Source organism: Mycobacterium sp. 852002-53434_SCH5985345 (genome assembly GCF_001667155.1).
GTDB lineage: Bacteria > Actinomycetota > Actinomycetes > Mycobacteriales > Mycobacteriaceae > Mycobacterium.
The window spans coordinates 1-57,287 of the sequence record NZ_LZIE01000034.1 but is presented as its reverse complement, the minus strand read 5'-3'; the positions used below and the strand labels follow the sequence as shown (position 1 = coordinate 57,287).

At 69.7% G+C, this 57,287-nt stretch carries 50 protein-coding genes and 1 pseudogene (1 of these 51 running past the window's edge); 26 read left to right on the top strand and 25 right to left on the bottom strand.

The annotated features are described in order from the left end of the window. From A5756_RS07550 to ctpC, 4 genes are all read left to right on the top strand, one after another. A protein-coding gene (locus A5756_RS07550) for an LCP family protein (RefSeq protein ID WP_066949899.1) crosses the window boundary here: on the top strand, window positions 1-1,320 show its 3' portion. Its footprint begins 153 nt before the window's first position; the window shows 1,320 of its 1,473 coding nt (coding positions 154-1,473); its start codon lies off the left edge, out of view; the stop codon is at window positions 1,318-1,320. Continuing rightward, a complete protein-coding gene (locus tag A5756_RS07545; protein WP_197505749.1) occupies window positions 1,308-2,024 on the top strand; it encodes a TIGR03089 family protein in 717 nt (238 codons plus the stop codon). The genes A5756_RS07550 and A5756_RS07545 overlap by 13 nt, the downstream gene beginning before the upstream one ends. Window positions 2,025-2,112: 88 nt before the next feature. Beyond that, window positions 2,113-2,394: a DUF1490 family protein gene (locus A5756_RS07540; RefSeq protein ID WP_066949897.1), complete on the top strand. Its 282-nt coding sequence runs from the start codon at window positions 2,113-2,115 to the stop codon at window positions 2,392-2,394. Between the two features lie 11 nt (window positions 2,395-2,405). Further along, window positions 2,406-4,580, top strand: a complete 2,175-nt coding sequence (gene ctpC, locus A5756_RS07535) for a manganese-exporting P-type ATPase CtpC (RefSeq protein ID WP_066949875.1) — start codon at window positions 2,406-2,408, stop codon at window positions 4,578-4,580. Here ctpC and A5756_RS07530 read toward each other — a convergent pair. Next, window positions 4,527-6,167 carry an AMP-binding protein gene (locus A5756_RS07530; RefSeq protein ID WP_066949872.1) on the bottom strand — a complete coding sequence of 547 codons (1,641 nt, stop codon included), beginning with the start codon at window positions 6,165-6,167 and terminating at the stop codon, window positions 4,527-4,529. The genes ctpC and A5756_RS07530 overlap by 54 nt on opposite strands. Window positions 6,168-6,282: 115 nt before the next feature. Here A5756_RS07530 and A5756_RS07525 point away from each other — a divergent pair, with 115 nt between their 5' ends. Beyond that, window positions 6,283-7,197 (top strand): class I SAM-dependent methyltransferase, encoded by a 915-nt coding sequence (locus A5756_RS07525; protein ID WP_066949868.1) that lies wholly within the window; start codon window positions 6,283-6,285, stop codon window positions 7,195-7,197. Between the two features lie 13 nt (window positions 7,198-7,210). After that, entirely contained in the window at window positions 7,211-8,392 is a 1,182-nt protein-coding gene (locus A5756_RS07520; RefSeq protein ID WP_066949865.1) for a CoA transferase, read from the top strand. A gap of 2 nt (window positions 8,393-8,394) precedes the next feature. Here the strand turns inward: A5756_RS07520 and A5756_RS07515 are convergent, their stop codons facing one another. From A5756_RS07515 to A5756_RS07490, 6 genes are all read right to left on the bottom strand, one after another. Beyond that, window positions 8,395-8,835 carry a response regulator gene (locus A5756_RS07515; RefSeq protein WP_066949862.1) on the bottom strand — a complete coding sequence of 147 codons (441 nt, stop codon included), beginning with the start codon at window positions 8,833-8,835 and terminating at the stop codon, window positions 8,395-8,397. After that, a complete protein-coding gene (locus A5756_RS07510) occupies window positions 8,832-10,358 on the bottom strand; it encodes a sensor histidine kinase (protein ID WP_082948290.1) in 1,527 nt (508 codons plus the stop codon). Before A5756_RS07510 ends, A5756_RS07515 begins: the two co-directional genes overlap by 4 nt. A 71-nt stretch (window positions 10,359-10,429) precedes the next feature. Beyond that, window positions 10,430-11,626 carry a PP2C family protein-serine/threonine phosphatase gene (locus A5756_RS07505; protein WP_066949856.1) on the bottom strand — a complete coding sequence of 399 codons (1,197 nt, stop codon included), beginning with the start codon at window positions 11,624-11,626 and terminating at the stop codon, window positions 10,430-10,432. A gap of 133 nt (window positions 11,627-11,759) precedes the next feature. After that, window positions 11,760-12,929 carry an acyl-CoA dehydrogenase gene (locus A5756_RS07500; RefSeq protein ID WP_066949853.1) on the bottom strand — a complete coding sequence of 390 codons (1,170 nt, stop codon included), beginning with the start codon at window positions 12,927-12,929 and terminating at the stop codon, window positions 11,760-11,762. A 14-nt stretch (window positions 12,930-12,943) separates the two neighbouring features. Next, window positions 12,944-13,456: a 5-(carboxyamino)imidazole ribonucleotide mutase gene (purE, locus tag A5756_RS07495; RefSeq protein ID WP_156659307.1), complete on the bottom strand. Its 513-nt coding sequence runs from the start codon at window positions 13,454-13,456 to the stop codon at window positions 12,944-12,946. After that, a complete protein-coding gene (locus A5756_RS07490) occupies window positions 13,449-14,678 on the bottom strand; it encodes a 5-(carboxyamino)imidazole ribonucleotide synthase (protein WP_197505748.1) in 1,230 nt (409 codons plus the stop codon). The genes purE and A5756_RS07490 overlap by 8 nt, the downstream gene beginning before the upstream one ends. Before the next feature lie 97 nt (window positions 14,679-14,775). Here A5756_RS07490 and A5756_RS07485 point away from each other — a divergent pair, with 97 nt between their 5' ends. Then, entirely contained in the window at window positions 14,776-15,435 is a 660-nt protein-coding gene (locus tag A5756_RS07485) for a GtrA family protein (RefSeq protein WP_066949843.1), read from the top strand. On the opposite strand, the gene A5756_RS07480 is transcribed toward A5756_RS07485, so the two are convergent. Genes A5756_RS07480 through A5756_RS07470 form a run of 3 tightly spaced genes read right to left on the bottom strand, consistent with a single transcriptional unit; the run spans window position 15,390 to window position 18,316 of the window. Further along, window positions 15,390-15,908, bottom strand: coding sequence for a PH domain-containing protein (locus A5756_RS07480; protein WP_066949936.1), 519 nt, complete (start codon window positions 15,906-15,908; stop codon window positions 15,390-15,392). The genes A5756_RS07485 and A5756_RS07480 overlap by 46 nt on opposite strands. Window positions 15,909-15,941: 33 nt before the next feature. Next, entirely contained in the window at window positions 15,942-16,754 is an 813-nt protein-coding gene (locus tag A5756_RS07475; protein ID WP_066949840.1) for a biotin--[acetyl-CoA-carboxylase] ligase, read from the bottom strand. Window positions 16,755-16,771: 17 nt separating this feature from the next. Next, window positions 16,772-18,316: an FAD-binding protein gene (locus tag A5756_RS07470; protein ID WP_066949837.1), complete on the bottom strand. Its 1,545-nt coding sequence runs from the start codon at window positions 18,314-18,316 to the stop codon at window positions 16,772-16,774. A gap of 35 nt (window positions 18,317-18,351) precedes the next feature. On the opposite strand from A5756_RS07470, the gene A5756_RS07465 reads away from it, so the two are divergent. The 8 genes from A5756_RS07465 (at window position 18,352) to A5756_RS07430 (ending at window position 25,321) form a co-directional block, all read left to right on the top strand. Then, complete coding sequence (locus A5756_RS07465) at window positions 18,352-19,992, top strand: acyl-CoA carboxylase subunit beta (protein WP_066949834.1); 1,641 nt, start codon at window positions 18,352-18,354, stop codon at window positions 19,990-19,992. 56 nt (window positions 19,993-20,048) lie between these two features. Then, on the top strand, window positions 20,049-20,306 hold the full coding sequence (locus A5756_RS07460; protein ID WP_066949831.1) for an acyl-CoA carboxylase subunit epsilon: 258 nt from the start codon (window positions 20,049-20,051) through the stop codon (window positions 20,304-20,306). Continuing rightward, entirely contained in the window at window positions 20,303-20,959 is a 657-nt protein-coding gene (locus tag A5756_RS07455; protein WP_066949828.1) for a nucleoside triphosphate pyrophosphatase, read from the top strand. The genes A5756_RS07460 and A5756_RS07455 overlap by 4 nt, the downstream gene beginning before the upstream one ends. Next, the gene (locus tag A5756_RS07450; RefSeq protein WP_066949933.1) at window positions 20,956-21,444 is read left to right on the top strand and encodes a pyridoxamine 5'-phosphate oxidase family protein; all 489 of its coding nucleotides are present in this window, start codon (window positions 20,956-20,958) and stop codon (window positions 21,442-21,444) included. Before A5756_RS07455 ends, A5756_RS07450 begins: the two co-directional genes overlap by 4 nt. 39 nt (window positions 21,445-21,483) lie before the next feature. Next, window positions 21,484-22,377 (top strand): sulfurtransferase, encoded by an 894-nt coding sequence (locus A5756_RS07445; protein ID WP_066949824.1) that lies wholly within the window; start codon window positions 21,484-21,486, stop codon window positions 22,375-22,377. Then, a complete protein-coding gene (locus A5756_RS07440; RefSeq protein WP_066949821.1) occupies window positions 22,374-22,811 on the top strand; it encodes a SufE family protein in 438 nt (145 codons plus the stop codon). Before A5756_RS07445 ends, A5756_RS07440 begins: the two co-directional genes overlap by 4 nt. Window positions 22,812-22,919: 108 nt before the next feature. After that, complete coding sequence (locus A5756_RS07435; protein WP_066949818.1) at window positions 22,920-24,713, top strand: acetyl/propionyl/methylcrotonyl-CoA carboxylase subunit alpha; 1,794 nt, start codon at window positions 22,920-22,922, stop codon at window positions 24,711-24,713. Window positions 24,714-24,889: 176 nt separating this feature from the next. Further along, a complete protein-coding gene (locus A5756_RS07430; RefSeq protein ID WP_066949815.1) occupies window positions 24,890-25,321 on the top strand; it encodes an STAS domain-containing protein in 432 nt (143 codons plus the stop codon). Here A5756_RS07430 and A5756_RS07425 read toward each other — a convergent pair. Further along, window positions 25,292-26,080, bottom strand: a complete 789-nt coding sequence (locus A5756_RS07425) for an RNA polymerase sigma factor SigF (RefSeq protein ID WP_066949812.1) — start codon at window positions 26,078-26,080, stop codon at window positions 25,292-25,294. The two genes, A5756_RS07430 and A5756_RS07425, sit on opposite strands and share 30 nt — an antisense overlap. After that, a complete protein-coding gene (locus A5756_RS07420) occupies window positions 26,077-26,514 on the bottom strand; it encodes an ATP-binding protein (protein WP_055405180.1) in 438 nt (145 codons plus the stop codon). Before A5756_RS07420 ends, A5756_RS07425 begins: the two co-directional genes overlap by 4 nt. A 107-nt stretch (window positions 26,515-26,621) precedes the next feature. On the opposite strand from A5756_RS07420, the gene A5756_RS26205 reads away from it, so the two are divergent. Then, window positions 26,622-26,768: a hypothetical protein gene (locus A5756_RS26205; RefSeq protein WP_197505307.1), complete on the top strand. Its 147-nt coding sequence runs from the start codon at window positions 26,622-26,624 to the stop codon at window positions 26,766-26,768. Between the two features lie 134 nt (window positions 26,769-26,902). Here the strand turns inward: A5756_RS26205 and usfY are convergent, their stop codons facing one another. Both usfY and A5756_RS07410 read right to left on the bottom strand, forming a co-directional pair. Further along, a complete protein-coding gene (gene usfY / locus A5756_RS07415) occupies window positions 26,903-27,214 on the bottom strand; it encodes a protein UsfY (protein ID WP_066949809.1) in 312 nt (103 codons plus the stop codon). A 97-nt stretch (window positions 27,215-27,311) separates the two neighbouring features. Continuing rightward, on the bottom strand, window positions 27,312-27,695 hold the full coding sequence (locus tag A5756_RS07410) for a hypothetical protein (protein ID WP_066949806.1): 384 nt from the start codon (window positions 27,693-27,695) through the stop codon (window positions 27,312-27,314). 278 nt (window positions 27,696-27,973) lie between these two features. Here A5756_RS07410 and A5756_RS07405 point away from each other — a divergent pair, with 278 nt between their 5' ends. Genes A5756_RS07405 through nei2 form a run of 3 tightly spaced genes read left to right on the top strand, consistent with a single transcriptional unit; the run spans window position 27,974 to window position 34,030 of the window. Continuing rightward, the gene (locus A5756_RS07405) at window positions 27,974-28,645 is read left to right on the top strand and encodes a TetR/AcrR family transcriptional regulator (RefSeq protein ID WP_066949803.1); all 672 of its coding nucleotides are present in this window, start codon (window positions 27,974-27,976) and stop codon (window positions 28,643-28,645) included. Window positions 28,646-28,683: 38 nt separating this feature from the next. Continuing rightward, window positions 28,684-33,261 carry an ATP-dependent helicase gene (locus A5756_RS07400; RefSeq protein WP_066949800.1) on the top strand — a complete coding sequence of 1,526 codons (4,578 nt, stop codon included), beginning with the start codon at window positions 28,684-28,686 and terminating at the stop codon, window positions 33,259-33,261. A gap of 13 nt (window positions 33,262-33,274) precedes the next feature. After that, window positions 33,275-34,030: an endonuclease VIII Nei2 gene (gene nei2 / locus A5756_RS07395; protein WP_066949797.1), complete on the top strand. Its 756-nt coding sequence runs from the start codon at window positions 33,275-33,277 to the stop codon at window positions 34,028-34,030. Window positions 34,031-34,226: 196 nt separating this feature from the next. Here nei2 and A5756_RS07390 read toward each other — a convergent pair whose 3' ends face one another. Continuing rightward, window positions 34,227-35,144, bottom strand: a complete 918-nt coding sequence (locus A5756_RS07390; RefSeq protein ID WP_066949792.1) for a PHB depolymerase family esterase — start codon at window positions 35,142-35,144, stop codon at window positions 34,227-34,229. Between the two features lie 164 nt (window positions 35,145-35,308). On the opposite strand from A5756_RS07390, the gene A5756_RS07385 reads away from it, so the two are divergent. Beyond that, window positions 35,309-35,653 carry a DUF732 domain-containing protein gene (locus A5756_RS07385; protein ID WP_066949788.1) on the top strand — a complete coding sequence of 115 codons (345 nt, stop codon included), beginning with the start codon at window positions 35,309-35,311 and terminating at the stop codon, window positions 35,651-35,653. 24 nt (window positions 35,654-35,677) lie between these two features. Further along, window positions 35,678-35,947, top strand: a complete 270-nt coding sequence (locus A5756_RS25320) for a hypothetical protein (RefSeq protein WP_231989076.1) — start codon at window positions 35,678-35,680, stop codon at window positions 35,945-35,947. Window positions 35,948-35,950: 3 nt separating this feature from the next. On the opposite strand, the gene mgtA is transcribed toward A5756_RS25320, so the two are convergent. From mgtA to phoU, 3 genes are read right to left on the bottom strand one after another with little or no spacing between them, the layout of a single operon-like run. Beyond that, window positions 35,951-38,575 (bottom strand): magnesium-translocating P-type ATPase, encoded by a 2,625-nt coding sequence (mgtA, locus tag A5756_RS07380; protein WP_066949785.1) that lies wholly within the window; start codon window positions 38,573-38,575, stop codon window positions 35,951-35,953. Beyond that, window positions 38,572-39,570 (bottom strand): magnesium transporter CorA family protein, encoded by a 999-nt coding sequence (locus tag A5756_RS07375; RefSeq protein WP_066949782.1) that lies wholly within the window; start codon window positions 39,568-39,570, stop codon window positions 38,572-38,574. The genes mgtA and A5756_RS07375 overlap by 4 nt, the downstream gene beginning before the upstream one ends. 36 nt (window positions 39,571-39,606) lie before the next feature. Continuing rightward, window positions 39,607-40,272, bottom strand: a complete 666-nt coding sequence (phoU, locus tag A5756_RS07370) for a phosphate signaling complex protein PhoU (RefSeq protein ID WP_066949778.1) — start codon at window positions 40,270-40,272, stop codon at window positions 39,607-39,609. Window positions 40,273-40,462: 190 nt separating this feature from the next. On the opposite strand from phoU, the gene A5756_RS07365 reads away from it, so the two are divergent. Genes A5756_RS07365 through A5756_RS07355 form a run of 3 tightly spaced genes read left to right on the top strand, consistent with a single transcriptional unit; the run spans window position 40,463 to window position 48,198 of the window. Continuing rightward, window positions 40,463-44,899, top strand: a complete 4,437-nt coding sequence (locus A5756_RS07365; RefSeq protein WP_082960000.1) for a cation-translocating P-type ATPase — start codon at window positions 40,463-40,465, stop codon at window positions 44,897-44,899. 9 nt (window positions 44,900-44,908) lie between these two features. Next, window positions 44,909-45,523: a DUF5994 family protein gene (locus A5756_RS07360; protein ID WP_066949775.1), complete on the top strand. Its 615-nt coding sequence runs from the start codon at window positions 44,909-44,911 to the stop codon at window positions 45,521-45,523. A 17-nt stretch (window positions 45,524-45,540) separates the two neighbouring features. After that, the gene (locus A5756_RS07355; RefSeq protein ID WP_066949771.1) at window positions 45,541-48,198 is read left to right on the top strand and encodes a cation-translocating P-type ATPase; all 2,658 of its coding nucleotides are present in this window, start codon (window positions 45,541-45,543) and stop codon (window positions 48,196-48,198) included. Here A5756_RS07355 and A5756_RS07350 read toward each other — a convergent pair. Both A5756_RS07350 and A5756_RS07345 read right to left on the bottom strand, forming a co-directional pair. After that, window positions 48,167-49,705 carry an FMN-binding glutamate synthase family protein gene (locus tag A5756_RS07350; protein ID WP_066949767.1) on the bottom strand — a complete coding sequence of 513 codons (1,539 nt, stop codon included), beginning with the start codon at window positions 49,703-49,705 and terminating at the stop codon, window positions 48,167-48,169. The two genes, A5756_RS07355 and A5756_RS07350, sit on opposite strands and share 32 nt — an antisense overlap. Continuing rightward, entirely contained in the window at window positions 49,702-50,106 is a 405-nt protein-coding gene (locus A5756_RS07345) for a CBS domain-containing protein (protein ID WP_066949762.1), read from the bottom strand. Before A5756_RS07345 ends, A5756_RS07350 begins: the two co-directional genes overlap by 4 nt. Before the next feature lie 115 nt (window positions 50,107-50,221). Between A5756_RS07345 and A5756_RS07340 the strand changes: the two genes are divergently transcribed. After that, window positions 50,222-52,585, top strand: coding sequence for a heavy metal translocating P-type ATPase (locus A5756_RS07340; protein WP_156659310.1), 2,364 nt, complete (start codon window positions 50,222-50,224; stop codon window positions 52,583-52,585). Here the strand turns inward: A5756_RS07340 and A5756_RS07335 are convergent. From A5756_RS07335 to A5756_RS07320, 4 genes are all read right to left on the bottom strand, one after another. Continuing rightward, complete coding sequence (locus tag A5756_RS07335; protein WP_066949930.1) at window positions 52,574-53,704, bottom strand: PPE family protein; 1,131 nt, start codon at window positions 53,702-53,704, stop codon at window positions 52,574-52,576. The genes A5756_RS07340 and A5756_RS07335 overlap by 12 nt on opposite strands. Before the next feature lie 124 nt (window positions 53,705-53,828). After that, complete coding sequence (locus A5756_RS07330; protein WP_066949754.1) at window positions 53,829-54,968, bottom strand: PPE family protein; 1,140 nt, start codon at window positions 54,966-54,968, stop codon at window positions 53,829-53,831. 213 nt (window positions 54,969-55,181) lie between these two features. Next, window positions 55,182-55,988, bottom strand: a complete 807-nt coding sequence (locus tag A5756_RS07325) for an MBL fold metallo-hydrolase (protein ID WP_066949750.1) — start codon at window positions 55,986-55,988, stop codon at window positions 55,182-55,184. A gap of 50 nt (window positions 55,989-56,038) precedes the next feature. Further along, window positions 56,039-56,395 (bottom strand): hypothetical protein, encoded by a 357-nt coding sequence (locus A5756_RS07320; RefSeq protein ID WP_066949747.1) that lies wholly within the window; start codon window positions 56,393-56,395, stop codon window positions 56,039-56,041. Between the two features lie 213 nt (window positions 56,396-56,608). Here A5756_RS07320 and A5756_RS07315 point away from each other — a divergent pair, with 213 nt between their 5' ends. Beyond that, window positions 56,609-57,046: an ester cyclase gene (locus A5756_RS07315; protein ID WP_066949743.1), complete on the top strand. Its 438-nt coding sequence runs from the start codon at window positions 56,609-56,611 to the stop codon at window positions 57,044-57,046. Here A5756_RS07315 and A5756_RS07310 read toward each other — a convergent pair. Next, window positions 57,043-57,287, bottom strand: a pseudogene (locus A5756_RS07310) (hypothetical protein); the annotation flags it as partial. The gene A5756_RS07315 and the pseudogene A5756_RS07310 sit on opposite strands and share 4 nt — an antisense overlap.

The following is a 57,287-nucleotide window of genomic DNA, read 5'->3' as shown; positions in this document are numbered from 1 at the left end:
GCGATCGACATCCTGCTGGTCGGCCTCGACAGCCGCACGGATGCGCACGGCAACCCGCTGTCCCAAGAGGAGCTGGCCGCCCTGCGGGCCGGCGACGAGGAAGCGACCAACACCGACACGATCATCCTGATCCGGATCCCCAACAACGGGAAGTCGGCGACGGCCATCTCGATCCCCCGCGACTCCTACGTCGCGGCCCCCGGCCTGGGCAAGACGAAGATCAACGGCGTCTACGGCCAGACCCGCGAGGCCAAGCGCACCAGCCTGGTCAAGGCCGGCGATTCGGCCGAGGACGCCGCGGCGCAGGGCACCGAGGCCGGGCGCGAGGCCCTGATCAAGACCGTCGCCGACCTCACCGGCGTTACCGTCGACCACTACGCCGAGATCGGGCTGCTCGGCTTCTCGTTGATCACCGACGCGCTCGGCGGGGTGGACGTCTGCCTCAAAGAGCCGGTTTTCGAACCGCTTTCGGGCGCCGACTTCCCGGCCGGCCCGCAACGCCTGGACGGGCCGGAGGCGCTCAGCTTCGTCCGTCAGCGCCACGAGTTGCCGCGCGGCGACCTGGACCGGGTGGTGCGTCAGCAGGTGGTGATGGCCTCGCTGGCCCACCGGGTCATCTCCGGCAAGACGCTGTCGAGCCCCACCACCGTGCGACGCCTCGAGGCCGCGGTGCAACGCTCGGTGGTGATCTCTCAGGGATGGGACGTAATGGATTTCGTCCAGCAGATGCAGAAGCTCGCGGGCGGCAACGTCGCGTTCGCCACCATCCCGGTGCTGGACGGGGCCGGCTGGAGTGACGACGGGATGCAGAGCGTGGTGCGGGTGGACCCGCATCAGGTACAGGACTGGGTCAATGGGCTACTGCACGAGCAGGAGCAGGGCAAGACCGAGGAGATCGCCTACACCCCGGCGAAGACCACCGCCAGCGTGATCAACGACACCGACATCAACGGTCTGGCATCGGCGGTCTCACAGGTGTTGACCGCCAAGGGATTTGGCGCAGGCACCGTCGGCAACAACGACGCCGGCCACGTCAAGGGCAGCCAGGTCCGGGCCGCCAAGACCGACGACCTGGGGGCCCAGGAGGTGGCCAAGGAGCTCGGCGGGCTGCCGGTGGTCGCCGATGCATCCGTCGCGGCGGGCTCGGTCAAGGTGGTGCTGGGCAACGACTACACCGGCCCCGGCTCCGGACTTTCCGGCACCGCGTCGGTGCTGCCCGCCCGGGTGTCCAACGTCGGTGCGGTGGCGGCCGACCCGAACGTCCCGCCGCCCTCGCCGATCCTGACCGCCGGTTCCGACAAGCCCGAGTGCATCAACTGAGCACGCTCGCCGGCGCCATCCTCGACCCGATGCTGCGGACCGACCCGGTCGGCCCGCGCATCACCTACTACGACGACGCGACCGGCGAGCGCATCGAGCTGTCGGCGGCGACGCTGGCCAACTGGGCGGCCAAGACCGGCAACCTGTTACGCGACGAGCTCGGCGCCGGACCGGGCAGCCGGGTCGCGATCCTGCTGCCCGCGCACTGGCAGACCGCGGCCGTGCTGTTCGGGGTGTGGTGGATCGGCGCCGAGGCCGTGCTCGCATCGGGCCCGGCCGACATCGCCATGTGCACCGCCGAGCGGCTGGACGAGGCGGACGAGACCGGGGCCGGCGAGGTGGCGGTGCTGTCGCTGGACCCGTTCGGCCGCTCGGCGCCCGACCTGCCGATCGGAGTCACCGACTACGCGACCGCCGTGCGGGTGCACGGCGACCAGATCGTCGCCGAACCCCATCCCGGTCCGGCGCTGGCCGGCCGATCGGTCGACGAGGTCCTCGCCGACTGCCAAAGCGCCGCCGCCGCAAAGGAATTGACGGCCGCCGACCGGGTGCTGTCCACCTCCGCGTGGTCGGAACCCGGCGAGCTGGTGGACGGCCCGCTGGCGATCCTGGCCGTCGGCGGCTCGCTGGTGCAGGTGGCCAATCCCGACCCGTCGGCGTTGCAGCGCAGGATCGAGACCGAAAAGGTCACCCGGGTGCTCTAACGCGCGGATACATATTGATATCGCAATATTTCAATGTTAACGTCGAGCGAGCATCAGCTGACGCCACGACGACAGGGAGGTCCGGGTAATGGCGGGGTACGCGCTCTTGGCAAAGGCGGCATCGACGGTGGTCACCGGCCTGGTCGGCGTGACGGCCTACGAGGTGGTGCGCAAGGCCGTGGCCAAGGCGCCGCTGCACGAGACCGCGGTGTCGGCTGCCGAGCTGGGGCTGCGCGGGACGCGCAAGGCCGAGGAAGCCGCCGAGTCCGCCCGCCTGAAGATCGCCGACGTCATGGCCGAAGCCCGCGAACGCATCGGCGAGGAAGCGCCCACGCCGGCCGTCGCCGACGTCCACCAGCACGACCACTGATCCCCGCGCAGATGGCGCTCGCCACCGCCCTGGACCCGGTCCAACCGAAAGACCCCGCGCTGCAAATCGTTTCGGATGCGGCCGGGCGCATGCGGGTTTCCGTCGACTGGCTGCGGTGCGACTCCCGGCGCGCGGTGGCGATCGAGGAGGCCGTCGCCAACGAGGATGGCGTGCGCGTGGTGCACGCCTACCCGCGCACCGGATCCGTCGTCGTCTGGTATTCGCCCCGGCGTTGTGACCGCGCCGCGGTGCTGGGCGCGATCAGCTCCGCCGCACACGTCGCCGCCGAGCTGATTCCCGCACGCGCGCCGCATTCGGAGGAGATCCGCAACACCGACGTGTTGCGGATGGTCGTCGGCGGTGCCGCGCTGGCCCTGCTCGGCGTGCGCCGCTACGTGTTCGCCCGGCCGCCGCTGCTCGGCCCGAACGGCCGGGTGCTGGCCACCGGCGTCACCATCTTCACCGGCTACCCGTTCCTGCGCGGCGCGCTGCGCTCGTTGCGCTCCGGCCGGGCCGGCACCGACGCCCTGGTGTCGGCGGCGACGGTGGCGAGCCTGGTGCTGCGCGAGAACGTGGTGGCGCTGACGGTGCTGTGGCTGCTCAACATCGGCGAGTACCTGCAAGACCTCACCCTGCGCCGGACCCGCCGGGCGATTTCCGAACTGCTGCGCGGCAGCCAGGACACGGCGTGGATCCGGCTGACCGATGGGGCCGAAGTCCAGGTCCCCATCGACGGCGTCCAGATCGGCGACGAGGTGATCATCCACGACCACGTCGCGATACCGGTGGACGGTGAGGTGGCCGACGGCGAGGCGATCGTCAACCAGTCCGCGATCACCGGCGAGAACCTGCCCGTCTCGGTCCTGGTCGGCGCGCACGTGCACGCCGGGTCGGTCGTGGTGCGCGGGCGCCTGGTGGTGCGCGCGCAGGCCGTCGGCAACCAGACGGCGATCGGGCGCATCATTACCCGGGTCGAGGAGGCCCAACACGACCGCGCGCCCATCCAGACCGTGGGCGAAAACTTCTCCCGCCGTTTCGTTCCCACCTCGTTCATCGTGTCGGCCCTCACCCTGGCGGTCACCGGTGATGTGCGCCGCGCGATGACCATGCTGTTGATCGCGTGCCCCTGCGCGGTGGGCCTGTCCACCCCGACCGCGATCAGTGCCGCGATCGGCAACGGCGCCCGCCGCGGCATCCTGATCAAGGGCGGCTCCCACCTCGAGCAGGCCGGCCGGGTCGACGCGATCGTGTTCGACAAGACCGGGACGCTCACCGTCGGCCGCCCCGTCGTCACCAATATCATTGCCCTGCACAAGGATTGGGAACCCGAGCAGGTATTGGCCTACGCGGCCAGCTCGGAGATCCACTCCCGCCATCCGCTGGCCGAGGCGGTGATCCGCTCCACCGAGGAACGCCACATCACCATCCCGCCGCACGAGGAGTGCGAGGTCCTGGTGGGTTTGGGCATGCGCACCTGGGCCGACGGCCGCACCCTGTTGCTGGGCAGCCCCGGGTTGCTGCGCGCCGAAAAGGTGCGGGTGTCGAAGAAGGCGTCGGAGTGGGTGGACCGGCTGCGCCGCAAGGCCGAGACCCCGCTGCTGCTCGCGGTCGACGGCAAGCTGGTGGGACTGATCAGCCTGCGCGACGAGGTGCGCACCGAGGCGGTCGAGGTGCTGAAGCAGCTGCGGGACAACGGTATCCGGCGCATCGTCATGCTCACCGGCGACCACCCGGACATCGCCCGGGTAGTCGCCGAGGAGCTGGGCCTCGACGAGTGGCGCGCCGAGGTGATGCCGGAGGACAAGCTCGAGGTGGTGCGCGGGCTGCAGAACGACGGCTACGTGGTCGGCATGGTCGGCGACGGCATCAACGACGCCCCGGCGCTGGCGGCCGCCGACATCGGGATCGCCATGGGCCTGGCCGGAACCGACGTCGCCGTCGAGACCGCCGACGTGGCACTGGCCAACGACGACCTGCACCGGCTGCTCGACGTGCGCGACCTGGGCGCCCGGGCCGTCGACGTCATCCGGGAGAACTACGGCATGTCCATCGCCGTCAACGCCGCCGGGCTGATCATCGGCGCGGGCGGTGCGCTATCCCCCGTGCTGGCCGCGATCCTGCACAACGCGTCGTCAGTCGCGGTGGTGGCCAACAGCTCCCGGCTGATCCGCTACCGGCTGGACTAGCACCCGCTTGAGCACCTTGCCGCCCGCGTTGCGCGGCAGCTCGTCGACGAAGATCACGTCACGCGGAATCTTGAAGCGCGCCAGCCGGTTTCGCACATATTCCCGGACATCGTGCTCGGTCAGCGTCGCGCCCGGCCGGAGCACGAGGTAGGCGCGCAACCGCTGCCCGAACTCCTCGTCGTCGACGCCGACGACGGCGGCGTCGAGGATGCCGGGATGCTGCGTAAGCGCCTCTTCGACCTCGCCGGGGTAGACGTTCTCCCCGCCGGAGACGATCATCTCGTCGTCGCGCCCGTCGATGAAGAGCCTGCCGTCGGAATCGAAATGACCCATGTCGCCGGTGGACATCAGGCCGTGAACCGACTCCTTGGTGCCGCCATCGGTGTATCCCTCGAAGGTCAGCACGTTGCCGACGAAGATCCGCCCCGGCGTCCCCGGCGGCACCTCGCGGCCGTCGTCGCCGAAGATCTTGACGACCGAGCCCGGGACCACCGCGCCCACGCAGCCGGGCGCGGCGGTCAGGTCGGCCGGCGTGGCGATGGTGGCGTAGGCGACCTCGGTGGATCCGTACATGTTGTAGACCACGGGGCCGAGCGCCTCGAGCGCCCGGGTGGCCAGCGCGCCACCGAGCTGGGAACCGCCGATGAACACGATGCGCAGCGACGACAGGTCGTGCTCGGCCAGGGCGGCCGGCCCCAGATCAAGGATGCGCCGCAACATGATCGGCACGACGATCATGGCGCTGCCCCGATGCGCGGCCACGCTGGCCAGCGTCTCTCGGGCATCGAAGTGGCGGCGCAGCACCAGGGTCGAGCCCAGCACCATCGCATACATCGCGTGGCTGAAACCCATCGAATGAAGAAGCGGCACACAGCATTCCGTGGCTTCCCGGCCGCGGAACGGCACCTTGCCGAGCAGACCGCCCACCGGTATCAGCGAGTGGGGCTCGGAGCGCGCGGCGCCCTTCGGCGTTCCCGTCGTCCCACTGGTCGAGATGACAATCTTGGGCCGCCCACCCGACGAGGGCGGCGGGCGGGGATCCCCGCGTTCGATCAGCGCGTCCAGGGAGTCGGGAGCGGGCGTATCCGTCCAGGCCCGGATCCGGCCCAGCCTCGGGCGGACGTCCCCGACGACGGCGCTGTACTCCTCGTCGTAGACCAGCAGGTCCGCGCCTTCGCGGGCCAGCGTTTCGGCGAACTGCGTGCGCCCGAAGCCGGTGTTGAGCAGCAGGACGAATGCGCCGCACTTGGCGGCGGCGAAGACGGCCTCCAGGAAGCCCCGGTGGTTGCCGGCCAGGATGGCCACACCGGCGCCCGGGCCGAGCCCGCGCCGCCGCCACTCGTTGGCCAACGCGTTGGTCCGCTCGTCCAGCTCACCGAACGTCAGGGACCCGCGCTCGTCGATCAGCGCCACCCCGTCACGGTCTCGCCCGGCGGCGATCGCCGGCGCCGCCCCCAGCAGGCCGTAGCGTTTGAGGGCGCGCAGCGCCGGCACGATCCGCCCGGGCGGTAGCCACCCCAATCCCCCGGACCGGACATAGAGAAAAAGCGACCGGGCTTCCAAGCCCGCGCGCCGAAGAGGTTCCACACGTCGATGCTGCCGCCGGGCGCCGCCCGGGAATAAGGGCGCAACGCCACTGCGACAGGGGTCTTTCGTCACCATCGTTACTCTGGTTAACGACTAGACGGAAAGGGCATTGCCGATGACGCGCACCGACAACGACAGCTGGGACCTGGCCACGAGCGTGGGGGCCACCGCCACCATGGTGGCGGCCGGACGGGCCCGGGCCACCCGCGACGGCCTGATCGACGACTCGTTCGCCGAGCCCCTGGTGCGCGCCGTCGGCGTCGATTTCATGACGCGGTGGGCCGCCGGCGAATTGAGCTCGGCCGACGTCGACGAGCCCGGCGCCCCGTGGGGCATGCAACGCATGACCGACATGCTGGCCGCCCGCACGCGCTACATCGACGCGTTCTTCGCCGAGGCGGGTGCGACGGGCATCCGCCAGGTCGTCATCCTGGCCTCGGGCCTGGACGCGCGCGCCTACCGGCTGCCGTGGGCGGCGGGCACCACGGTGTTCGAGATCGACCAACCGCAAGTCATCGAATTCAAGACGGCGACCATCGCCGAGCTGGGCGCCCGGCCCACCGCCGAGGTTCGGGCCGTGCCCATCGACCTGCGCCACGATTGGCCGTCGGCGCTACGCGAGGCCGGCTTCGACACCGGGCGGCCGGCGGCCTGGGCCGCCGAGGGCCTGCTCGGCTTCCTGCCGCCCGAGGCGCAGGACCGGTTGCTCGACGACGTCACCGCGCTCAGCGCCGACGGGAGCCGGCTGGTGGCCGAGGTCTTCAGCAACTCCGGCGACAACGGGGACGCCCTGAACGCCGCCAGCGAGAAGTGGCGGGAGAACGGGCTGGACATCGCGCTCGGCGACCTGGGGTTCCCCGGCGAGCGCAACGACCCGGCGACGTATCTGCAGCGGCGGGGCTGGCGCCCGGTTCGCACACCCCTGAATCAGTTGTTGGCCGACAACGGGTTACCTTTGCAGCGCACCGAAGCCGGTGCGCCGTTCGCCGAGAACTACTACTGCATCGCGGAGTTGCACGCGGCCCGTTGACGGAAGGCCACCCATGGCAGACAGCATGCCCGCCAAGCCGCTTGACGGGTTCCGGGTACTCGATTTCACCCAGAACATCGCCGGGCCGCTGGCCGGCCAGGTGCTGGCCGACCTGGGCGCCGAGGTGATCAAGGTCGAGGCGCCCCTGGGTGAGGCGGCCCGGCACATCACCGCGGTCCTGCCCGGGCGTCCGCCGCTGCCCACGCTGTTTCTGCCGCACAACCGGGGCAAGAAGTCGGTGGCGGTCGACCTCACGAACGACGAAGCCAAGCAACAGATTCTGCGGCTGGTCGATGACGCCGACGTTGTGCTGGAAGGGTTCCGCCCCGGCGTGATGGAGCGGATGGGCCTGGGCCCCGACGAGTTGCGCGCCCGCAACCCCCGGCTCGTCTACGCGCGGCTGTCGGCCTACGGCGGCAACGGCCCGCACGGCAGCAGGCCGGGCGTCGATCTGATGGTCGCAGCCGAGTCGGGCATGACGACCGGGATGCCGACGCCGACCGGCAAACCGCAGATCATCCCCTTCCAGCTCGTCGACGCCGCCAGCGGTCACGTGCTGGCCCAGGCGGTGCTGGCCGCGCTGCTCAACCGGGAGCGCCACGGCGTCGCCGACGTGGTGAGCGTCGCCATGTACGACGTGGCGGTCAACTTGCAGGCCAGTCAGCTCACGATTCATCTGAACAAACCCAGCGAGGCTGCCAAGCCCGACGCCACACCGAAGCCGAAGAAGCGCAAGGGAGTTGGCTTCGCGACCCAACCCTCCGACGCGTTCAAGGCCGCCGACGGGTACCTGGTGATCAGCGCGTATGTGCCAAAGCATTGGGCGAAGCTGTGCCAGATCATCGGGCGGCCGGACCTGCTGACCGACGAGCGGTTCATCGATCAGCGTTCGCGGGCAATGAATTACCACGAGTTGACCGAAGAACTCGAGTCGGCGCTGGCCGCCAAGACGGCGGCCGAATGGGTTGAGCTGCTTCAGGAAAGTGGCCTGATGGCCTGCCTGGCCTACACCTGGAAGCAGGTGGTGGACACCCCGCTGTTCGGGGAGAACGAGCTCGCCTTGCGGGTGGGCACCGGCGGCGACGCGGTCACGGTGGTCCGCATGCCGGCGCGCTACGCGAGCTTCGACGCGGTGGTCACCGATCCCCCGCCCGCGCCCGGGCAGCACAATGACGAGTTCCTCACGGCGCCATAGCCTTACAGGCTGGGCAGGCGCACCACCTGGACGAAGAACTCGTCGATCTGCCGGACCGCCTTCATGAACTGGTCCAGGTCGACCGGCTTGGTGACGTAGGCGTTGGCGTGCAGCTTGTAGCTGCGCAGGATGTCCTCCTCGGCCGAGGAGGTGGTGAGCACGACGACCGGGATGCGGGCCAGGTCCGGGTCGGACTTGACCTTCTCCAGCAGCTGGCGGCCGTCGTACTTGGGCAGGTTCAGGTCCAGCAGGATGAGGTCGGGCCGCGGCGCATCCTCGAACTTGCCGCGGCGGTAGAGGTAGTCGAGGCCTTCCTCTCCGTCGTGCGCCACGTGGAGCCGGTTCTTGAGTTTGTTGTGCTCGAAGGCTTCTCGCGTGATGAGCTCGTCCCCCGGGTCGTCCTCGACGAGCAGAATGTCGATCGCTCTGCCTTCTGATGTCATTGATGCGCTCCTTCCAAAGCGTCTGAGTCTGCTTCACCGGCGGGCTCGGGCATGGGCAGCGTGAACTCGAACCGCGTCCCGTCGGTGCGGGTCGGGTCGATCCGGATGGTGCCGCCATGATGCTCGACGATCTTCTTGACCAACGCGAGGCCGACGCCGGTCCCGGCGTACACGTCGCGGCCGTGCAGGCGTTGGAAAATGACGAAGACCTTGTCGGCGAACTCGACCGGGATACCGATGCCGTTGTCCGACACGGTGATCACCCATTCGCCGTCGTGGACGCCGGTGCCCGGCGCGCACTCGATGACGACGCGGGGCCGGCGGTCTTTGTGCCGGAACTTCACCGCGTTGCCGATCAGGTTCTGCCATAGCATCGTCAGCAGCATGGGGTCGCCCTTGATCCGCGGGAGCGCGTCGGGGCGCACGATTTCGGCTTCCGACTCTTCGATCGCGGTGGCCAGGTTGGCCAGGCCGGAGTCCAGCGCCGTGTCGAGGTCCACGTCGGTCTCCGTGGCACCCAGGCGCCCGACGCGCGAGAAGGTAAGCAGGTCATTGATCAGCGCCTGCATCCGTTTGGCCCCGTCGACCGCGAATCCGATGTATTCGATACCGCGCTCGTCGAGCTTGTCGCCGTATCGCCGCTCCAGCAGCTGGCAGAACGAGGCGACCTTGCGCAGCGGCTCCTGCAGATCGTGCGACGCGACGTAGGCGAACTGCTCGAGTTCGGTGTTGGACCGGCGCAATTCGGCCGCCTGCTCGTCCAGCTGCGCCTGGGCCGTACGCGATGTCTCGAGCTCGTCGACCATGCGCTTGCGCATGTTCTCCACGTTGATCGCCATGTCGCGAACGTCTTTGGGCCGCTTCGGCGGCGCGATGCTTTCCTCGAAGTTGCCCTCGGTGATCCGCCGGCACGCCGCGGCCAGCGCGGCGAGCGGACGCGCGACCGTGTCCCGGATCAGGACCCCCAGCATCCCGGCCGTGACGAAGAACAGCAACACCATGGCGCCGAATGCCCTATTGCGCCAGGCATCGACCCGCTTGAGTTCGTCCGCGGCGGTCGCCCGCGCGGCGGCCAGGTCCGCGTTCTGGCTGTCGAAAAGCATTCGCAAATGGTCGAATTCGGCTTTGCCGCGCTCCGCCGACGGTTTGCTCGTGACGTTCTTGCCGTTCGGCATCACGGTGCCGATGACCGGTTCGGCGTAGCTTGCCCGCCACTTGGCCGCGGCGTTCTCGATCGCGTCCAGGTCACCGATGAGGTCCGGACGCTCGCTCAGGTGGCGCCGGATGTCGTCCACCGCAGTGCGTTCGGCGTGTTGCCCGTCGTAGTACGGCGTGAGGAATTGCCGGTCCCCGGCGATCAGGTAGCCCCGGATGCCCGTCTCCTGGTCGCGCAGCGCGGCCTGCAGCTGGAAGGCCGCCACGCGCGCCGGCTGGATGTTGTCGAGGAGTTCGTGCGTCATCTCGTCGGTGCGGTCCAGCAAGAGCGCGCCGACGAGTGCGCCGGCCAGCACCATCACGCCCATGCTGACCAGGACCAGGGCCTGCCAGCCACGCACGGTGAGCTGCGACAGGCGCAGGCGGCGCAACCTCGGGATCACCTGGTGGTCCGTTCGACCCGCAGCACGGCGATGTCGTCGGTGAGCCCGCCCTGCGACTGGGCCAGCGCCTGGGCGCCGTCGATGAGCGCGTCGACGAACTCCAGTCCCGGCCGGTTCGCGTGCGAGCGGGCCAGCTCGAGCAGACCGTCCTCGCCGAGGCGCTGGGTGCCTTGTCCGGAATACCCCTCGAACAGGCCGTCGGTCAGCAGCAGCAGGCCGTGGCCCGCGGGAAAGTCCATCTCATGGCGCGGCCAGTCGTCGTCGGCGCGCAGGCCCAGCGCCGGACCTCCCGGCGGCTCCACCCATTCGACCGTTCCGTCGCGCTGCAACAGCATCCCGGGGTGACCGGCCCGGATGACGGTGATGAGTTGGCTGTCGGCCGGGATCTCCAGACTGAGCACGGTCGCGAAAACGCCTGTGCCCGTGCGCTCGGAGTGCAGCACCCGCTCGAGCTGCCGCATCAGCTCCACCCCGTGCACGCCGGCGAAGGTGAGCGCGCGAAAGGCGATGCGCAGCGCCGCGCCCAGGGCGGCCTCGTGCGGCCCGTGCCCAGCGACGTCGCCGATCAGGACGTGAACGACCCGGTCGGGCGTCTGGACCACGTCGTAGAAGTCGCCGCACAGCAGCGCGTCCTCGCGGCTCGGCCGGTACCGCGCGACGATGTCTACGCCCGGGTTGTCCAGTAGCAGCGGGGAGGGCAGCAGGCCGCGCTCCAGCAGGGCGTTCTCCCGGGCCCGCAGCTGGGTCGCGTGCAGGTCGGCGGCGATCAGCTCGGCGCGCTTGCGCTCGATCGCGTACAGCAGTGCGCGCCGCAGCATCTCGGGCTCGACCCGGCCCTTCACCAGGTAGTCCTGGGCACCGGCGGCGACCGCCGAGGCGCCGAAGTACTCGTCGTTCAGCCCGGTCAGCACGACGATGGGAACGGTGGCGTCGCGCTTGGCGATGCGGTCCAGCGCGTCCATGCCGTTGGCGTCGGGCAGGTGTAGGTCCAGCAGCACGCAGTCGGGCCGGGCGGAGGCGAGTTCGCGCTCGGCGTGGGCCATCGACTGCGCCCACACCACCCGGATATCGGCGACCGCATCGGCGATCAGGTCTTCCACCAGCACCGCGTCGGCGCGGTCGTCCTCGACCAATAGCAACGAGAACGACTGCCAGTTCGCCGGCGGGGTCACTGGAGCGCGCACGGGCATCATTTCCCGGTCATCCGGGCGCGCACAGACGGCGCCAGGCCGTTCACTGAGACCCCCACGGTCAGACCCATTCGCACGACTCTACGTGTGGCCCCACCACCCCGAATGGCTGCCCTGAGAGATGCTAGCGTCGCGTTCAGCGCAGCAGCGCCCGCGACATGACAACGCGCTGAATCTGATTCGTGCCCTCGTAGATCTGGGTGATCTTGGCGTCGCGCATCATCCGCTCGACCGGGAAGTCGACGGTGTAGCCGGCGCCGCCGAAGAGTTGCACCGCGTCGGTGGTCACCTCCATCGCGACGTCCGACGCCCAGCACTTGGACGCCGCGGAGATGAAGCCCAGGTTGGATTCGCCGCGTTCCGCGCGGGCGGCCGCGTGGTAGACCATCAGCCGGGCCGACTCCAGCTTCATGGCCATGTCGGCGAGCATGAACTGCACACCCTGGTTGTCGCTGACCGGGTTGCCGAACTGCTTGCGGTCCTTGGTGTAAGCGATGGCGGCGTCCAGCGCGCCCTGCGCGATGCCGACCGCCTGGGCGCCGATGGTGGGGCGGGTGTGGTCCAGCGTCGCCAGCGCGGTCTTGAAGCCGGTGCCCGGCTCACCGATGATCCGGTCGCCGGGGATGCGGCAGTTCTCGAAGTACAGCTCGGTGGTCGGGGAGCCCTTGATGCCGAGCTTCTTCTCTTTGGGCCCGACGGTGAACCCCTCGTCGTCGGCGTGCACCATGAACGAGGAGATGCCATTGGCGCCCTTGTCCGGGTCGGTGACCGCCATGACGGTGTACCAGCTCGACTTGCCGCCGTTGGTGATCCAGCACTTGGCGCCGTTGAGAATCCAGTCGTCGCCGTCGGCCTTGGCCCGCGTGCGCATCGAGGCCGCGTCGCTGCCGGCTTCCCGCTCGGAAAGCGCGTAGGACGCCATCGCGGTGCCGTCGGCGATGGACGGCAACACCTGCTTCTTCAGCTCGTCGGAGCCCCGCAGGATCAGCCCCATGGTGCCCAGCTTGTTCACCGCGGGGATCAGCGAGGCCGAGGCGTCGACGCGGGCGACCTCCTCGATCACGATGCACGCCGCGACGGAATCCGCGCCCTGGCCGCCGTACTCCTCGGGGACGTGGACCGCGTTGAAGCCGGACGCGTTGAGCGCCTGAAGCGCCTCGTCCGGGAAGCGCGAATTCTCGTCCACGTCGGCGGCGTGCGGCGCGATCTCCTTCTCCGCCAGCGCGCGGATCGCCGCCCTCAGCTCCTGGTGCTCCTCGGGCAACTGGAACAAATCGAACGACGGGTCTCCGGCCCAACCAGCCATCTCAAGCCTCCTTGCTACTCGCCGGTAACTTTACCGTGCAGCTGCTGCAGCGCCTCATCCTTGGCGCGCACGCTGTCGGCCAGCTGGCCTTGGAACTCGACGAGGCGGGCCCGCAGCGCCGGGTCGGACGAGCCGAGGATGCGCACCGCGAGCAGGCCCGCGTTGCGCGCGCCGCCGATCGAGACCGTGGCCACCGGGACGCCGGCAGGCATCTGCACGATCGACAGCAACGAGTCGAGGCCGTCCAGGCGCGCCAGCGGAACCGGCACCCCGATCACCGGCAGCGGCGTCGCGGACGCGACCATCCCGGGCAGGTGGGCGGCGCCGCCGGCGCCCGCGATGATCACCTCGATGCCGCGGTCGGCCGCGCCGCGCGCGTAGTCGAACATCGCCTGGGGCGTGCGATGCGCCGAGACCACCCGAACCTCGGCCGGCACGTCGAACTCGGCCAGCGCCGCCGCGGCGTCGGACATCACCGACCAGTCGCTGTCGCTGCCCATGATCACGCCAACGCGAGGCTCACTCATGCGGATCCCATCCGTCCGTCCACTGCCCGTGCGACAACCAGTGTGCCGCCAACTCGGCGCGCGTCCGCAGCGCGGCCACCTCCGCCATGTCGGTACCCAGAAAATTGACGTGGCCGACCTTGCGACCGGGCCGTTCCTCCTTGCCGTAGAGGTGCACCCGGGCGTCGGGCATCCGCGCGAACAGGTGGTGCAACCGCTCGTCGATCGTCATCGCGGGCCGCTCCGCGGCGCCGAGCACGTTGGCCATCACCGTCACCGGCGCGATGGCGTCGGTGTCGCCCAGCGGATAGTCCAGCACCGCGCGGACGTGCTGTTCGAATTGACTGGTGCGCGCCCCGTCCATGGTCCAGTGCCCGGAGTTGTGCGGTCGCATCGCCAGCTCGTTGACGAGCAGCTCCCCGTCGGTGGTCTCGAACAGCTCGACCGCGAACACCCCGACCACACCCAGCTCGGCGGCCAGGCGCAACGCCAGCTGCTGGGCGGCGGCCGCGACGCTATCGGGCAGCCCGGGGGCGGGCGCGATCACCTGCACGCAGATCCCGTCCTGTTGCACCGTCTCGACGACCGGCCACGCCGCGCCCTGGCCGAACGGTGAGCGCGCCACCAGCGCCGAAAGCTCGCGGCGCAGACTCACCTGCTCCTCGGCCATCACCGGCACCTCAGCCGCCAGGAAGTCGGCCGCGATCTCTCGGGCGTGCAGCGGGTCGCGTGCCATCCGCACCCCGCGCCCGTCGTAGCCACCGCGCACCGCTTTCACGACCACGGGGCCGGCGATGCGCCGCGCGAAGGCATCGAGTTCGTCGACGCTCCGGATTTCGGCGTAGCTGGGCACGGGAACGCCCAGCGACTCCAGCTTCCGGCGCATGACCAGCTTGTCCTGGGCGTGCACCAGCGCCTGCGGCGGCGGGGCGACGTTGACGCCCTCGGCGACCAGCTTGTCCAGCAGCTCGCCCGGCACATGCTCGTGATCGAACGTCAGGACATGGGCCCCGGCGGCGACCCGGCGCAGGTCTTCCAGCTCGGTGTGCGAACCGATCACGACGTCGGGGGTGACCTGCGCGGCCGGCTCGTCGGCGGCGGTCGCCAGCACCCGCAGCGTCTGCCCCAGGGCGATCGCGGCCTGATGGGTCATCCGGGCAAGCTGGCCGCCGCCGACCATGGCGACCAACGGCGCTACTGCGGGGGCGGCCCTGGGCGGGCGTGTACTCGGCACGGCCATCATGGTGTCACGGCGCGGGCGGCGTGTTGACCGGCGGTGACACCGAATCGTTATGTACGATTTTGCGTCGATTTTGTGTCCGTCCGTACACTGACCACTTGTGCCCTTCGCCGACGCCGCAATCGAGCGCATGCCCGGGTTTATTCAGCCCTATTTGCTGCGCCACCACGAGCTGATCAAATTCGCCATCGTCGGCGGCACCACGTTCGTGATCGACTCGGCGATTTTCTACACCCTGAAGCTGACAATTCTGGACTCCAAGCCGGTCACCGCGAAGGTCATCGCCGGCATCGTCGCGGTGATCGCCTCCTACGTGTTGAACCGCGAGTGGAGCTTCCGCGATCGCGGCGGCCGGGAACGGCACCACGAGGCGCTGCTGTTCTTCGCCTTCAGCGGCGTGGGGGTGCTGCTGTCCATGGCGCCGCTGTGGTTCTCCAGCTACGTCCTGCAGCTGCGGGAGCCGATGGTCTCGCTGACCGTGGAAAACATCGCCGACTTCATCTCGGCCTACATCATCGGCAACCTGCTGCAGATGGCCTTCCGCTTCTGGGCGTTCCGGCGCTGGGTGTTTCCCGACGAGTTCGCGCGCAACCCCGACAAGGCACTGGAATCCGCCCTCACCGCCGGCGGCATCGCCGAGATGCTCGAGGACGAGATCGAGGGCGGGAACGTCACTCCGCTGCGCACCTGGCGCAACCGGGCCGGCCGGTGGGGTCAGCTGGGCGACTCCTCCGAACCCAGGGTGTCGAAGACTTCGTGATACAGCAGCGCGTGCACCTCGCGCAGGCGCGGAATGTCATAGAACTCCAACGGATCCTGTGACGCCGATTCGATAATCAGCGTCCCGGTGCGAAACATTCGCTCGGTGATCCGATCGCGGAATTCCACGCTGTTGATCCGTGCCAGGGGGATATCGATTCCGGTGCGGGTGAGCACCCCGTGCCGAAACATCACCCGCCGGTTCGTCACGACGAAATGAGTGGTCAGCCAGCTCAGGAACGGCCACAGCGTCAGCCAGCCGACGATCACCAGCCAGATGCCCCAGATGACGCCATAGATGATGTTCTTGGCCAGCTGACCCCAATGCGTCGAGTTCAGGTATCCCGATCCGAACGCCGCCAGGGCGGTCGCCAACAGCAGGGCCACGACGGGCCAGATCAACCGCTTCCAGTGCGGGTGGCGGTGGACGATAACCTGCTCGCCCGCGGCCAGGACGTTATCCGGGTAGCTCATGCCCGCCGACATTAGCCGCGCGGGGCCGGACAACTAGCGCAAATGCACCACGTCGCCCGCCGAGACGACGACGGTCTCTCCCCCGGTGTCGATGCACAGCCTGCCCTGGTCGTCGACGGCGGTCGCGTCCCCGACCACTTCCTTGCCGCCGGGCAGGTGGGCCCGCACCCGGTGGCCGATGGTCAGGCTGCGCGCCCGGTAGTCGGCCGCCAGCGCCCAGTCCGCCCCGCGCGCGGCGCGCCACGCCACGATCCGCCGGCCGAGCTCGGACAACAGCCCGCACACCAGCAGGGTGCGGTCGGGAGCCTGCACACCGAGGTCGAGCATCGAGGTGGCCCCCTCGATGCCGTCGGGCGCCTGAAACACGTTGAGTCCCAGACCGATCACCACCACCGGACGGGCCACCTCGGCGAGGATGCCGGCGAGCTTGCCCGGGGATTCGGGGGCGCCCGCCAGCACGTCGTTGGGCCACTTGAGCCCCACCGGAACCCCGCCGAGCAGCGGGGCCACCGTGTCGACCACCGCCACCCCGGTGGCCAGGGGCAACCAGCCCCAGCCGGCGGTCGGCACGTCGACGATGCTGACGCCGACCGACATCGTGATCTGGGTCCGCGGGGTGGCCGACCAGCTGCGGCCGTGTCGCCCGCGGCCCGCCGTCTGGTGCTCGGCGATCAGCACCGCCCCGGCCACGTCGGTCCCTGACGCCGCTCGCTCGAGCAGGTCGGCGTTCGTGGAGCCGGTCTGTTCGACGACGTCGAGTCGCCGCCAGCCCAGTCCGGTGCCGATCAGTTCGGCGCGCAGCGCGGCCTGGTCCAGCGGTGCCCTGAGCTGGTCTCGGTCTGTCACCGGACCCAGCGTAGAACTCAGCGGCGCCGGTGGCTCATGTCCAGGACAGCCAGGTGGCTGAACAGCATGCTGGTTCCGATCGGGTTGCCGCCGCCGGGATAGGCGGTGCCGCTGGGCGCGGCCATCGTGTTGCCGGCGGCGTACAAGCCGGGGATGGGCTTGCCGGAAGTGTCGAGCACGCGGGCGGCGGTGTCGGTGCGCAGGCCGCCCTTGGTGCCCAGATCCGAAATGCCGAAAGCCGCGGCGTGATATGGCGGGCGATCGATGGGCACCAGGGGCGAGGCGCCCCCCGAGAACGCACGGTCGAAAGCCTCGTCGCCCCTGCCGAAGTCCTCGTCGACGCCGGACGCGGCAAAACCGTTGAACCGGGCCACAGTTGCCGCCAGCTGCCGGCCCGGAACACCGATCTTGTCGGCCAGTTCCTCCAGGGTGTCCGCGGAGTGCCACAGGCCGGCGGCGACGTAGCGCTCCGTCTCGACGATGGAGACGTTGGCCGCCTTCACCGGCGGCACCTCGCCGTCGGCGTCGTCGTAGATCATCCAGTACGGCAACGTGATTGACCCGTCCTGCAGCTGCGCGATGATCTCGCGGCCGGCCCGGTCGTATGCGCGGGACTCGTTGACGAACCGGTTGCCGTCCTGGTTCACGAAGATGCCACCGGTGAACCACAGCGCGAAGGCGGACCGGCCGTCCGGGTGGGTCATGCCCGGCGACCACCACGCCTGATCCAGCAGGTCGGTGTCAGCGCCCGCGGCGATGCCGGCCTGCAGCGCCAGCCCCCGGCTCCCCGGGCCGCCCATGGTGTCTCGGGCCGCGCCCGGTACCCCGTATCTGCGCCGCAGCTCCTCGCTGTTCTCGAAGCCGCCGGCGGCCAGCAGCACCCCCAGCCGGCTCCGGATCGCGCGGCGCTCACCGTCGCTCTCGACGATCGCGCCCGTCACCGCCCCTCCGGACATCACCAACTCGACCAGTGCGGTGTCACGCCGCAGCGAGGCCGTCGGATACTGCTCGATCGCCTTGAGGAACCGCGCGATCAGCGCGCGACCCCCGAGGTAGTAGTCGGCGGGCGGTTCCGCCCCGAGCCGGTCGGTGTCCAGCGGCCCGCGGATGACCTCCCGCAGTTCGGGGGCGGCGGCCACCTTCCAGGGCTTCGCGGCGATGTGGCGCTGGCCGTCCAGCCGCGCCTTCGGCGCTTTGCCGTAGTAGTCCGGCCAGGGCAACGGCACGAACTTCAGCAGGGGGTCGGCTTCCAGGTACTCGATCAGCCGGGCGCCGCCGCGGACATAGGTTTCCTGCAGTTCACGGGGGGTGCGGTCACCGACGACGGCGTGGTAGTAGGTGAGCGCGTCCTCGATGGTGTCGTCAACTCCGGCTCGCACCAGCACCGGGTTGCACGGGAACCAGACGCCGCCCCCACCGGAGTAGGCGGTGGTCCCGCCGAATTTCGACGTCGCCTCCACCAGCAACACGTCCAGGCCTTCGCGCGCCGCGGTGTAGGCACCGGTGACCCCGCCACCGCCCGATCCCGCGACCAGCAGATCGCATTCGGTCGCCCAGTCCATCAGCGGAGACTAGCCCGCCGCTAAGCTCGGATCCCATGACAAGCGTTACCGACCACACCGCGGAGCCGGCCGCTGAGCACACCATCGACATCCACACCACCGCAGGCAAGCTGGCCGAACTGCATAAGCGCCGGGAAGAGTCGCTGCACCCGGTGGGCGAAGAGGCCGTCGAGAAGGTGCACGCCAAGGGCAAGCTGACCGCCCGCGAGCGCATCCTCGCCCTGCTTGACGAGGACTCGTTCGTCGAACTCGACGCGCTGGCGCGCCACCGCAGCAAGAACTTCGGCCTGGACAACAACCGCCCGCTCGGCGACGGCGTGATCACCGGCTACGGCACCATCGACGGTCGCGAAGTGTGCATCTTCAGCCAGGACGCCACGGTGTTCGGCGGCAGCCTCGGCGAGGTGTACGGCGAGAAGATCGTCAAGGTCCAGGAACTGGCGATCAAGACCGGCCGCCCGCTGATCGGCATCAACGACGGCGCCGGCGCGCGCATCCAGGAGGGCGTCGTCTCCCTCGGCCTGTACAGCAAGATCTTCCGGAACAACATCCTGGCCTCCGGCGTGATCCCGCAGATCTCGCTGATCATGGGCGCCGCCGCCGGTGGGCACGTGTACTCCCCCGCCCTGACCGACTTCGTGGTGATGGTCGACCAGACCAGCCAGATGTTCATCACCGGGCCGGACGTCATCAAGACAGTCACGGGCGAGGACGTCACGATGGAGGAGCTCGGCGGCGCCCACACCCACATGGCCAAGTCGGGCACCCTGCACTACGTCGCCTCGGGCGAGCAGGACGCCTTCGACTGGGTGCGCGACCTGCTCAGCTACCTGCCGCCCAACAACGCCACCGACGCGCCGCGCTACGCCGAGCCCGTCCCCGAGGGCGCCATCGAGGACAACCTCACCGAGGAGGACCTCGAGCTGGACACGCTGATCCCGGACTCGGCCAACCAGCCGTACGACATGCACGAGGTGATCACCCGCATCCTCGACGACGACGAGTTCCTGGAAATCCAGAACGGCTACGCCACCAACATCGTCGTCGGCTTCGGCCGCATCGAGGGCCGGCCGGTCGGGATCGTGGCCAACCAGCCCACCCAGTTCGCCGGCTGCCTGGACATCAACGCCTCGGAGAAGGCGGCCCGGTTCGTCCGGACCTGCGACTGCTTCAACATCCCGATCATCATGCTGGTGGACGTCCCGGGCTTCCTGCCGGGCACCGGCCAGGAATACAACGGCATCATCCGGCGTGGCGCCAAGCTGCTGTTCGCCTACGGTGAGGCCACCGTCCCGAAGATCACCGTCATCACCCGCAAGGCCTACGGCGGCGCGTACTGCGTCATGGGCTCCAAGGACATGGGCTGCGACGTCAACATTGCCTGGCCGACCGCGCAGATCGCGGTGATGGGCGCCTCCGGGGCGGTCGGCTTCGTCTACCGCAAGCAGCTGGCCGAGGCGGCCAAGGAGGGCAAGGACGTCGACGCCCTGCGGCTGGAGCTGCAGCAGGAGTACGAGGACACGTTGGTCAACCCGTACGTCGCCGCCGAGCGGGGCTACGTCGACGCGGTGATCCCGCCGTCGCACACCCGCGGCTACATCGGCACGGCGCTGCGGCTGCTGGAACGCAAGATCGCGCACCTGCCCCCCAAGAAGCACGGGAACATTCCGCTGTGAGCCGGACGAACGGTGCGAACGCAGTGAGCGACGGGAGTGGGGCGAACGATTCGGCCATGAGCGACGAAAACGGTTCCGAGACAACCGAAGCCGCGCACCAGCCGCACGAGCCGCACATCCACGTCCTCAAGGGTCGCCCCACCGACGAGGAGGTGGCCGCGCTGGTCACCGCGCTCGGTGTCGTCGGTGGCGGCGTCCCCGAGCCCACCGAACCCGAGCCCACCCGCTGGGGCCTGCCGGTGGACCGGCTGCGATTCGCGATGTCCAACTACCAGCGGCTCACCATGCAGCAAATGACGCACATGAAGCATTGACCCGGCTGGTCCTCGGGTCGGCCTCGTCGGGCCGCCTGCAGGTGCTGCGCCAGGCCGGCATCGATCCGCTGGTCGTGGTCTCCGGCGTGGACGAAGACGCCGTCGTCGCGGAGCTGGGGCCCGAAGCCGCGCCCGCTGAGGTGGTGTGCGCGCTGGCGGAGGCCAAGGCCGAGCGCGTCGCGGGCGAGCTGGCCGGCACCGTCACCGCCGATTGCGTTGTCGTCGGCTGTGATTCGATGCTCTACCTCGACGGCGAACTGTGCGGCAAGCCGGGGTCGGCCGACGAAGCGATGACCCAGTGGCGCCGCATGGCTGGCCGGTCGGGCCGGCTGCACACCGGGCACTGCCTGCTGCGGCTGGAGGGCGGCGCGATCATCCATCGCGAAGTCGAATCCGCTTGCACCACGGTGCGTTTCGCCGCACCCACGGAGGCGGACCTGCGGGCCTACGTCGCCAGCGGCGAGCCACTGCACGTGGCCGGCGGGTTCACCCTCGACGGGCTGGGCGGCTGGTTCGTCGACGGGATCGACGGGGACCCGTCGAACGTGATCGGTGTGAGCCTGCCGCTGCTGCGGTCCATGTTGCAGCGGGCCGGGTTGTCGATAGCCGAGCTGTGGGCGGCAACGCCGAGCAACCCAAGGGTCAAGCCATGACCACGTGGACCGAGTTCACCGCCCAAGCGCCGCGCATCGCCGGCATCTTCACCCGTCGACATAGCGCCAACGGCAACCTGTGCATGTTGGCCACCCTGCGCTCCGACGGGTTCCCCCGGATCAGCCCGATGGAGCCGCGGATCTTCGAGGAAGAGTTATGGCTGCCCGGGATGCCGGCCACCACCAAGTTCCTCGATCTGGCGCGCGACCCGAGGTTCTGTCTGCACACCGCGACGGTCGACACCGAGGTGATCGACGGCGACGCGAAGCTGTGGGGCCTGGCCCGCGTCGTTCCCTACGGCGCGGTGCACCGGCGCTTGGCCGAGACGCTGTTCTCCGAGACCGGATTGGACCTGCGCGAGCAGCGATTCGACCTGCTCGGCGCCGAGATCACCGGGGCATCGGCGGTCGAGGTCCGCGACGGCCACCTTGACGTCACCATCTGGAACCCCGGCGTGCCCGAGCGGGTGGTCCGCAAGCACTGACCCGATGGCCAATTGAGCCCTGACGGTAGGCTCGAAGGCGTGGCATTACCCCCGGATCCAAGCCCGACTCTGACGGCCTACGCCCACCCCGAACGGCTGGTCACCGCCGACTGGCTATCCGCCCACCAGGGCACCCCCGGCCTGGTGATCGTCGAATCCGACGAGGACGTCTTGCTCTACGACGTCGGCCATATCCCCGGCGCGGTCAAGATCGACTGGCACACCGACCTCAACGACCCGAGGGTCCGCGACTACATCAACGGCGAGCAGTTCGCCGAATTGATGGACCGCAAAGGCATCTCGCGCGACGACACCGTGGTGATCTACGGCGACAAGAGCAACTGGTGGGCCGCCTACGCGCTGTGGGTCTTCACCTTGTTCGGCCACCCCGATGTGCGCCTGCTCAACGGCGGGCGCGACCTGTGGCTGGCCGAGCGCCGGGAGACCACCCTGGACGTCCCCACCAAGACCTCCACCGGCTATCCCGACGTCGCGCGCAACGACGAACCCATCCGGGCCTTCAAGGACGACGTCCTGGCCATCCTGGGCAGCCAGCCGCTGATCGACGTGCGCTCGCCCGACGAGTACACCGGCAAGCGCACGCACATGCCCGACTACCCGGAGGAGGGCGTGCTGCGCGGCGGCCACATCCCCACGGCCCGGTCCATCCCGTGGGCCAAGGCGGTCGATGAGAGCGGGCGATTCCGCAGCCGCGAGGAGCTCGAGGAGCTCTACGCCTTCATCGATCCCGAGGACAAGACCGTCGTGTACTGCCGCATCGGCGAGCGGTCCAGCCACACCTGGTTCGTGCTCACGTACCTGCTGGGCAAGCCCGGGGTGCGCAACTACGACGGATCCTGGACGGAGTGGGGCAACACCGTGCGCACGCCGATCGTCGCCGGCGAAGAGCCGGGGGCCGTTCCGGTCCGATGACGCTGCCCGCCCCGTTAGCCGAGGTGGTCTCCGACTTCGCCGAAGTCCAGGGCCAGGACAAGCTGACGCTGCTGCTGGAATTCGCCAACGACCTCCCGGCACTGCCCCCCGAGCTGGAAGAGCAGGCCATGGAGCCGGTGCCCGAATGCCAGACCCCGCTCTTCCTCCACGTCGATGCCAGCGACCCGAACCGGGTGCGGTTGCACTTCAGCGCGCCCGCCGAGGCGCCGACCACCCGGGGGTTCGCGTCGATCCTGGCCGCCGGTCTTGACGAGCAGCCCGCGGCCGACATTCTGGCGGTGCCCGAGGATTTTTACACCGACCTGGGCTTGGCCGCGCTGATCAGCCCGCTGCGGCTGCGCGGCATGTCGGCGATGCTCGCTCGCATCAAGCGGCGGGTGCGCGAGTCGGCTCCGAATTCCGGCACCGCCTGATCGGCCTCACGGCGCGGCGCTTAGACTTCCCGGGAGTTGTAAGAAACTCTCTTAAAGAAGCCCACGGCGGAAACACGTCCGCTTCAGATCTGCCAAACAGGAGGCGCAGTGGCTAGTCACGCCAGCTCGAGGATCTCCAAAGTGCTTGTCGCCAACCGCGGCGAGATCGCTGTCCGGGTGATCCGCGCGGCCCGCGATGCGGGGCTGCCCAGCGTGGCGGTGTACGCCGAGCCCGACGCCGACGCCCCGCACGTGCGCCTCGCCGACGAGGCGTTCGCCTTGGGTGGCCAGACCTCCGCGGAGTCCTACCTGGACTTCGGCAAGCTCCTCGACGCGGCGGCCAAGTCGGGCGCCAACGCCGTCCACCCCGGCTACGGCTTCCTCTCGGAGAACGCCGATTTCGCGCAGGCCGTCCTCGACGCCGGCCTGATCTGGATCGGCCCGAGCCCCCAGTCGATCCGCGACCTCGGTGACAAGGTCACCGCCCGCCACATCGCCGCACGCGCCCAGGCCCCCCTGGTGCCCGGCACGCCCGACCCCGTCAAGGACGCCGACGAGGTGGTGGCCTTCGCCGAGGAGTACGGCGTCCCGATCGCCATCAAGGCGGCCTTCGGTGGCGGCGGCCGCGGCATGAAGGTCGCGCGCACCATCGAAGAGATCCCGCACCTGTACGAGTCGGCGGTACGCGAAGCCGTCGCCGCCTTCGGCCGCGGCGAGTGCTTCGTCGAGCGCTACCTGGACAAGCCCCGCCACGTCGAGGCGCAGGTGATCGCCGACCAGCACGGCAACGTCATCGTCGCGGGCACCCGCGACTGCTCCCTGCAGCGCCGCTTCCAGAAGCTGGTGGAGGAGGCGCCCGCGCCGTTCCTGACCGACGCGCAGCGCAAGGAGATCCACGAGTCGGCGAAGCGCATCTGCAAGGAGGCGCACTACTACGGCGCCGGCACCGTGGAATACCTGGTCGGCCAGGACGGCCTGATCTCGTTCCTGGAGGTCAACACCCGGCTGCAGGTCGAGCACCCGGTCACCGAGGAGACCGCGGGCATCGACCTGGTGCTGCAGCAGTTCAAGATCGCCAACGGCGAAAAGCTGGATCTCACCGAGGATCCGACGCCACGCGGCCACGCCATCGAATTCCGGATCAACGGCGAGGACGCCGGACGTGGGTTCCTGCCGGCGCCCGGCCCGGTCACCCGCTACGACACTCCCAGCGGGCCCGGCGTTCGCCTGGACTCCGGCGTCGAGGCCGGTTCGGTGATCGGCGGCCAGTTCGACTCGATGCTGGCCAAGCTGATCGTGTACGGCGCGACCCGGGAAGAAGCCCTCGCCCGCTCCCGCCGTGCTCTTTCTGAATTCCACGTGGAGGGGCTGGCCACCGTCATCCCGTTCCACCGCGCCGTGGTGTCCGATCCCGCCTTCATCGGTGACGGCGACAGCTTCTCGGTGCACACCCGCTGGATCGAGACCGAGTGGAACAACACCATCGAGCCCTTCACCGCCGGCGAGCCCCTCGACGAGGAGGACGCCCGGCCCCGCCAGACGGTGGTCGTTGAGGTCGGTGGCCGGCGGCTCGAGGTGTCGCTGCCCGGCGATCTGGCGCTTTCCAACGGTGCCGCGGACCCGGCCGGCGTCATCCGCAAGAAGCCCAAGCCGCGCAAGCGCGGGGCGCACGCCGGGGGCGCCGCCTCTGGCGACGCGGTGACCGCGCCCATGCAGGGCACCGTAGTCAAGGTCGCGGTCGAGGAGGGACAGGAGGTTGCCACCGGCGACCTGGTCGTGGTCCTCGAGGCGATGAAGATGGAGAACCCGGTCACCGCGCACAAGGACGGTGTCATCACCGGACTTGCGGTCGAGGCCGGCGCCGCCATCACCCAGGGCACGGTGCTCGCCGAGATCAAATAGCCCGTCGGACGATAATCCTGGGAAACAGTTGTCGACTAGGTCTGACGCGGGTAGCGTTCGGGTCAGGTTGAGTTCACAGCCGTCCGGATTACGTCAAAGGGCGTGGGGAAGACGAACTCCCTGTTTTTTCGCTTCAATTCACGCTTGACGTTTTCCGCAGCACAACTGCTCTACGGATGGAGTCAGTAATGTCTGTGGCCCAATCTTGGCAGCACAGCCGGGCGGCGCAGTTCACCGCGCGCTGGGACCCAGCGGGAACCCTGGTCACCGTGGACGGTGAGCTCGACGCCGCCAACGCCGATCAGCTCGCCGCCTACGTCCGACACGTCGTCGCTCGTTCCCGGCGTGTGATCCTGGACCTGCGCGGCCTGAAATTCATTGGCACAGCAGGCTTTTCAGCGCTACACCGCATCAACGTCGTCTGCTCGGGCGCCCAGTTGGATTGGGCGATGGCGCCGAGCCCGGCGGTGGCGAGGTTGCTGCGCATCTGCGACCCCGACGGCACCCTCCCGGTGACGACGCACGCGGCCGAGCCGCTGCTGGAACCGCTGCGAGCCGAGGGCGAAGAGCCGCCGTTCCTATTGCAATTGGTCGCGCAGCCGCGTTAGCGACTTCGCCAGCAACCGGGACACGTGCATCTGAGAGATGCCGACCCGCTCGGCGATCTGGGTCTGCGTCATCGACTCGAAGAATCTGAGCACCAACACCGTCCGCTCCCGCTCGGGCAGGGCCTCCAGCAGTGGGCGAAGCGACTCCTGATCCTCGATCCGGTCCAGGCCGGTATCCACGTCGCCCAGGGTGTCGGCGATCGCGCGGGCTTCGTCCTCCTCGCTGCCGCCGCCGCTGTCGATGGACAAAGTGTTGTACGAGCTGCCCGCCACCAGGCCCTCGACGACCTCCTCGCGGTCCATGTCGAGTTCGGCGGCCAGTTCGGTCGCGGTGGGCGCCCGGCCGAGTCGTTGCGAGAGATCCGCGGTGGCGGTGCCGAGGCGCAGGTGCAGCTCCTTCAGGCGCCGCGGCACCTTGACCGACCAGCTGTTGTCGCGAAAGTGCCTGCGGACCTCGCCCATGATCGTGGGCACCGCGAAGGACACGAAGTCGGAGCCGGTCTCGACGTCGAACCGCACCACCGCGTTGACCAGCCCCACGCGCGCCACCTGGACGAGATCGTCGCGGGGCTCGCCGCGGCCCTCGAACCGGCGGGCGATGTGATCGGCCAGGGGCAGGCAGCGCTCGACGATCTTGTCCCGTTGACGCTGGAATTCCATCGAGTCGCCGTCCACAGTGGCCAACTCTCGGAACATCTCCGGGACATCGGCGTACTCGTTCGGGCGCGAGACCGAACCGCCGGCAGCTGGTGGTGTCACCTGCTGGAGGCCGCCCGTCGCGCCGTCAGCGTGATACCGAAAACGCTGCCGGTTTGGTTGGGCTCGCGACCATCGTGGAATGTCTGGACGTCATCGGCCAAGGACGTCAGCACGTGCCAGCTGAAGCTGCCGGGAGCGACCACGTCGTGGGTGTCACACGCCGCCGACGCCTCGACCACCAACTGGTCGTCCTGCGGGTCCACCACCACGACGAGGGTTGCGTCGGGCGTCGCGCAGCGGATCAGCCGGGTGCACACTTCGTCGACCGCAAGCCGCAGATCCGCTACGGCGTCGAAGTCCAGGTCCTCGAAGGTGCCGATCGCACCAACCAGCGTCCGCAGCATCGCCAAGTTCTCCAGACGTGCCGCGACGTGCAATTCGACGGCACGATGGCCACGCTGACGTTTGTTAGTGCGCAATCCCGCATCGTTCATCTGGTCTCCCGGCAATGTTTGACTGACACTACTACCGCCCCGCAGCCCGCCGTGGACCGTGCGTTCGAGCCGGTTAGTCATGGTTTCCGCCGGGTGTGCGGCCCGATATGGACGGGCCGGAAACCACCGAAACGGCTCGGACACGGCGGCTCAAGCGCATGGCGACGATCGCCGGGATCGCGCTGGTCGTATTGGTATTTCTCGCTGTAGGCATCTATGTCGGTGTCTTCGTGTTCCTGCCCCCCATGGGGTGACCACGCTGACGCAACCCTTCCGGCACTCATCATGGTGCACACCTGATACCCACTCGACGAGGCGGGTAACCACCCGCGTTTACTTCCCGGCAAAAATGGGTTCGGCGCTCAGCGGCGCCGCGGCGCAAGCGCTCCTAGCTGGCCGGCCACTGCCTGTGGACCTCGGGGTGCTCGGCGTACCAGCGATCCGCGATCCGCCGGATCCGCCGGTGCTCGAGCGTCACCCACACCAACCCGAGAACCGTGGCGATGATCGCCACCACCCCGGCGGTCATGCCCTCGTGCTGATGTCCGGAGCCGAACGCCGACAGGCTTCCGGATCCGCCGATCACACCCGCCACCACCAACAGGTAGCCGGGCCAGTGCAGTACGTCGATCAGCGACTCCCCGGCGAGTGGCCGCGTTGTCCTGAGATGGTCGACGGGGTCGTGAAATGTGTCTCCCATGGCTGCTCCTAGGGGAGGTTGGTAAAACCATTCGCAGCTCAATACGGGTTGCACCATCAACGGTAGATCGCCCGGGAGGCCTTTGGCGAGACCCCAGTCAGAGGACCAGCGCCGGGCCTGCGATGGGGGCCACGCCCATGGCGACCATCAACACCATCAGCGTGAACAGGAACCAGCCCGCGCCGTGCCATCCCCACCAGGTGCCCTGCGCCTTCCATATCTGATAGGTCCGCAGGAATGCCCAGAGGCCGGCCGCCAGCAGGATCAGCGGTCCGCCCAGCGCCAGCAATGTCCGCTGTGGCGCGCCGCACGCCGCGGTGTCCACACCGGTACCAGGACAAGTGCTCACCCAGAGCGCGGCCATCACCAGGAAGCCGACCGCCACGGCCGCGGCCAATGCTGCGAACCGGATGGCGGCACGCACCTCGCCGTCTTCCTGTCCCAAGCGATCACCACCCGATCGCTCATCCGCCTTGTGCATCCGTGCCCCTCATATCCCGGGTAATCAATGTTTTGTTCATCGTTTGCTGCGCCGCAATGGTTACCGCGCGATGACAAGCGGAAATCGCATGGGGACAAATACCCGTCGGCAAACCCCGTAAAACGGCTCAGTCCCGGGTATTGCCGGCCAAATTCCCGCCGGCGCGCGAATAGCCCGCACCGTCAATTATTCGGAGGGATTACCGCTGGCCCGGGGCGTGGAGCCGGGAAAGACGCAATGTGGTCGGCGACTCAGGACCGGTGAGTACTATCTCTCACATGCCGACAGGCCGAAGGCGGTTATCCCCCGAGGATCGACGCGCTGAGCTGCTCGCTTTGGGGGCCGATGTCTTCGGAAAGCGACCCTACGACGAGGTGCGGATCGACGAGATCGCCGAACGCGCCGGCGTGTCCCGGGCGCTGATGTATCACTACTTCCCCGACAAGCGCGCCTTCTTCGCCGCCGTGGTCAAGGACGAGGCCGACCGGCTGTACGAGACCACCAATATGGACGACGCCACCGGCCTCACCATGTACGAAGAGGTGCGGATGGGGGTCATGGCGTACATGGCCTACCACGAGCAGAATCCGGAGGCCGCCTGGGCCGCCTACGTCGGGCTGGGCCGGTCCGACCCGGTTCTGCTGGGCGTTGACGACGAAGCCAAGAACCGCCAGCTCGAACACATCATGAGTCGCATCCACGACCTGGTGGCCAACATCTCCGGGGCGAAGCTGGAAGGCGACGTCGAGCGCGACCTGCGGGTGATCTGTCACGGCTGGCTGGCGTTCACGTTCGAGCTGTGTCGCCAGCGCATCATCGATCCCACGATCAACGCCGACCGCCTCGCCGACGCCTGCGCGCACTCACTGTTCGACGCCATCGCCCGGGTGCCCGAGATACCCGAGGAGTTGTCCCACGCGATGGCGACGGCCCGAATCCAGCCGCGCTAGCCCGCGCTCTTGTCGGTACGCCTTGGCACCATGGTGAGGTGACCACCCGTGACCCGTTAGGCCGGTTCAGCGCGACCACGCGCGAATGGTTCACCAGCACATTCGCCGGTCCCACCACCGCGCAGGCCGAAGCCTGGGACGCCATCGCCGACGGCGACAACACGCTGGTGATCGCGCCGACCGGATCCGGCAAGACGCTCGCGGCGTTCCTGTGGGCCTTAGACTCCCTCGCCACGCGCGGCGGTCTTGACGGCTCGGCCGCGAGGCCGGCCGGCACCCGCGTGCTCTACGTGTCCCCGCTCAAGGCGCTGGCGGTCGACATCGAGCGCAACCTGCGCACCCCGCTGGCGGGCCTCACCCGCATCGCCGAGCGCCACGGACTCCCCCCGCCCGACATCAGCGTCGGCGTCCGCTCCGGGGACACCCCGCCCGCCGAACGCCGGCAGCTCATCGCCCGTCCCCCCGACGTGCTGATCACCACGCCGGAGTCGCTGTTCCTGATGCTCACCTCGGCCGCGCGCGAAACGCTGGCCGGCGTGCAGACGGTGATCGTCGACGAAATCCACGCGATCGCCGCCGGCAAGCGCGGCGCGCACCTGGCGCTGTCGCTGGAGCGGCTCCAGGACTTGTCACAAGAGCTGCGGGAGGGGCTGCCCGCACAGCGCATCGGGTTGTCCGCGACGGTGCGCCCACCCGAAGAGCTCGCCCGGTTCCTGTCCGGTCAGCAACCGACCACCATCGTCGCGCCCCGGGCGGCCAAGACCGTCGAGCTGGCGGTGCAGGTGCCGGTGCCAGACATGGCCAACCTGGCCAACAACAGCATCTGGCCCGACGTCGAGGAGCGGCTGGTCGACCTGATCGAGGCGCACAACTCGACCATCGTGTTCGCCAACTCGCGGCGCCTGGCCGAGCGGCTCACCGCCCGGCTCAACGAGATCCACGCCGAACGCTGTGGTGTGGGGCTGTCGGGCGAGACCAACCCGAAGGTGGCGGGCGGGGCGCCCGCGCACATCATGGGCAGCGGCCAGACCTACGGCGCCGAGCCGCTGTTGGCCCGCGCCCACCACGGCTCGGTCAGCAAGGAGCAGCGCGCCCTGGTCGAGGAGGACCTCAAGCGCGGGATCCTCAAGGCGGTGGTGGCGACGTCGAGCCTGGAGCTGGGCATCGACATGGGCGCGGTCGACCTGGTGATCCAGGTGGAGGCGCCGCCGTCGGTGGCCAGCGGCCTGCAACGCATCGGGCGGGCCGGCCACCAGGTCGGCGAGGTATCCCAGGGCGTGCTGTTCCCGAAGCACCGCACCGACCTGATCGGCTGCGCGGTGACCGTGCAGCGGATGCTCGCCGGCGAAATCGAGACGATGCGGGTGCCCGCCAACCCGCTGGACATCCTGGCGCAGCAGACCGTGGCGGCCGCCGCGCTGGAGCCGCTGGACGCCGACCGGTGGTTCGACACGGTGCGCCGCAGCGCCCCCTTCGCGACGCTGCCGCGCAGCGTGTACGAGGCCACCCTCGACCTGTTGTCGGGCAAGTACCCCTCCACCGAGTTCGCCGAGCTGCGTCCCCGCTTGGTCTACGACCGCGACACCGGCACGCTGACGGCGCGGCCCGGCGCGCAGCGGCTGGCCGTCACCTCCGGCGGCGCCATCCCGGACCGCGGCATGTTCACCGTCTACCTCGCCAGCGAGTCGGAAAAGCCGTCGCGCGTGGGCGAACTGGACGAGGAGATGGTGTACGAGTCCCGGCCCGGTGACGTCATCTCGCTGGGCGCCACCAGCTGGCGAATCACCGAGATCACCCACGACCGCGTTTTGGTGATCCCCGCGCCCGGCCAGCCGGCCCGGCTGCCATTCTGGCGCGGCGACGACGCGGGCCGGCCCGCCGAGCTTGGCGCCGCGCTGGGCGCGTTCACCGGCGAGCTGGCCGGACTCGACCGCGCCGCCTTCGACGCCCGGTGCGCGGGCCTGGGTTTCGACGCCTACGCCACCGACAACCTGTGGGCGCTGCTGGACGAGCAGCGGACCGCCGCCGGCGTGGTCCCCACCGACACCACCCTGCTGGTCGAGCGGTTCCGCGATGAACTGGGCGACTGGCGGGTGATCCTGCACTCGCCTTACGGGCTGCGGGTGAACGGGCCGCTGGCGCTGGCGGTGGGCCGGCGGCTGCGCGAACGCTACGGCCTCGACGAAAAACCGACCGCCTCTGATGACGGCATCGTGGTGCGCTTGCCGGACATGCTGTCCGACAACGGCGAGACCCCGCCCGGCGCCGAGTTGTTCGTCTTCGACGCCGACGAGATCGATCCGATCGTCACCGACGAGGTGGGCGGTTCGGCGCTGTTCGCGTCGCGGTTCCGGGAGTGCGCCGCCCGCGCGCTGCTGCTGCCCCGCCGGCACCCGGGTAAGCGATCGCCGCTGTGGCACCAGCGCCAGCGGGCCGCCCAGCTGCTGGACGTGGCCCGCAAATACCCCGACTTCCCGGTGGTGCTGGAAACCATCCGCGAATGCCTGCAGGACGTGTACGACGTGCCCGCCCTGGTCGCCCTGATGGCCGGCATCGCCCAGCGCAAGGTGCGGGTGCTCGAAACGGAGACGGCGCGGCCGTCGCCCTTCGCGGCGTCCCTGCTGTTCGGCTACGTCGGCGCCTTCATGTACGAGGGCGACACCCCGCTGGCCGAGCGCCGGGCCGCGGCACTGTCGCTGGACAGCACGCTGCTGGCCGAGCTGCTCGGCCGGGTCGAGCTGCGCGAGCTGCTCGACCCGGACGTCATCGCCGCGACCGCCCGCCAGCTGCAGCACCTGTCGGCGGACCGGGCCGCGCGCGACGCCGACGGCGGCGCGGACCTGCTGCGGCTGCTGGGGCCGATGACCGAGGACGAGGTCGCCGCCCGGGCCGGCGGCGCCGAGGTGGGCGGCTGGCTCGAAGGCCTGCTCGCGGCGCGGCGGGTGCTGCCCGTGTCGTTCGCCGGCCGCAGCTGGTGGGTGGCCATCGAGGACATCGGCCGGCTGCGCGACGGCGTCGGGGCGCCGGTTCCGCTGGGCGTGCCGGCGGCCTTCACCGAGGCGGTGGCCGACCCGCTGGGCGAGCTGCTGGGCCGCTACGCGCGCACCCACACCCCGTTCACCACCGCCGCGGCCGCGGGCCGGTTCGGGCTGGGGCTGCGGGTGACGGCCGACGTGCTGGGCCGGCTGGCCGCCGACGGCCGGCTGGTGCGCGGCGACTTCGTCGCCGCCACGGAAACCTCCGCGGCGCCCGGCGGCGAACAGTGGTGCGACGCCGAGGTGTTGCGAGTGTTGCGGCGGCGTTCGCTGGCCGCGCTGCGCGCGCAGGTCGAACCGGTGAGCACCGCCGCGTACGGAAGGTTCCTGCCGGCCTGGCACCGGGTGGCCTCCCCCGGTTCGTCGGGCCACTCGGGGCTGGACGGGCTGATGTCCGTGGTCGACCAGCTGGCCGGGGTCCGGATGCCGGCCTCGGCGATCGAGCCCCTGGTGCTGGGCCCGCGGGTCCGGGGCTACTCCCCCGCCATGCTCGACGAGCTGCTCGCCACCGGGGAGGTGACCTGGTCGGGCGCAGGGTCGATCTCGGCCAGCGACGGCTGGGTCGCCTTGCACGTGGGCGACTCCGCGCCCTTGACGCTGGCCGGGCCCGCCGAAATCGACTTCACCGAGGCCCACCGGGCGATCCTGGACACGCTGGCCGGCGGCGGCGCGTACTTCTTCCGTCATCTGACCCAGAGCGGCATCACCGACGCCGAGCTCAAAGCCGCGCTGTGGGAGCTGATCTGGGCCGGGTGGGTCACGGGTGACACCTTCGCGCCGGTGCGCGCGATGCTCGGCGGCGTGGGCAACCGCAAACGCTCGGCCCCGGCGCACCGCTCACATCGGCCACCGCGGCTGAGCCGGTACAGCGTGGCGCACGCGCAGTCCCGCCCCGCCGACCCGACGGTGGCGGGCCGGTGGTCGGCCCTGCCGCCGCCCGAGCCCGATTCCACGGTGCGCGCCCACTACCAGGCGGAGTTGCTGCTGGGCCGCCACGGCGTGCTGACCCGGGGCGCGGTCGCGGCCGAGGGCGTCACCGGCGGGTTCGCGACGCTCTACAAGGTGCTGAGCACCTTCGAGGAAGCCGGCCGGTGCCAGCGCGGCTATTTCGTCGAGTCGCTGGGCGGTGCCCAGTTCGCCGTCGCCTCGACCGTCGACCGGCTGCGCAGCTACAGCGATGGGATCGACCCCGAGCGGCCGGAATACCGCGCTGTCGTGCTGGCCGCCGCCGACCCGGCCAATCCCTACGGCGCCGCGCTGCCGTGGCCGGCGTCCGGCGCGGAGAGCGCGCGGCCGGGCCGCAAGGCCGGCGCGCTCGTCGTGCTGGTCGACGGCCACCTGGCCTGGTTCCTGGAGCGCGGCGGGCGCTCACTGCTCACCTTCACCGACGACCCGGCGGCCCACCATGCGGCGGCCACGGCGCTGGCCGAGCTGGTCGCCTCCCGGCGCGTCGCGTCGATCCTGGTCGAACGCATCGACGGCGCACCGGCGCTGCAGCCCCAAAACGGGCCCAGCCGCGTGGCGGACGGCTTGCAGGAGGCGGGGTTCGCCCGCACACCGCGCGGACTTCGGCTCCGGTAAGGCCCCGATAGCGATGCCCGAAGGAGACACCGTCTGGCACACCGCGGCCGTCCTGCGCGAGCACCTGGTCGGGCGCACCCTCACGCGCTGCGACGTCCGCGTCCCCCGGTACGCGACGGTCGACCTCACCGGGCAGACGGTCGACGAGGTGCTCAGCCGGGGCAAGCACCTGTTCATCCGGGTGGGCCGGGCGAGCATCCACTCGCACCTGAAGATGGACGGCAGCTGGCGGGTCGCCGACCGGCCGGTGCGGGTCGACCACCGGGCGCGGATCGTCCTGGAAGCCGGCGCCGTCCGCGCCGTCGGCGTGGACCTCGGCGTCCTGGAGATCCTGGAGCGCGACCGCGATGGGGACGCCGTCGCGCACCTGGGGCCAGATCTGCTGGGCGAGGACTGGGACGCCACCACCGCCGCCGCCAACCTGGCGGCCCAACCGGACCGGCCGCTCGCCCAGGCGCTGCTCGACCAGCGGGTGCTGGCGGGCATCGGCAACGTCTACTGCAACGAGCTGTGTTTCGTCAGCGGACACCTGCCCACCGCACCGGTGAGCGCGGTCGCCGACCCGCGCCGGCTGGTCCTCCGTGCCCGGGACATGTTGTGGCTGAACCGGTCCCGCTGGAACCGCTGCACCACCGGCGATACCAGGGCCGGGCGGCAGCTGTGGGTCTACGGGCGCGCGGGGCAGGGTTGCCGTCGCTGCGGCACCCCCATCAACTACGACGACTCCGGGGAGCGGGTCACGTACTGGTGCCCGTCCTGCCAGCGCTGACGCTCCTAGCCCTCCGCGCTCGCGATCGCCACTAGTCCTGCGGTGGCGACCCGCAGCGCCCGGCTACGCCGCGCTTGCGATCGCCACTGGTCCTGCGGTGGCAACCCGCAGCGCCCGGCTACGCCGCGCTTGCGATCGCCACTAGTCCTGCGGTGGCGACCCGCAGCGCCCGGCTACGCCGCGCTTGCGATCGCCACTAGTCCCGGGCGTGCGCCAGGAAGAACTCCGCGATGGCCTCCGACCCGTCGAGCGCGCGGGTGGTGGGCCCGATGATCGCCTTGGGCAGGTATTGCCTGCCGCCCGGCCAGGTGTGCCCGCCGCTGTCGATCTGGTAGAAGGTCACCTCGGTGGATGCCGCACACCCGGCGGAGTCGAAGCGATGCACGACGGTGCCGTCCCCGACGCTGGGCAGCGCCTGCACCGAGGGGTCGCCCTGGCATCCGTCGGCCGAACGCCACTTGTTCACCATGGTGGTGGCGGAGATGGAGTGGCTCAGCCCGCCTCGGCCGCGCACGGCCCCACCGTTGAACGGCACCAGCGGGTCGGCGGTGCCGTGGGCCTCCCAGACCGACACCGGCCGCGACGGATTGCACGCCACGCCGACGCCCAAAGTGCCCGCCACGGGCGCGACCGCGGCGAACACATCGGCGCGGTCACAGGCCAGCCGGTTGGACATGAAGGCCCCGTTCGACATCCCGGTGACGAAAACGTGCCCGGGGGCGATGCCGTAGTCGTTTTGCACCTTGTTCACCAGGCCCACCAGGAAGCCGACGTCGTCGATATGCCGGCGATCCGCCGGCGACGCCCCGCGCCCGTCGGCCCAGCTCTTGTCGTAACCGTCGGGATAGACCACGAGCAGGTTATGGGCGTCGGCAACGGCATCGAAGCCGGTCAGCCCCCGCTGACCGTTCCCGGTGCCACCGCCGCCGTGCAGGCTCAACACCAGACCGACCGGGCTACCCGGCGGCACGTGCAGCAGGTAAGTTCGATCCATGCCGCCGGAACGGAACGTCCCGGAAGCATCCCGAGCGGTGGCCGCCGAGACATTCCGCACACCACATCCCACCAAGCACACGGCTACGACGGCCACTGACAACCAACGCACGTACGGCATACCGTCAATACACCGACGGAGCCGATGCCGGAGCAAACCTGGGTGTGGCGATGATCGCAATATCAGTGATCCTGCACCGTGCGACGCAACAACGTGCGAATAATATTCGGGCAGCCCCCGCGGTCAACGAGCAACGGCACTTCGATGTCACGGGAGTATCAGAAATGACGAGGACCCAGATTCGCAACCCCAGCCTGCTGCTGTTGCTGTTGGCTGCTGGGGTTGTCCCGGCGACCGGACTGCTGGGCGCCCTGGGAGCGGCCCCGGCTGCCCACGCCAGCGCGGCCGACGACGCTTTCCTCGCGGCGCTGACGGCCAAGGGCATCAACTACGAGTCGCCCGAAACCGCCATCCGGTCCGGCCATTTGGTGTGCCAGGAACTCGAATCCGGCGAATCGGCGCAACAGGTGGCCAACGACGTCATGACCAACAGCCACCTCGATGGCTACCACGCCGGCTACTTCGTGGGCGTGAGCATCCGGGCGTATTGCCCCAAGTATCAGGCCTGAAATTAACAGGCAGTTGACAGGCTCGTGACAAGCGCGCCGGTAAAATTGGCGCTGAACCTATCTCGAGAACTCGAAGGCCAAATGATTCCTAAACTTTTGGTCGGCGTTGCACTCATCCTCGGCGCTGCAGGTTGGACGGCAGCATCGGCAAACGCCGACCCAAGCCCGTTTAGCACGCTGAGCTGCAGTTGCCAGGAGACTGCTCCGGCGGGCAGCACCACCCTCACGGACAAGGTCGATCGCGGAATCCAGCAAGGCCTTTCGGATCTGCCGGCCATCGCCGTCGAGCACTGACGATCACTTCCGCCTCCGCCGCTCGATGTAGTGATAGCGCGCGGCCCGTCGCCGGATGCGATACGCGCTTCCGCGGGTGCGGTGCGGCTGCCCGACGATGTGCATCGGCTCGCTGTAGAAGAGCAGCTTGCCCAGCTCCACCAACACCAGGTAACAGACGACAAAGGTGCCCAGCGCGGCGAAGAACTGCCACGGCAGCGGCGTAAAGCCCAGGGTGCGGGCCAGCGGTGAAATCGTCAGTCCGGCACCGACGGCGACCACGGTGAGGCTGGTGACGGTCAGCAGCGCGCTGGGTCGGCTGCGAAAGAACGGCACCATGCGGGTGCGAATGACGAAGATGATCAGCGTCTGCGTCGCGAGGGATTCCACGAACCAGCCCGTCCGGAACTCGATGGCACCGGCGTGCAGCACGCCCAGCATCAACCCGAACGTCAGGAAGTCGAACAGCGAACTGATCGGGCCGAAGATCAGCATGAAGCGCCGGATGAACGCGACGTTCCAGTGCGACGGCGCGTGCAGCTGCGCCGCGTCGACCCGGTCGGTCGGGATCGCCAGCTGCGAGGTGTCGTAAAGCAGGTTGTTGAGCAGGATTTGGCTGGGCAGCATCGGCAGGAACGGCAACAGAGCCGACGCGGCCGCGGCGCTGAACATGTTCCCGAAATTGCTCGACGTGCCCATCAGCACGTACTTGATGGTGTTGGCGAAGATGCGCCGGCCCTCGGCCACCCCGGTGGCCAGCACACTGAGGTCCTTTTCCAGCAGCACGACGTCGGCCGCATCCTTGGCCACGTCGGTGGCGCTGTCGACCGAGATCCCCACATCGGCGGCGTGCAAGGCCAGCGCGTCGTTGACACCGTCGCCCAGGAAGCCCACCGATCGCCCCTCGCTCCGCAGCGCGACGATCAACTTCGCCTTCTGCTCGGGGGAGATGCGCGCGAAGATCGTGTTCTTCTGCGCGATGCGGATGAACGCGTGGTCGTCCAAACCGTCGAGCTCCCCGCCGGTGACGGTGCCCTTCGACGCCAAACCCAGTTCGGCGCATACCTTTTCGGCGACCCGTGGGTTGTCCCCGGTGGCGATCTTCAGCTCGATGCCCAGCTCGGCCAGCTCGGAGAGCGATTGCCGCGCAGCGGATTTGGGCTCGTCGGCAAACACCAGGAACCCAGCGAGCGTCAGATCGCTTTCGTCCGCCCGGGTGAGCGTCGTCATCGCGGGCGCCGGTTTGGTGGCCACGGCCACCACCCGTCGCCCGGCGGCGAACAACTCCGCGAGAGTCTCCTCCGCCGCCGGCGGGACGGCTCGGCACTGGGCCAGCACCTGCTCGGGCGCCCCCTTGACCACCAGCACGCGGCCTCCGTCGTCGTCGACCAGCGCCGACGTTGCCCGGCGTTGGTGGTCGAACGGCAGCATCGCGACCCGGTGCGCCGCACCGGCCACCAACTGGTGCGCCTGCGGGGACTCCCAGAGCGCGGCATCGAGCGAATTGGCACTCGCACCACCGGTTTCCGGGTCCACATCGGTGGATAGCAGCCCCAGGTGGCAGACCGCGTCGCTGTGCGCACCGGCGTGATCGACCGAGCCCACCAGACGGATCCGCCCTTCCGTCAGGGTGCCGGTCTTGTCGGTGATCAGGATGTCGATGTCGCCGAGGTCTTCGATGCACACCAACCGCTTGACGAGCACCTTCGCTTTGGCCAGCTGCCGTGATCCGGTCGCCAGGCCGGTGCTGACGACAGCGGGCAGCAGCTGCGGCGTGATCCCGACCGCGATCGCGAGCGAGAACAGCACCGAGTCGATGATGGGCTTCTGCAGCAGCAGGTTGCTGATCAAAATGACCACCATCAGCGCGACGGCGACCTGTAGCAACAGGTAGGAGAACCGGCGCAGCCCGACCTGGAAGGCGGTCTCGGGCTGGCGATCGTCCAAACCCGATGCGATTTGCCCGAATTCGGCGTCTCGACCGGTGGCGTACACCACCCCGGTCCCCTCCCCGGCACTGACGATGGTGCCCATGAAGGCCAGGTCGGTCGCGTCAGCCAGACCGGTTCCGGCAGGCACCGGTTCCGTCGATTTCTCCGATCCCGTCGATTCCCCGGTCAGGATGCTTTCGTTGCATTCAAGGCCGCTGACCTCGATCAGCCGAACATCGGCCGGTATCGCCTCCCCCAGCGACAGCCGAATCACGTCGCCCGGGACGAGCGCGGTCACGGCGAGCGAGACGAACTTCCCGTCACGGCGCACCACGGCGTTGTGGCGCACGCTGTCATGCAGGTCGGCGGCGGCCCGCTCGGCGCGGTATTCGTTGATGAAGCCCAGCCCGATGCTGGCCGCCAGGATGATGCCGATAATGACGGCCTGCATGCTGTCGCCCAGGAAATACGAGGCGACTGCGGTGCCGGCCAGCAGGATGAGCACCGCGTTGCGCAGCTGACGGCCCAGCACCGCAAGGACATTCACGCGATGGGTGCGCACCGCGTTGGGCCCGTAGCGCGTGAGCCGGGCGGCGGCCTCCGCGCCGGACAACCCGGCCGGCGAGCTGTCCAACCGGCGCAGCACCTCGTCGACCGTGGCGGCCGCGACCAGCGTCGTGGTCGAGCCGGCGGTCTCCTGTCGGGGGTCGGCGATCATAGCCAGTCGCGACGTTTGAACATCACGTAGATGACCACCATCAGGACGAAGATCAGGCCGGTGCTGGCCAGAAAGCCGGCGAGGTGGCCGAAGCCCGGGTAGGGCACGTTCTGACCGTAAAAGCCGGTGATCGCGGTGGGAACGGCGATGATGGCCGCCCACCCGGTCAGCTTCTTCATGATGGTGTTCAGCCGGGCGTCTTGCAGCGACAGGTTGGTTTCGAAAATCGTTGTGACCATGTCGCGCAACGACTCCGTCCATTCCGACACGCGAAGCACGTGGTCGTACAGGTCGGCGTACAGCGGGTCCAGTTCCGGGGCAGTGCCCAGCTCGTGGCGGTGGTGCTGAATCGAGTTGACGACCTCCCGCATCGGGAGCGCCACCCGCCGCAGGGCGACCAGGTCGCGTCTCATCTGAAACGTTCTGCGCTGAAAGCTCGCCTGGCGCGGCTTGCCGTCGAACAGCTCGTCTTCGATGTCTTCGATGCAGTCGTCCAGGGCCTCGACCGCCGCGAAGTGACTGTCCACCACGACGTCGAGCAACCCGTGCACCAGCGCGCCCACCCCGTACTGCTGGGCGCCGATCTCCTCCCAGCGCCGGGTGACCGCGGCGATGTCGAAGTCGGGCGTCAAGCGCACGGTGATCAAACCGCGGGGAAGCACGAACGCCGAGATCCGCTGCGTGGACAGCATCCGCCGCGGCTCGTCGGTGCCTTCGCCCGCGACGTGGACGGCATAGACGGTGAAGAACGTGTGGGTTTCGTACGCGGTGGCCTTGACACGCTCGGCCGCCGCCACAGCGTCCTCGACGGCCCACGTGTTGAGGCCGAGTTCGGCAGCCAGGTCGCACAGCGCATCGTGGTCCGGCTCGCACAAATCCACCCAGACCAGGGCGTCGGGTTCGCGAAGGTACTCGGAGATGTCATCGAATGCGAACTCGTCCTGCGGCTTACCGTGGCGCCACAGGCGTCCGTGGATGTTGGGCGCGACCTGCACGAGGCCATCCTCTCAGCCCAGCCCCTCCAGCGCCTGTCAGTAGGTGGAGATTTCGTCCGGCGCGGGCAGGTCGCCGCTGACCATGAAGACGACCCGGCGGCCGACTTCCACGGCATGGTCGGCGAAGCGCTCGTAGAAACGGCCGAGCAACGCCGCGTCCACGGCGACGGGAATGTTGTCGGTCCAGTCGTCATCCAACAGCACGCTGAACAACTGCCGGTAGAGCTCGTCCATCGCGTCGTCCTGTTCGCGAAGCCGGGCGGCCTGCTGCGGATCGTGGGAAATCAGCACCTGTGTTGCGCTGTCCCCCAACGCGATTGCCACCTTGGCCATCTCGGCGAAACACGCGCGGACATTTTCTGGAAGTACCTGATTCGGGTGCTCCCGCCGGGCGATCTTGGCGACGTGCACGGCCAGTGCGCCCATGCGTTCGATGTCGGCGATGAGCTGTATGGCGCTGAAAACCGCCCGTAACTCCCCGGCAACCGGTTGTTGCAGCGCCAGCAACGCGAAGGCTTCCCGCTCCGCGCCCGCCCGCATCACCACCATTCGGTCGTGCTCCCGGATGACCTGTTCCGCGGCGTCGAGGTCGGCCTCCAGCAGGGCCTCGGTCGCTCGCCGCATGGCGTCGTTGGCCAGGCCGCACATCTGGCTGAGTTCAACGGTCAACTCGGCCAGCTGGTGGTGATACGCGGTTCGCATAGCGCAACGGTGGCGCAAGGCGAGCCGATTTCACAAGGGACGAAAGCCACCCGAAAAGGTCCTGAACGACTCCTCCCCCGCGCGCCACCGCCCGTTAATCTGCCGCTATTACCATGCCGAGAACACTCGAACGATCGACGTGAGCCGGGAGAGCACGGTGACCACACGACGCGGCCTGCCCGGCTTGGGCATGCTGTTGGCGCCGCTGCGCGTCGCCGCCGTGGGAACCGAAATCGCCGCCGGCACCGCCCTGTTGGGCGGCAATGTCGCAATGAGCGTGGGCAGGTCCCTGGTGCGCGCCACGCCGGACGTTCCGGCGCTGACCCGCGCGGCGGCGGGCGCGGTGCTCGAGGCGGCGGGCGGACCACCGGCGCGGCGCACCAGCAGCAACGGCGCGCGGCACTGGGTCGAGGTGCGGGGGCTCGAAAGCCAGCACGCCGCGGCGATCACGACCGATGTTTTGGCGGCCGTCCGCGCGACCCCCGGCGTGCGGCAGGCCTACGTCAACCGCACCCTCGCGCGGGTGGTGGTAACCGTGGCCGACGGCGGACCGTCGGCCTCAGCGCTGCGCCGCGCCGTCGCCGGCGCCGAACGACGGCGCGCGGGCAGGCAGCTGCCGGCCAGCCTGCCGGGCGACGACGCGCTGCTGATGGGCCGGATGGTCGCGGCCACGGCCGCCTCTGTGGGCCTTGGCCTCTCACTGACCGGTAGTCTGCTGCGGCTGCCCCGGTTGCCGGACTTGGTGGCCGTACCGCCGACGATCGCCGACCACCTGCCGCGGCTGCGCAGGGAGCTGGAGCGGCGTCTCGGGCCCGACGGCACCGACGTGTTGTTCGGCATCGTCAACGCCACCACCGCCGCCCTGACGCTGTCGCCGACGGCGGCGGCCGCCGAGGCCGCCACCCGCGCCATGCTGGCGGCCGAGGCGTGGAACGGCAGGCTGGCGTGGTCCCGGCATGAGCCCGGGTTGGCTGGCCGTCCGGTGCGCGACGACGCCGGCGCGGCGCCGACCGCCAACCCGGCGCCCCCCGACGGGCCCGCGGAACGCTACGCCAACCGCGTCGGCATGGCGGGTCTCGGCGCCGCCGCCGCGGTCGGCCTGCTCACCCGCAACCCCGACGCGGCGGGCGCCGCCGCGCTGGCCGCCATCCCCAAGCCGTTGCGCACCGTGCGAGAAGCGTTCGGCTGCACGATGAACCGCGGCCTTTCCACCCGCCACGACGCGCTGGTGCTGCGCCCCCGGGTGTTGCGGGCACTCGACCGGATCGACGCGATCATGGTCGACCCGCGCGCGCTGTACACCGACGAATTGACGGTCAGTCGTGTACTCGGAGTGGAGGATTCGGCGCGCGCCCACGCCTGGGAGGCGGTTCGGGCCGCGCTCGACAACGACGGCCTGGAACCGGGATGGCACCCCCTGGCCGACATCCCCGGGGCGGGCAACGTCGGCGAGGCCCTCATCAGCTTCATCCGCGATCCGTTCGCCGCCGCGGTGCTGACCGAGGCTAGGCGGTCGCAGCCGCGCGTATATTCACTCGACGACGACGGATTACGTTCCCTGGCACAGGGTTTCGACCAACTGTATCCGGCGGACGGGTCGATCGATCACGCGGTGGCGGCGGCCGTTGCGGAACTGAAGGCCGCCGGTAACACCGTGGCGCTGTTGACCACGTCGGGCATGCGGGCCGCGCACCGCTCCGACGTGACGATCGGGCTGCTGCGGCCGGGGCATTCGCCGCCCTGGGCGGCCGATGTGATCGCGAATGACCTGACCGGCGCCTGGCGGGTGTTGCACGCGCTGCCCGCCGCGCGCGCCGCCACCGACAACGCCGTCCGGTTGTCGGCGTCGGCTTCGGCGCTCGGCGCGTTGATGCTGATTCCCGGTGTGCCCGGCCGGAGTTCGGCATCGGTCAACGTCGGTATGGCGGCCAGCCTGTGGTTCGGGTACCGGGCGGCCACCAAGACGTTGCGCGATCCGCTGCCGAAGCCCGAAACCATCCACGACTGGCACGCGTTGCCGGTCGCCGACGTGCAGCGGCTGCTGCCCCGCCCGACCGAGGAGGACCGCGAGGAGGCGGCTGCCGCCTGGTGGCAGCAGGTGCCACCGATTCGTGCGCTGCACGACGCGAGCGCGGCGGCGTGGGCGGTCGTCCGCGATTTCGCCGACGAGATGCGCGACGACCTGGCGGACCCCATCACCCCCTTGCTGGCCACCGGCGCGGCGGCCAGCGCGCTGCTCGGCTCGCCGCTGGATGCGGTGCTGGTGGGCAGCGTGCTGTTGGTCAACGCCGCCTTGTCGGCCGAGCAGCAGCTGCACGCGGAGAGCACCCTGAATCGCCTGCTGGCGGTGCAGGATCCGCCGGCGAGGCGGCGGGTGGGTGCGCTGGACGCGCACCGCCGCGAGAAGGTGCCGACCAAGCGGCTGCGGCTGGGCGACATCATCGAGGTGCACGCCGACGAGGTGGTGCCGGCGGACGCCCGCTTGCTGCACGCCTCGAACGTGGAGGTCGACGAGTCGACGCTGACCGGCGAATCGCTGCCGGTGGCCAAGCAGATCGATCCCACGCCGGGCGCCCCGCTGGCCGAACGGACCTGCATGCTCTACGCCGGCACCACGGTGGTCGCGGGCACGGCGGTGGCCGTGGTCACCGCCGTGGGATCGCAGTCGGAGATGCGCAGGGCGCTGGCGATGGCGCCGAGGAAGATGCAGGAGATCGGGCTGCAGCGGCAGTTGCGGCACATCACCCGCCGGGCCCTGCCGTTCAGCGTGGCCGGCGGGGGCCTGGTCGGACTGCTCAGCGTGGCGCGGGGCACCGGGTTGCGCGAGGCGGTGTCCAGCGCGGTCACGCTGATCGTCGCCGCCATCCCGGAGGGCCTGCCCCTGGTGGCGACGCTGGCCCAGTTGGCCGCCGCGCGCCGGCTCACCGGCGAATCGGTGCTGATCCGCAACCCGCACTCGGTGGAGGCGTTGGCCCGGCTGAACGTGGTGTGCTTCGACAAGACCGGGACGCTGAGCGAGAACCGGCTGAAGGTCAAGGCGGTGCGCCCGATGCCGGGCTACACCCCCGGTGCGCTGTTGGATGCTGCGTTGAGCACCAGCTACGCCCGGCACACCCACCGCGTCGACCACGCCACCGACGACGCGATCCACCGCGCCGCAGAAGACCCCGCCCTGCGCGGCGACGGCTCCGGGCCGCAGCGGCTGACCCGGGACGCCTTCCTGCCGTTCCAGTCCGGTCGCCCGTTCGCCGCCGCGCTCGTCGGCACCCGGCTGACCATCAAGGGCTCACCCGAGGTGCTCGCGTCGGCGCTGCTGCACGACGACCACCCCTTGACACGACAGGTCGACGAGATGGCGGCCAACGGGTTACGGGTGCTGGCGGTGGCCGAGCGTCAACTCAGCGCGGGTGAAGCCGCCTCCGCGGCAAGGGATCCGGACCGCCTGGAGGCCCTGTGCGGCTCCGGCCTCACGCCGGTCGGCCTGCTCGGACTGGCGGACACCCCGCGGGCCGCCGCCCCCGCGGTGCTCAAGGAACTCGGCGAGCGTGGCATCGGCGTCCGGCTGATCACCGGCGATCACCCGGCGACCGCGGCGGCGATCGCCCAGGAGCTGGGGATCGACGTCACCGCCGAACAGGTGATCACCGGCAGCGACTGGGAGGCGCTGTCCGCCGACCAACGGGCCGCCGCGGCGGCGGCGCGGGTGGTGTTCGCGCGGATGACGCCGGAACACAAGATCGACGTGGTGCAGACCCTCGAGCGGTCCGGGCTGGTGACGGCGATGGTCGGCGACGGCGTCAACGACGCCGCCGCGATCCGGGCGGCCAGCGTGGGCATCGGCGTGGCGGCGCGCGGCAGCGATGCGGCCCGCACCGCGGCGGACGTGGTGCTGCTCGACGAACGGATCGAGGCGCTGCTCGACGCGCTGGACGAGGGTGAGCAGCTGTGGCGGCGGGTGCAGTCGGCGGTGTCGATGCTGTTGGGCGGCAACCTCGGCGAGGTGTGCTTCGCCCTGATCACCACGGTCCTGACCGGGCGTTCGGTGCTCAACGCCCGCCAGATGCTCTTGGTCAACATGATGACCGACGCGCTGCCGGCCGCAGCTCTGGCCGTCAGCCCCCAGACGGGCACCGCCGACGTCGACCGCGACGAGGCGGCGATGTGGCGGGCGATCGGGATCCGCGGTGCGGCCACCACGATCGGCGCGACGGCCGGCTGGGCGATGGCCAGCGTGACCGGCCCGCCGCGCCGCGCCGCCACGGTCGCGCTGGTGGCGTTGGTGGGTGCGCAGCTCACCCAGACGCTGGTCGATTCGCGCGCCCCGCTGGTGGTGTTGACCTCGGTCGGCTCGCTGGGCGCGCTCGTGGTGGTGGTCAGCACACCGGGACTCAGCCAGCTGTTCGGCTGCACGCCGCTGGACCCCCTCGCCTGGGGCCAGGGGTTGCTGGCCGCGGCGGCCGCCAGCGGCCTGTCGGCGGTCGCCCCCGACCTGCTGCTGCGCGCGTCGCAGGGCGCACAGCGGCGGTGGCTCGGCGGCGAGCCGGCGATCGAACCCGAAAGGGCACAAAGTCCCACCCCTTCGGTGCGGCCGACCCTGCCGGGTCCCGGGCGCACCGACCACGATTGAGGCGTGCACATGCAAAATCGCTTACAGCTCAAGCCTTATCGGTCCGTATCGGAGCACATCGACGGTGCCTGGTGGCCGCGAACGACGAACCTGCTCGACGAGTTGCCGGCCCTGCTGGCTGCTGTGTCCGGGCGGCTGGGCCCCGTCGTGATGGTGGGCTACCGCCGCAACGGCTGGCAGGACACCCCTGCGCTGGTGCAGATCGGCGGCCACACGGTCGAACTGCTGGCCTTCACCAGCGACGAGCCGTCCAGCGTCATCCTGATCGGGGAGAACGGCCATCACCTCACACTGCACGTCATCCGCCCGGACGCCGGCGATGAGGTGGCCCGTCAGGCGCTGGAGCAGGCGCGGGTGCCCGCCGACGACGGGGCGCCGTCGCGCAGCCGGTCAACCGTGGCGCGATCGGTGGCCGACGTCGCCGACAAGTTGGCCCGCCATGAGGGGCTGGGCGACGAGCAACGGACCGCGCAGATCAAACGCTGGTCCGAGGAGGCCGCCGAGCAGTTCGTCGACGCACCCGTCCAGACCTTCGTGCCGATCCTCGTCGAACACATCGTTCGCAACCGCATGGTGGAGTCCCGCAGAGAAGCCCCGTCGGTGCTGCCGGCGAGCCACCCCTGAGCGGCTGAGCGCGTTCGGTGGACGCCGCGCTGATCGACCCCGACCCCGCGCTCCTCGATGCCGCCGCCGTCGTCGAAAAGCTGCGCACCGACGCCGAACTCGGCCTGACCGCCGAGGAGGCCGCCCGCCGGCTCGCCGTCGTCGGCGCGAACGATATCGCGAGCGTTCCGCCGCCGCCGGCCTACCGGAAGCTGCTGGCGCAGTTTCGCAGCCCCCTGATCTACCTGCTGTTCGCCGCGCTGGTCGCCTCGCTCGCCGTCTGGGTTGTCGAGGGGGCCGGCGGCTGGCCGGTCGACGCGGTGGTGATCGCGGTGATCCTCGTCCTGAACGCGCTCCTCGGTTACGCGCAGGAGACGCGCGCGGAGCGCGCGGTCAGCGCGTTGGCGCGGATGGCCGCTACCTCGGCGACGGTCCTCCGCGGCGGCGCGCGGCGCACCGTTCCCGCGAGCGAGGTGGTGCCCGGCGACCTGCTGCTGCTCGCCGAGGGCGATGCCGTGGCGGCCGACGCGCGGCTGCTCTCGGCCGCGGGGCTGGAGGTGTCGGAGGCCGCGCTGACCGGCTTGAGTGAGCCGGTGCCCAAGGACGCCCGGACACTGGCGGAGCCGTCGGCGCTCGGGGACAGAGCGGACATGGTGTTCAAGGGCACCGCGGTCAGCACCGGTGTCGGGCGGGCGGTGGTGACCGCCACGGGAATGGCGACCCAGACCGGGCAGATCGCCAGCCTGGTGCGCATCGCCGACCATGAGCCGACACCGTTGCAGCGTGAGGTCGCCCGGGCCAGCCGGCTGCTGGGGATCGCGGTGTTGGTGATCGCCGTCATCGTGATCGCGACCATTCTCGTGGTCTTCGGCATGCACAGCGCCCACGACGTGGTGACGGCGGCGCTGTTGGGCGTATCGCTGGCCGTGGCGGCCGTGCCGGAAGGCCTGCCCGCCATCATGTCGGTGGTACTCGCGCTGGGCATGCGGCGAATGGCGGCCCAGAACGCCGTCGTCAAGGAGCTGTCGTCCGCCGAGACCCTGGGGTCGGCGTCGGTGGTGTGTTCGGGCAAGACGGGCACGCTCACCACTGGGGAGATGACGGTCGTGCGGGTCGTCACCCCCCTCGGCGAGGTGGCGGTCACCGGTGCCGGATACCGGCCCGAGGGTCGCCTCGAGCGTGCCGGGGCGGCGCTGGACGAGGGCGACGACTTGTGGCGGCAGGCCGCGCTGGTGCTCGACGGGGGCGCCGCGGCCGCCAACGCGACCCTCGAAGCGGACGACGGGCGGTGGACGATCCGGGGCGATCCCGTCGAAGCGGCCTTCCTGGTGGCCCACCGGAAGCTCGGCGGCGGGCCCCGCCCCACCCCGGCGGGTGTGACGACGGGCGACCCCGACGAGGTGCTCGGCCACTGCACGCACCTGCGAGCCGGTGATCGGGTGGCTCCGCTCGACGACGCGACGCGAGCCACGATTCGAAGCGGTGCGGAGCGGCTCAGGCTCGATGCCCTGCACGTCGTGGCGGTCGCCTGCCGGTCGAACCACGACCTGGTGTACCTCGGCATGGTGGGCATCACCGACCCGCCGCGACCGGAGGCGGCGGCGGCGATCGCCGAGGCCCGCCGGGCCGGCGTCCGGGTCGTGATGATCACCGGCGACCATCCCCAAGCCGCGGCGCGCATCGCCCGCCAGCTCGGCATCGAAGACAGCGAGTCGGCCGTGTCCGGTGCGGAACTCGCCGCCCTGGACGACCACCGGCTGCGCGAAACGGTGCGGCTGCATTCGCAGTTCACCCAGGTGAGCCCGGCGGACAAGCAGCGCATCATCGACGCGCTGCAGGCCGAGCATGAGGTCGTCGCGGTGACCGGCGAGGGGATCAACGACGCGCCCGCGCTCAAATCGGCCGACATCGGCATCGCGATGGGCCGCACCGGCACCGAGGTCGCGAAGGAAGCGGCGAACATGATCCTCGCCGATGACAACTTCGCGACCATCGTGCAGGCCATTCGCGAGGGCCGGGGCATCTTCTCCAACATCAAGAAGACGCTGCGCTACCTGCTCTCCTCCAACATGGGCGAGATCTTCACCGTCTTCTTCGGCGTCGTGCTCGCCGGCGCGATCGGCCTCTCCCAGGGTCATAACGTCGCGCTGCCGCTGTTGGCCACGCAGATTCTGTGGATCAACCTGCTGACCGACGGCGCTCCGGCCCTGGCGCTGGGCGTGGACCCACACGCCGAAGAGGTCATGGACTGGCCACCGCGCTCGGCGTCGGACCGGGTCATCGACGCCCGGATGTGGAACAACATCATCGTGATCGGCGCGGCCGTAGCCGCCGCCACCCTCGTCACGATCCACCTGTACGCGCCCGGCGGGCCGCTGTCGTCGTCCCTGGACACCGCCCGCACCGCTGGCTTCACGGTGCTGGTGATCGCCCAGCTGGTCAACACCATCAACGCCCGTTCCGAGACGCGGACCGCCTTCCACCGGTTCTTCGCCAACGGCTGGTTGTGGGCGGCGATCGGGTTATCGGCACTGCTGCAGGTGGCCGTTGTTCAGCTGCCGGTTCTCAACACCGCCTTCACCACCACGCCGCTGTCGATGAGCCAGTGGCTGGTGTGCGTGGCCATGGCCAGCACGGTCCTGTGGGTGAGCGAAATCCGGAAGCTCATCTTGCGCCAGCGGACATCACGGTTGTGATCGCCTCGATGTCCGCCCGGCTCGGCAGTCCCCAGTCGGGCTGGTAGCCCAACAATTCGTCGACCCGCACCGTCTTCATGTCGATGTCGAGAAGTTCCATGGCTTCCAGCGGCACCAGCGCCGGGTGGACGTGGCCGCAGGTGCGGGCGAGCTGCAGTAGCTCGAAGCGCAGGGTGGCGAGGTAGTTGGCGCAGCGCACCGACTTCAGGTCCGGGTCGAGGCCGTGCTGCAGCCACGGCGACTGGGTGGCCACGCCGGAGGGGCAGCGGCCGGTGTGGCAGCGCTGGGCCTGAATGCAGCCGATGGAGAACATGGCGGTTCGGCCGACGTTGATCATGTCGCAGCCGGTGGCCAGCGCCAGCAGCGCGTTCTCCGGGATGCCCAGCTTGCCCGACCCGACGAAGACCACATCGTGGTGCAGCCCGTGCTCGGCGAAGGCCCGGTAGACCCGGGGCTGCGCCCATTTGAACGGCAGGGCGACGTGGTCGCTGAAGACCAGCGGCGCGGCGCCGGTGCCGCCCTCACCTCCGTCGACGGTCACGAAGTCGACGCCCGTCCCGGTGCGCGCCATGCGCGCGGCCAGGTCACACCAGAACCGTTCCTCCCCGACCGCCGACTTGATCCCGACCGGCAGGCCTGTCTCGGCGGCGATGGTCTCCACCAGCTCCAACAGCCCGTCGACGTCATGGAAGGCGGAGTGGCCGGCGGGGCTCCTGCAGTCCACCCCTACCGGAACGCCGCGGATGGCGGCGATCTCGGGGGTGACCTTGGCGCCCGGCAGCACACCGCCCAGGCCCGGCTTGGCGCCCTGGCTGAGCTTGATCTCGATGGCGCGGATCGCCGGCGTGGCTGCCGCCCGATCGATCAGCCGGGGCAGGCTGAAGCGGCCGTCGCCGTCGCGGCAACCGAAGTAGCCGGTGCCGATCTGCCAGACCAGGTCGCCGCCGCCCAGGTGATACGGCGACACCCCGCCCTCGCCGGTGGTGTGCAAGGCGCCGGCGAGGGCCGCGCCCTTGTTCAGGGCGGTGATGGCCGCGCCGCCGAGCGCGCCGAAGCTCATCCCGGAGATGTTGACCACCGACGACGGGCGGAAGGCTTTGGCGCGCCCCCGCGCGCCGCCGAGCACCTTTGCCGCCGGCAACGGCACCGCCGGGTCGGGGTGCTCGGGTTCGCCCGCCGGCGCCGCGACGGGGAACGCCGCGTGCTTGATGATCGGATAGTTGTGCACCCGTTCCAGATCGTTGTCGGTGCCGAAGCCGAAGTACCGGTTGGCCAGCTTCGAGGACGTGTACACCCAGCGGCGCTGGTCGCGGCTGAACGGCCGCTCCGCGTCGTTGTCCGTCACGATGTACTGGCGCAGTTCCGGGCCGACGGCTTCCAGCAGGAACCGCAGGTGCCCGATGATCGGGAAGTTGCGCAGGATGGTGTGCCGGCGCTGCAGCAGATCCCACCCCGTCAGTCCGGCCAGGCTCCCGCCGACCAACGCGGCCACCGCCCGGTATTTCAAGAATCGAAATCCGTGTAGACGCCCAGCAGGTCGCGCGCCGACACGATGCCGACCAGCGCACCGTCGCGCTCCACCAGCACGTGGCGGATGTAGCGGTCCATCATCCGGGCGGCGACCTGGTCGACCGACACTTCGGCGTCACACCACACCAGTTTGGTGCTGGCCACGTCGGAGACCGGTGCGGTGGCGAGGTTTCGCCCGGCGGCTACGGCCCGCACGATGTCGCGCTCGCTCACCAGCGCGACCGGCCGTGCCTCGTCGCCGATCACGACGGCTCCCACGTCGCAGGTCACCATGGCCCTGGCGGCGTCGGCGATCGTGGCGTCGGCGGGGACGCGGGCCACGGGGTCACCGGTGATGGTGGAGATCGGGATGGATCCCGGCGTTGATATCTCAGTCACGCCTCCATGCTCGCCAGCGGGCGGCCGGCCTTCTAGTGACCTGAGTCCTCAATCCGCGTCCATCCGGCCCTAGCCCATTCGGGAATGCGGGACCACGCTGGCAGGCATGGGCGCTATGGGACGCCGGGGCTGGTTGCGGCCCGCTCAGTGGGTCGAGCCGATCCTTGCCGTGGTCACCGTCGTCGCGTTGGCGGCCGGGGGGATCGCCTGGCTTGCCGGGGCGCCGCGGGTGGCCGACGGCTGCTGGATCGCGGGCACGGTGGTGGCGTTGCTCCCCGCGGTGGTGTGGGTGCTGGCCGCACTGCGCCGGGGTCGATTCGGGGTCGATCTGATCGCCGTTTTGTCGCTGGTAGGCACGCTGCTGGTGGGTGAGTATCTCGCGGGCGCGCTGATCGCGGTCATGCTGTCCGGTGGGCGGGCGCTGGAGGCGGCGGCCGAGCGCCGCGCGTCCCACGATCTGCGGGCGCTGCTGGAACACGCGCCGCGATTCGCGCGCCGTCGCGTCGGGTCGGCGGTGGACGTGATCGCGCTGGACGAGGTGGCGGTCGACGATCTGCTCGTGGTGGGCCCGGGTGAAGTGGTGCCCGTCGACGGGCACATTTCCGGCCCTGTCGCGGTGCTGGACGAATCGGTCCTGACCGGCGAACCCCTGCAGGTGGAGCGCGGCGTGGGCGAGCCGGTGCGCAGCGGGGTTGTCAACGCGGGCAGCGCCTTTGAGATTCACGCCACCGCCACCGCCGCCGCCAGCACCTACGCGCAGATCGTCCGCCTGGCCGCGGAGGCCGGGGCGGAGAACGCGCCGGTGGTACGGCTGGCCGACCGGTACGCGGCGTGGTTCTTGCCGTTGACGCTGTTGGTGGCCGGGGCGGCCTGGTTCGCCAGCGGGTCACCGGTGCGGGCGGTGGCGGTGCTGGTGGTGGCGACGCCATGCCCGCTGTTGCTCGCGGCGCCGGTCGCGATCGTGTCCGGGCTGTCGCGGGCGTCGCGGCGCGGCGTGGTCATCCGCAGCGGTGGCGCTCTGGAAAACCTGGGCCACGCAACGACTTTGGTGATGGACAAAACCGGCACCCTGACCATGGGGCAGCCCGTCGTCATCGACGTCGCGGCCGCGCCCGGCCGCGATGCGCTCGAGATCCTGCGCCTGGCCGCCTCGGTCGATCAGATGTCTCCGCACGTGCTGGCCGAGGCGATCGTCACCGCGGCGCGGGCCCGCGGTCTGCGGCTGTCGCTGCCCACCGAGGTGGTCGAGGAACCGGGCCGGGGTGTCACCGCAACCCTGGACGGCCGGCGGGTCCACGTCGGCAAACTCTCGCACGACACCGCGACCGCGGAATGGGCCCGCGCGGTGGTCAATCGCGCCCTGCTCGACGGCGCCGCGATCGCCTGGGTCTGCGCCGACGGGCGGCCCACGGGCGCGGTGTTGCTGCGCGACCCGCTGCGTCGCCATGCGCCGCGAACGCTGCGCCGGTTACGCGAAGCCGGGCTGAACCGATTGGTCATGCTGACCGGAGACCGCGCCGAACCCGCCCGCGAGGTCGCCGCCGTCCTGGGTTTGGACGAGGTGTACGCGGAACAAAGCCCGGCCGACAAGGTGGCGGCCGTGCGCGCGGAACGGGACCGTGCGGTGACCGTGATGGTCGGCGACGGGGTCAACGACGCACCGGCGTTGGCTGCGGCCACGGTCGGCGTCGCGATGGGCGCCCGCGGTGCCACCGCGTCCTCGGAGGCCGCCGGCATCGTGTTGACCACCGATCGGCTGGAGCGACTCGCCGACGCGATGGACATCGCCCGCTGGTCGCGACGCATCGCCGTGCAGAGCGCGGTCACCGGCATGGTCCTGTCGCTGGCGGCGATGGCCGTCGCCGCCATCGGTTGGCTCCCACCGGCCGTCGGCGCGCTGGTGCAGGAGGGCATCGACGTCGCCGTGATTCTCAACGCGCTGCGCGCCCTGCGCGGCGACCCGGACATCGAGGTCGATCTCCCCGCGTCGACCGAGCAGCTGTTGCGGCGCTTCGACGCCGAGCATGACGAGCTGCGCGACGCCGTGGATCTGTTGCGCGACGCCGCCGACCGGTTGGCCGCCGCGCCCGACCAGTCGGCGCTGGAGGCGATCGGCCGCGCGCACGCCGTGCTCACCGAGCGCATCATCCCGCACGAGCAAGCCGAGGAGACGCAGCTTTATCCCGCGCTGGCCCACCCGCTGGGCACCAGCGAAGCGACCGCCCCGATGAGCCGCACCCACGCGGAGATCCAGCGGCTCTCCGACCGGATCGGCGCCCATCTGGCCTTGGCCCAGAGCAGGGGGGCGATCGGCCCCGACCAGCTCGACGACCTGCTCGCCTGCCTCTACGGGTTGCATGCCCTGCTACGCCTGCATTTCCTTCAGGAGGAGGAAAGCTATTTCACCCTCGCCGAGGACGAACCCGGCCCGCGAAAACCGGATGGCCGGGATGCCTTGGCGGATAAGCTATCCCGCTGACGGCGGTCGTTTCATAACGGTGCCGGGCAGCTCCGCGCCGATTTCGATGTCCTCGTAGTCGCGCCCGTCGCCCCGGCCACCCTTGCCGCCCACCGGCGGCCGCATCGGCGCCACCGGCATGGCGGGGGTCTGCCCCGCCCCCGGCGGAAGCGCGGACACCGCCGAGGCGAGCTGCACCGGCGGCTGCGCGCCGGGCAGCATCCCCACCGTCGCCGGCGGCATGCTCAGCTTGCCCACCAGCACGGAAACGCCCAGCGCGCCCCGGGGCGCCAGCGCCCCCGAACCCAGGGCGTTCACCAGGCTTGCATCCGCCGACGCCAGGGCGGCCCCGCCCTCCGCCAGGCCCTGTCCGATGTCGGCGCTGACACCTGAAAGCGCTTGGGCCGCATTGAGCTGCGCCAGGTAGCTGAGCAGGTTGACGGGGAATCCGCCGGCGATGAACTGCCAACCCCAGATGCTGGTGTACCCGAACCAGCCCTTGTTGGGGTCGAAGGGAGTGACGCCGAGCGCGTCGATGATCGACCCCGTGGACGTCTGCGAGCTTGCCAGCGCGTTGGCGGCCGGCACCAGCGAGGCCTGGGTGGAGACGCCCGAGGGGTTGGCGACGGGCGGCGGGGACGAGAGCGGGGAGAGCTTGACGGCGTTCAGCGAGGTCGCGCCGTAGCGATACATCGCCGCCGAGTTGTTGACCCACATGGCGTTGTACTCGGCTTCGGTCTCGGCGATGGCCGGAGCGTTGATACCGAAGAAGTTGGTGGCCAGCAACATCGCCAGCCGCGCCCGGTTGGCTGCGACGACGGAGGGATGCACCACCGTCCAATGGGTCAATTCGAATGCGGCCGTGACGGTCTCGACCGATGCGGCGATTTCCTGGCATTGCGCCGCGGTGGTCCGCAACCAGGCCAGGTAGGGCTCGAAGGCCTGGGCCATCGCCACCGAGGACGGGCCCTGCCACGTCCCCGCCAGCGACGCCAGCTCTTCGGTATAGCTGCTTGCGGCCGCCTCCAGTTCGGCGCTGAGTTCCTGCCAGGCGCCGGCCGCTTCGATCATTGACCAGGCGCCGGGTCCGGAGTGGATCAGCGCCGAAGTGATCTCGGGCGGCAGCAGCCCGAAATCAATCATGTCTCGTCCAACGCAGTAGGGCGTGCGGGACCACTTTGCTTGCGAAACAGGTATTTTGGGCCGCGATTAACCTATCCGGCGGCGAGAATCGACTTCCGGAGTGGGGAGGCGTCATCGGCTCTCATCCCCCGCTTGGCGGTCGGTGAATCACCTTCTTCGGGAGTTCCGCCCCGTATTCAAGGTCCTCAAACTTCTGTTGCTTGCGCTTGCGCCAACCACTGCCCGCGGAGTTGGTTGCCGGCGCCATCATGGGCATGAGCGGCATGCCGGTGAGCCCGGCGTCGGCCGGCAGTGGCGACACCGACGATGCGAGTTGCACCGGCGTCTGCGTCGCCGGTAGCAGGCCCACCACCGCGGGCGGCGCGGTCAGCTTGCCCAGCGAAACACCGACCCCCATCGCACCCGCGGCCGCGCCCCCGGGTGCGGCTTGCAACGCACTGGCCAGCCTGGTCACCGAAGACGCCAGCGCCCCCTCGCCCTCCGAGAGCCCCAGGCCGATGTCGCTGCCCACACCCTGCAGCGCCTGGGCCGAGGTGTTCTGCGCCAGGTAACTGAGCAGGTTGATCGGGAACCCGGACGAGATGAACTGGTTGCCCCAGGTGCTGAAGTAGCTGAACCAACCGGCGTTGGGGTCGAAGGGGGTGACGCCGAGCGAGTCGATGATGTTCCCCGTGCTGGATGCCGAGCTGAGCAAGGAAGCATTAGACACCGCGGCGTTTTGGTTGAGCGTGCCCGTCGGGTTCGTGATGGCGAGCGGCGAATTGAATTGCGACAACGACGTGGTCGCTTGCGACGACGCCGCCTGGTATCGGGTCATCGCCGCGGAATTGTTCGCCCACATGGTCTGGTATTCGTCCTGGGTCGCGGCGATCGCCGCGGTGTTCTGCCCGAACCGGTTGGTGGCCAGCAGCTGCGCCAGCCGCGTCCGGTTGGCGGCCACGACGGACGGGTGCACCACCGCCGAGCGGACGGTGGTGAATGCCACCGCGGCGGACTCTGCCGAGGTGGCCATTTGCTGGGCTTGTTGCGCGGTGGTGCGCAGCCAGATGAGATAGGGCTGTACGGCCTGCAGCATCGCCATCGAGGACGGGCCGTCCCACGAATCGATCAACGACGACAATGCGGACGCGTACACGGCAACCGAGTTTTCCAACTCGACGCCCAAATTCTGCCACGCGCCAGCGGCCTCGATCAGCGAACCCGCCCCGGGACCGGAATGGATTAGCGTCGAGGTGACCTCGGGTGGCGCGAATAAGTCCATCACATCTCACATTGTCTATGCCGGGTACGCGGCCGGAAAATTTCGATTACCAAGTTGCAAAGAGACCGGAAACATTAGGCATTCACCCCCCCAAGGTGCTGCGCGCATCCTTCCCGTCGAGTTCCGGACCGTGAGAACGATATACCGGCGACCTTAGGGTAGCCAAAGTATTAGTCGGCTTCGGCACCTCGAAAACCGGCGCCGACGGACCCTCTAGACGGTCACCGACGCGCCGCGGGGCACCTCGATGATCCGATCGGCCATGTCGCGGCGCTGCATCTCCCGCGTGAATTCGGCCAGCGGCGAAGCGAAGACGCCGTAGTCGTCGAAATGCACCGGAATGGCCTTCGGCAGGTCCAGCATCGACACCAATCCCGCGCCCTGGCGGCCGTCCATGGTTACGGTCAGCCCGAAGGGAAGCCGCGGGCCGGCCGGCAGCCGGGTGCCGCCGAGGTGCAACACGCCGACCTCGATGGAGTCGAACCGCGCCGGGATCTCTTTGAGGTCCTCGATGAGCAGGGTGTCGCCGGAGATGTAGAGCCGGCGCCGGAGTGATCCGTCGGCGGCGGCGAATTCCAGCATGGTGCCCATCACCGGCGGCAACAGCCGCTGGCTCCACCCCGGGGCGTGTCGGCCCGGCAGCGACGTCATGGTGACGGTGGTGGCGCCCTTGGTGATCTTGTGCTGTTCCCACGTCGACAGCCCACTCGCGTTCGCGAAGCCCCGGTGCTGCAGCCGTTTGGCGGCGTGCGGGGTGGTGACCACCGGGAGGTCGTGGTCGAGGCCTTTCTGCGACACGCGGTCCCAGTGATCGCCGTGCATGTGGGAGAGCACGACGGCGTCGATCGGCGGTAGTTCGTCGATACGCAACGCCGGTTCCCTGAGTCGCTTGGATACCAGCCCGTGACCGAGGTAGGCGAGTTGCCCCCGGTGCAGGAAGTTGGGATCGGTCAGCAGCGTCAGCCCGCCCGCCGCGATCAAGGTGGTCGCGTTGCCCACGAACGTCACGGTGATGTCCATAGCCGCGGGCTACCCGATCGCGGGCTGCTCACGCGGCCCGGAAGTTTCCGCTACAGGCCGGGCAAGCAGATGGGTGCTCCGTAGCAAGGTGGCGGACCCAGCGGCCGGCGGGGAGCGTCGCCCTCCCACACGAACTGGCCGACGTTGCCCATCCCCCCGACGGGGACCCAGTACCAGTGATGGCAGACGCCCATATCCCATCGGACATCGGGCATCGGCAACGGCTGCCCCGGGCACCAGTCGTGCGGGACCGTGAAGTTGTCCAGGGGCAGGGGGCCGATCACTTGCGGCGCAATACCGCGCTCCGCCTGGGCCGTACCGGCGGACAGGCCCAGACCCGCCAGCGCCACGCCGCCGGACAGCAGCGTCCCGGTAATGACCTTCCTGAGCTTTTGATTGTTCGACATTGCCTCGCGCCTTTCCTCGACGCTCTGCGTTCAGTATCCGCTCGCGCCGACCCCGTCACGGGGGAAGTGGACTACGCGAATCAGCAGATACCGGCCTGTTCGCTACCGATCCCAGAAAAGGGCGTCGCGGAGCAAAGCCGCCCGTGTGGCGCAGGGGTGTTCTACAGTGACGCCCTACCGGGGGATTCGTCGAGGCATCGAGGAGGCCCCGTAATGACAGCGGTCGACGACATCACCAGCCTTCGCCAGCGCCGCGAGGCAATCGTCAATCAGCATGCCGAGGCGGAAAACCGCCACGACGTCGAGGCGACAATCGCCACCTTCGCGCAGCCACGCTACGAGGTGAACGGCGTTCCGAGCGACGGTGAGGATGCCGTCCGGGAGCTGCTGCAAGGCCTCATGGTTGGCCTCCCAGACCTGCACGCCGAGTTCGGCAGGATGCGCCATACCGACGACGCGATATTCGGCGAAGGGCTGATCACGGGAACCCATGACGGCGAATGGGCGGGCATCCCACCAACCGGTCGCCGCATCGAGATTCCGATAGTCGGCATCTTCGAATTCGACGGCGATCGACTGCTATGCGAGAAGGTCTATTTCGACATGGCGAACGTGCTGATTCAGATGGGTGTGCTTCCTCCTATCAGCTAGAAGGGTGGCGGATCGTCATCGCTGGCGGGTGGGGCCGGCCCGCTGGAGCTCACCGATTCGGCTCGCCGGGCCATGCGGGCTTGGTGGTTGTTGCGGCGTTCGGTGGCTACCCGGGAGGCGCGGTCTTGGGCGCGTGTGCGGCGGCGTTTGGGCATCATCGCGGAGCGCTGGGCGCAGTAGTCGTCGAACGGTGGGTCGACCTCGGCTGCAGGCGCACCCCCGGTGGCCCGGCACAGGCTGG

What these genes read in the sequence shown, in the direction of transcription:
- A5756_RS07465 (WP_066949834.1), top strand. Translation starts at nt 18,352, where the DNA reads ATGACAAGCGTTACCGACCACACCGCGGAGCCGGCCGCTGAGCACACC.
- A5756_RS07480 (WP_066949936.1), bottom strand. Translation starts at nt 15,908, where the DNA reads ATGAGCTACCCGGATAACGTCCTGGCCGCGGGCGAGCAGGTTATCGTC.
- A5756_RS07460 (WP_066949831.1), top strand. Translation starts at nt 20,049, where the DNA reads ATGAGCGACGAAAACGGTTCCGAGACAACCGAAGCCGCGCACCAGCCG.
- A5756_RS07330 (WP_066949754.1), bottom strand. Translation starts at nt 54,968, where the DNA reads ATGGACTTATTCGCGCCACCCGAGGTCACCTCGACGCTAATCCATTCC.
- A5756_RS07365 (WP_082960000.1), top strand. Translation starts at nt 40,463, where the DNA reads ATGCTGTTGGCGCCGCTGCGCGTCGCCGCCGTGGGAACCGAAATCGCC.
- A5756_RS07500 (WP_066949853.1), bottom strand. Translation starts at nt 12,929, where the DNA reads ATGGCTGGTTGGGCCGGAGACCCGTCGTTCGATTTGTTCCAGTTGCCC.
- A5756_RS07390 (WP_066949792.1), bottom strand. Translation starts at nt 35,144, where the DNA reads ATGCCGTACGTGCGTTGGTTGTCAGTGGCCGTCGTAGCCGTGTGCTTG.
- A5756_RS07470 (WP_066949837.1), bottom strand. Translation starts at nt 18,316, where the DNA reads ATGGACTGGGCGACCGAATGCGATCTGCTGGTCGCGGGATCGGGCGGT.
- A5756_RS07315 (WP_066949743.1), top strand. Translation starts at nt 56,609, where the DNA reads ATGACAGCGGTCGACGACATCACCAGCCTTCGCCAGCGCCGCGAGGCA.
- A5756_RS07410 (WP_066949806.1), bottom strand. Translation starts at nt 27,695, where the DNA reads ATGCACAAGGCGGATGAGCGATCGGGTGGTGATCGCTTGGGACAGGAA.
- phoU (WP_066949778.1), bottom strand. Translation starts at nt 40,272, where the DNA reads ATGCGAACCGCGTATCACCACCAGCTGGCCGAGTTGACCGTTGAACTC.
- A5756_RS07525 (WP_066949868.1), top strand. Translation starts at nt 6,283, where the DNA reads ATGACGCGCACCGACAACGACAGCTGGGACCTGGCCACGAGCGTGGGG.
- A5756_RS07325 (WP_066949750.1), bottom strand. Translation starts at nt 55,988, where the DNA reads ATGGACATCACCGTGACGTTCGTGGGCAACGCGACCACCTTGATCGCG.
- A5756_RS07520 (WP_066949865.1), top strand. Translation starts at nt 7,211, where the DNA reads ATGGCAGACAGCATGCCCGCCAAGCCGCTTGACGGGTTCCGGGTACTC.
- A5756_RS07385 (WP_066949788.1), top strand. Translation starts at nt 35,309, where the DNA reads ATGACGAGGACCCAGATTCGCAACCCCAGCCTGCTGCTGTTGCTGTTG.
- ctpC (WP_066949875.1), top strand. Translation starts at nt 2,406, where the DNA reads ATGGCGCTCGCCACCGCCCTGGACCCGGTCCAACCGAAAGACCCCGCG.
- A5756_RS07515 (WP_066949862.1), bottom strand. Translation starts at nt 8,835, where the DNA reads ATGACATCAGAAGGCAGAGCGATCGACATTCTGCTCGTCGAGGACGAC.
- A5756_RS07405 (WP_066949803.1), top strand. Translation starts at nt 27,974, where the DNA reads ATGCCGACAGGCCGAAGGCGGTTATCCCCCGAGGATCGACGCGCTGAG.
- A5756_RS07505 (WP_066949856.1), bottom strand. Translation starts at nt 11,626, where the DNA reads ATGATGCCCGTGCGCGCTCCAGTGACCCCGCCGGCGAACTGGCAGTCG.
- A5756_RS07320 (WP_066949747.1), bottom strand. Translation starts at nt 56,395, where the DNA reads ATGTCGAACAATCAAAAGCTCAGGAAGGTCATTACCGGGACGCTGCTG.
- A5756_RS26205 (WP_197505307.1), top strand. Translation starts at nt 26,622, where the DNA reads ATGGACGGGCCGGAAACCACCGAAACGGCTCGGACACGGCGGCTCAAG.
- mgtA (WP_066949785.1), bottom strand. Translation starts at nt 38,575, where the DNA reads ATGATCGCCGACCCCCGACAGGAGACCGCCGGCTCGACCACGACGCTG.
- A5756_RS07540 (WP_066949897.1), top strand. Translation starts at nt 2,113, where the DNA reads ATGGCGGGGTACGCGCTCTTGGCAAAGGCGGCATCGACGGTGGTCACC.
- usfY (WP_066949809.1), bottom strand. Translation starts at nt 27,214, where the DNA reads ATGGGAGACACATTTCACGACCCCGTCGACCATCTCAGGACAACGCGG.
- A5756_RS07490 (WP_197505748.1), bottom strand. Translation starts at nt 14,678, where the DNA reads ATGATGGCCGTGCCGAGTACACGCCCGCCCAGGGCCGCCCCCGCAGTA.
- A5756_RS07510 (WP_082948290.1), bottom strand. Translation starts at nt 10,358, where the DNA reads ATGGGCGTGATGGTGCTGGCCGGCGCACTCGTCGGCGCGCTCTTGCTG.
- A5756_RS07360 (WP_066949775.1), top strand. Translation starts at nt 44,909, where the DNA reads ATGCAAAATCGCTTACAGCTCAAGCCTTATCGGTCCGTATCGGAGCAC.
- purE (WP_156659307.1), bottom strand. Translation starts at nt 13,456, where the DNA reads ATGAGTGAGCCTCGCGTTGGCGTGATCATGGGCAGCGACAGCGACTGG.
- A5756_RS07440 (WP_066949821.1), top strand. Translation starts at nt 22,374, where the DNA reads ATGACGCTGCCCGCCCCGTTAGCCGAGGTGGTCTCCGACTTCGCCGAA.
- A5756_RS07340 (WP_156659310.1), top strand. Translation starts at nt 50,222, where the DNA reads ATGGGACGCCGGGGCTGGTTGCGGCCCGCTCAGTGGGTCGAGCCGATC.
- A5756_RS07450 (WP_066949933.1), top strand. Translation starts at nt 20,956, where the DNA reads ATGACCACGTGGACCGAGTTCACCGCCCAAGCGCCGCGCATCGCCGGC.
- nei2 (WP_066949797.1), top strand. Translation starts at nt 33,275, where the DNA reads ATGCCCGAAGGAGACACCGTCTGGCACACCGCGGCCGTCCTGCGCGAG.
- A5756_RS07430 (WP_066949815.1), top strand. Translation starts at nt 24,890, where the DNA reads ATGGAGTCAGTAATGTCTGTGGCCCAATCTTGGCAGCACAGCCGGGCG.
- A5756_RS07420 (WP_055405180.1), bottom strand. Translation starts at nt 26,514, where the DNA reads ATGAACGATGCGGGATTGCGCACTAACAAACGTCAGCGTGGCCATCGT.